General features: G+C 72.4%; 43 protein-coding genes and 1 pseudogene. 21 read left to right on the forward strand and 23 right to left on the reverse strand.

Annotation, left to right across the window (positions count from 1 at the left end; all coding sequences use genetic code 11):
- Positions 1-128 precede the first annotated feature (128 nt).
- Both C2L58_RS41250 and C2L58_RS41255 read right to left on the reverse strand, forming a co-directional pair.
- Entirely contained in the window at positions 129-524 is a 396-nt protein-coding gene (locus C2L58_RS41250; RefSeq protein WP_103343054.1) for a VOC family protein, read from the reverse strand.
- 4 nt (positions 525-528) lie between these two features.
- Positions 529-1,323 carry a helix-turn-helix domain-containing protein gene (locus C2L58_RS41255; protein ID WP_199191682.1) on the reverse strand — a complete coding sequence of 265 codons (795 nt, stop codon included), beginning with the start codon at positions 1,321-1,323 and terminating at the stop codon, positions 529-531.
- A gap of 84 nt (positions 1,324-1,407) precedes the next feature.
- On the opposite strand from C2L58_RS41255, the gene C2L58_RS41260 reads away from it, so the two are divergent.
- Positions 1,408-1,662, forward strand: coding sequence for a hypothetical protein (locus C2L58_RS41260; RefSeq protein WP_103343055.1), 255 nt, complete (start codon positions 1,408-1,410; stop codon positions 1,660-1,662).
- Between the two features lie 68 nt (positions 1,663-1,730).
- Positions 1,731-2,543 (forward strand): alpha/beta fold hydrolase, encoded by an 813-nt coding sequence (locus tag C2L58_RS41265; protein WP_103343056.1) that lies wholly within the window; start codon positions 1,731-1,733, stop codon positions 2,541-2,543.
- Positions 2,544-2,718: 175 nt separating this feature from the next.
- Here the strand turns inward: C2L58_RS41265 and ispG are convergent, their stop codons facing one another.
- The 3 genes from ispG to dxr all read right to left on the reverse strand — a co-directional run bounded on the left by ispG (position 2,719) and on the right by dxr (position 6,426).
- The gene (gene ispG, locus C2L58_RS41275; protein WP_167384597.1) at positions 2,719-3,870 is read right to left on the reverse strand and encodes a flavodoxin-dependent (E)-4-hydroxy-3-methylbut-2-enyl-diphosphate synthase; all 1,152 of its coding nucleotides are present in this window, start codon (positions 3,868-3,870) and stop codon (positions 2,719-2,721) included.
- Positions 3,871-3,984: 114 nt separating this feature from the next.
- Positions 3,985-5,220, reverse strand: a complete 1,236-nt coding sequence (locus C2L58_RS41280) for a M50 family metallopeptidase (protein ID WP_103343057.1) — start codon at positions 5,218-5,220, stop codon at positions 3,985-3,987.
- Positions 5,221-5,223: 3 nt separating this feature from the next.
- A complete protein-coding gene (dxr, locus tag C2L58_RS41285; protein ID WP_103343058.1) occupies positions 5,224-6,426 on the reverse strand; it encodes a 1-deoxy-D-xylulose-5-phosphate reductoisomerase in 1,203 nt (400 codons plus the stop codon).
- A gap of 94 nt (positions 6,427-6,520) precedes the next feature.
- On the opposite strand from dxr, the gene C2L58_RS41290 reads away from it, so the two are divergent.
- On the forward strand, positions 6,521-6,778 hold the full coding sequence (locus C2L58_RS41290) for a DUF2631 domain-containing protein (protein WP_013223923.1): 258 nt from the start codon (positions 6,521-6,523) through the stop codon (positions 6,776-6,778).
- Between the two features lie 25 nt (positions 6,779-6,803).
- Positions 6,804-7,463: a peptidylprolyl isomerase gene (locus C2L58_RS41295; RefSeq protein ID WP_103343059.1), complete on the forward strand. Its 660-nt coding sequence runs from the start codon at positions 6,804-6,806 to the stop codon at positions 7,461-7,463.
- A gap of 55 nt (positions 7,464-7,518) precedes the next feature.
- Here C2L58_RS41295 and C2L58_RS41300 read toward each other — a convergent pair whose 3' ends face one another.
- Together C2L58_RS41300 and pdxR are read right to left on the reverse strand one after the other, a co-directional pair.
- A complete protein-coding gene (locus C2L58_RS41300; RefSeq protein ID WP_103343060.1) occupies positions 7,519-9,288 on the reverse strand; it encodes an MFS transporter in 1,770 nt (589 codons plus the stop codon).
- 576 nt (positions 9,289-9,864) lie between these two features.
- The gene (gene pdxR, locus C2L58_RS41305) at positions 9,865-11,319 is read right to left on the reverse strand and encodes a MocR-like pyridoxine biosynthesis transcription factor PdxR (protein WP_103343061.1); all 1,455 of its coding nucleotides are present in this window, start codon (positions 11,317-11,319) and stop codon (positions 9,865-9,867) included.
- Positions 11,320-11,347: 28 nt separating this feature from the next.
- Between pdxR and C2L58_RS41310 the strand changes: the two genes are divergently transcribed.
- Positions 11,348-12,130, forward strand: coding sequence for an L-histidine N(alpha)-methyltransferase (locus tag C2L58_RS41310; protein WP_103343062.1), 783 nt, complete (start codon positions 11,348-11,350; stop codon positions 12,128-12,130).
- A gap of 97 nt (positions 12,131-12,227) precedes the next feature.
- On the opposite strand, the gene C2L58_RS41315 is transcribed toward C2L58_RS41310, so the two are convergent.
- On the reverse strand, positions 12,228-15,473 hold the full coding sequence (locus C2L58_RS41315; protein WP_103343063.1) for a tetratricopeptide repeat protein: 3,246 nt from the start codon (positions 15,471-15,473) through the stop codon (positions 12,228-12,230).
- A 241-nt stretch (positions 15,474-15,714) separates the two neighbouring features.
- A complete protein-coding gene (locus C2L58_RS41320; protein WP_103343064.1) occupies positions 15,715-16,443 on the reverse strand; it encodes an alpha/beta fold hydrolase in 729 nt (242 codons plus the stop codon).
- Positions 16,444-16,489: 46 nt separating this feature from the next.
- Between C2L58_RS41320 and C2L58_RS41325 the strand changes: the two genes are divergently transcribed.
- The 3 genes from C2L58_RS41325 (at position 16,490) to C2L58_RS41335 (ending at position 19,535) form a co-directional block, all read left to right on the forward strand.
- Positions 16,490-17,740: a cytochrome P450 gene (locus C2L58_RS41325; protein ID WP_103343065.1), complete on the forward strand. Its 1,251-nt coding sequence runs from the start codon at positions 16,490-16,492 to the stop codon at positions 17,738-17,740.
- The gene (locus C2L58_RS41330; RefSeq protein WP_233226214.1) at positions 17,740-18,633 is read left to right on the forward strand and encodes a LysR family transcriptional regulator; all 894 of its coding nucleotides are present in this window, start codon (positions 17,740-17,742) and stop codon (positions 18,631-18,633) included. The genes C2L58_RS41325 and C2L58_RS41330 overlap by 1 nt, the downstream gene beginning before the upstream one ends.
- A gap of 92 nt (positions 18,634-18,725) precedes the next feature.
- The gene (locus C2L58_RS41335; protein WP_233226215.1) at positions 18,726-19,535 is read left to right on the forward strand and encodes an SDR family NAD(P)-dependent oxidoreductase; all 810 of its coding nucleotides are present in this window, start codon (positions 18,726-18,728) and stop codon (positions 19,533-19,535) included.
- Positions 19,536-19,551: 16 nt separating this feature from the next.
- Here C2L58_RS41335 and C2L58_RS41340 read toward each other — a convergent pair whose 3' ends face one another.
- Positions 19,552-20,094, reverse strand: coding sequence for a nitrilase-related carbon-nitrogen hydrolase (locus C2L58_RS41340; RefSeq protein WP_233226216.1), 543 nt, complete (start codon positions 20,092-20,094; stop codon positions 19,552-19,554).
- Complete coding sequence (locus tag C2L58_RS41345; RefSeq protein ID WP_103343068.1) at positions 20,076-20,855, reverse strand: DUF1295 domain-containing protein; 780 nt, start codon at positions 20,853-20,855, stop codon at positions 20,076-20,078. Before C2L58_RS41345 ends, C2L58_RS41340 begins: the two co-directional genes overlap by 19 nt.
- Positions 20,856-20,885: 30 nt before the next feature.
- Here C2L58_RS41345 and C2L58_RS41350 point away from each other — a divergent pair, with 30 nt between their 5' ends.
- The gene (locus C2L58_RS41350; RefSeq protein WP_103343069.1) at positions 20,886-22,097 is read left to right on the forward strand and encodes a threonine synthase; all 1,212 of its coding nucleotides are present in this window, start codon (positions 20,886-20,888) and stop codon (positions 22,095-22,097) included.
- Here the strand turns inward: C2L58_RS41350 and C2L58_RS41355 are convergent.
- Positions 22,094-22,447 (reverse strand): arsenate reductase family protein, encoded by a 354-nt coding sequence (locus tag C2L58_RS41355; RefSeq protein ID WP_103343070.1) that lies wholly within the window; start codon positions 22,445-22,447, stop codon positions 22,094-22,096. The two genes, C2L58_RS41350 and C2L58_RS41355, sit on opposite strands and share 4 nt — an antisense overlap.
- Before the next feature lie 54 nt (positions 22,448-22,501).
- Here C2L58_RS41355 and C2L58_RS41360 point away from each other — a divergent pair, with 54 nt between their 5' ends.
- Positions 22,502-23,095, forward strand: a complete 594-nt coding sequence (locus tag C2L58_RS41360) for a TetR/AcrR family transcriptional regulator (protein WP_103343071.1) — start codon at positions 22,502-22,504, stop codon at positions 23,093-23,095.
- Positions 23,092-23,712 (forward strand): enoyl-CoA hydratase/isomerase family protein, encoded by a 621-nt coding sequence (locus C2L58_RS41365; RefSeq protein ID WP_103343072.1) that lies wholly within the window; start codon positions 23,092-23,094, stop codon positions 23,710-23,712. Before C2L58_RS41360 ends, C2L58_RS41365 begins: the two co-directional genes overlap by 4 nt.
- Positions 23,713-23,960: 248 nt before the next feature.
- On the opposite strand, the gene C2L58_RS41370 is transcribed toward C2L58_RS41365, so the two are convergent.
- Together C2L58_RS41370 and C2L58_RS41375 are read right to left on the reverse strand one after the other, a co-directional pair.
- A complete protein-coding gene (locus tag C2L58_RS41370) occupies positions 23,961-25,214 on the reverse strand; it encodes an RNA polymerase sigma factor (protein WP_103343073.1) in 1,254 nt (417 codons plus the stop codon).
- Between the two features lie 5 nt (positions 25,215-25,219).
- The gene (locus tag C2L58_RS41375) at positions 25,220-25,570 is read right to left on the reverse strand and encodes a YciI family protein (RefSeq protein WP_103343074.1); all 351 of its coding nucleotides are present in this window, start codon (positions 25,568-25,570) and stop codon (positions 25,220-25,222) included.
- A gap of 105 nt (positions 25,571-25,675) precedes the next feature.
- On the opposite strand from C2L58_RS41375, the gene C2L58_RS41380 reads away from it, so the two are divergent.
- The 3 genes from C2L58_RS41380 to C2L58_RS41390 are packed head-to-tail and all read left to right on the forward strand — an operon-like array spanning position 25,676 to position 27,302.
- Entirely contained in the window at positions 25,676-26,125 is a 450-nt protein-coding gene (locus C2L58_RS41380) for a hypothetical protein (RefSeq protein WP_103343075.1), read from the forward strand.
- Entirely contained in the window at positions 26,119-26,343 is a 225-nt protein-coding gene (locus C2L58_RS41385; protein WP_103343076.1) for a helix-turn-helix transcriptional regulator, read from the forward strand. The genes C2L58_RS41380 and C2L58_RS41385 overlap by 7 nt, the downstream gene beginning before the upstream one ends.
- Positions 26,340-27,302 carry an NAD(P)-dependent alcohol dehydrogenase gene (locus tag C2L58_RS41390; protein ID WP_103343077.1) on the forward strand — a complete coding sequence of 321 codons (963 nt, stop codon included), beginning with the start codon at positions 26,340-26,342 and terminating at the stop codon, positions 27,300-27,302. Before C2L58_RS41385 ends, C2L58_RS41390 begins: the two co-directional genes overlap by 4 nt.
- Positions 27,303-27,342: 40 nt before the next feature.
- Here C2L58_RS41390 and C2L58_RS41395 read toward each other — a convergent pair whose 3' ends face one another.
- From C2L58_RS41395 to C2L58_RS41405, 3 genes are read right to left on the reverse strand one after another with little or no spacing between them, the layout of a single operon-like run.
- The gene (locus C2L58_RS41395) at positions 27,343-28,077 is read right to left on the reverse strand and encodes a hypothetical protein (RefSeq protein WP_146073779.1); all 735 of its coding nucleotides are present in this window, start codon (positions 28,075-28,077) and stop codon (positions 27,343-27,345) included.
- 4 nt (positions 28,078-28,081) lie between these two features.
- Entirely contained in the window at positions 28,082-28,897 is an 816-nt protein-coding gene (locus C2L58_RS41400; RefSeq protein WP_103343079.1) for an NAD(P)H-binding protein, read from the reverse strand.
- A 50-nt stretch (positions 28,898-28,947) separates the two neighbouring features.
- On the reverse strand, positions 28,948-29,319 hold the full coding sequence (locus C2L58_RS41405; RefSeq protein WP_103343080.1) for a YciI family protein: 372 nt from the start codon (positions 29,317-29,319) through the stop codon (positions 28,948-28,950).
- Positions 29,320-29,480: 161 nt separating this feature from the next.
- Between C2L58_RS41405 and C2L58_RS41410 the strand changes: the two genes are divergently transcribed.
- Positions 29,481-30,563, forward strand: coding sequence for a WD40/YVTN/BNR-like repeat-containing protein (locus C2L58_RS41410; protein WP_103343081.1), 1,083 nt, complete (start codon positions 29,481-29,483; stop codon positions 30,561-30,563).
- Positions 30,564-30,566: 3 nt separating this feature from the next.
- Positions 30,567-30,851 (forward strand): ubiquitin-like small modifier protein 1, encoded by a 285-nt coding sequence (locus C2L58_RS41415; protein ID WP_103343082.1) that lies wholly within the window; start codon positions 30,567-30,569, stop codon positions 30,849-30,851.
- Here the strand turns inward: C2L58_RS41415 and C2L58_RS41420 are convergent.
- The gene (locus C2L58_RS41420) at positions 30,826-32,238 is read right to left on the reverse strand and encodes an MFS transporter (protein ID WP_103343083.1); all 1,413 of its coding nucleotides are present in this window, start codon (positions 32,236-32,238) and stop codon (positions 30,826-30,828) included. The genes C2L58_RS41415 and C2L58_RS41420 overlap by 26 nt on opposite strands.
- A gap of 24 nt (positions 32,239-32,262) precedes the next feature.
- Here C2L58_RS41420 and C2L58_RS41425 point away from each other — a divergent pair, with 24 nt between their 5' ends.
- A complete protein-coding gene (locus C2L58_RS41425; RefSeq protein ID WP_103343084.1) occupies positions 32,263-32,694 on the forward strand; it encodes a MerR family transcriptional regulator in 432 nt (143 codons plus the stop codon).
- 151 nt (positions 32,695-32,845) lie between these two features.
- Positions 32,846-34,492, forward strand: coding sequence for a DUF2079 domain-containing protein (locus tag C2L58_RS41430; protein ID WP_103343085.1), 1,647 nt, complete (start codon positions 32,846-32,848; stop codon positions 34,490-34,492).
- Between the two features lie 4 nt (positions 34,493-34,496).
- On the opposite strand, the gene C2L58_RS41435 is transcribed toward C2L58_RS41430, so the two are convergent.
- The gene (locus tag C2L58_RS41435) at positions 34,497-35,570 is read right to left on the reverse strand and encodes a serine hydrolase domain-containing protein (protein ID WP_103343086.1); all 1,074 of its coding nucleotides are present in this window, start codon (positions 35,568-35,570) and stop codon (positions 34,497-34,499) included.
- Between the two features lie 154 nt (positions 35,571-35,724).
- Between C2L58_RS41435 and C2L58_RS41440 the strand changes: the two genes are divergently transcribed.
- From C2L58_RS41440 to C2L58_RS41450, 3 genes are all read left to right on the forward strand, one after another.
- The gene (locus C2L58_RS41440; RefSeq protein WP_103343092.1) at positions 35,725-37,950 is read left to right on the forward strand and encodes a molybdopterin-containing oxidoreductase family protein; all 2,226 of its coding nucleotides are present in this window, start codon (positions 35,725-35,727) and stop codon (positions 37,948-37,950) included.
- A gap of 110 nt (positions 37,951-38,060) precedes the next feature.
- Complete coding sequence (locus C2L58_RS41445; protein ID WP_103343093.1) at positions 38,061-38,576, forward strand: ImmA/IrrE family metallo-endopeptidase; 516 nt, start codon at positions 38,061-38,063, stop codon at positions 38,574-38,576.
- The gene (locus C2L58_RS41450) at positions 38,573-39,715 is read left to right on the forward strand and encodes an MAB_1171c family putative transporter (protein ID WP_103343087.1); all 1,143 of its coding nucleotides are present in this window, start codon (positions 38,573-38,575) and stop codon (positions 39,713-39,715) included. The genes C2L58_RS41445 and C2L58_RS41450 overlap by 4 nt, the downstream gene beginning before the upstream one ends.
- On the opposite strand, the gene C2L58_RS41455 is transcribed toward C2L58_RS41450, so the two are convergent.
- The 4 genes and pseudogenes from C2L58_RS41455 to C2L58_RS41470 form a co-directional block, all read right to left on the reverse strand.
- Complete coding sequence (locus C2L58_RS41455; protein ID WP_103343088.1) at positions 39,696-40,016, reverse strand: hypothetical protein; 321 nt, start codon at positions 40,014-40,016, stop codon at positions 39,696-39,698. The genes C2L58_RS41450 and C2L58_RS41455 overlap by 20 nt on opposite strands.
- An 81-nt stretch (positions 40,017-40,097) precedes the next feature.
- The gene (locus C2L58_RS41460) at positions 40,098-42,530 is read right to left on the reverse strand and encodes a hypothetical protein (RefSeq protein WP_103343089.1); all 2,433 of its coding nucleotides are present in this window, start codon (positions 42,528-42,530) and stop codon (positions 40,098-40,100) included.
- Between the two features lie 181 nt (positions 42,531-42,711).
- Complete coding sequence (locus C2L58_RS41465; RefSeq protein WP_103343090.1) at positions 42,712-42,978, reverse strand: hypothetical protein; 267 nt, start codon at positions 42,976-42,978, stop codon at positions 42,712-42,714.
- A 32-nt stretch (positions 42,979-43,010) separates the two neighbouring features.
- A pseudogene (locus tag C2L58_RS41470) lies at positions 43,011-43,166 on the reverse strand (23S rRNA (adenine(2503)-C(2))-methyltransferase RlmN); the annotation flags it as partial.
- Between the last annotated feature and the right edge of the window lie 164 nt (positions 43,167-43,330).

The raw sequence follows: 43,330 nt of genomic DNA on the forward strand, positions 1-43,330 counted from the left end.
CCGAGCGGCAGCCAGGCGCCAGACCGGCTCGGCCGCGCGCAGACCGGCCCAGCCGGGCGCCAGCCGAGCGGCCCAGCCGGGCAGCAGGCCAGCCTGGCCGGACTCGCCGCCGTACCCCGGGCCCTCGCTCAAGCCGCGCCGCGGTAGGTGCCGATCGTCCAGGCGTTGCCCTCCGGGTCGCGCAGGCTGAACGTGTGCGAGCCGTACTCGGTGTCCGTCAGCTCGGCCGTGATCTCCGCACCCGCGGCCTGCACCCGCGCGTACACCTCGTCGACCTTGTCCGACACCACGTACACCGCGGACGCACCCGGCTTCATCGCGTCGTGGACGCCATCCGGCGGGCGGACGCTGCCCAGCATCACCGCGCCGCCCTCGGGCCAGCGCAGCTCGGCGTGCGCGATCAGCCGGTCCCCCTCGGGCACCACCAGCGCTTCGGTGAAGCCGAGGACGTCGACGAGGAAGCGGACCGCGGCCGGGGCGTCGTCGTAGCGGAGGGCGGGCCAGACGTTCGGTTCAGGAATCATGCCGTCAGCTTCGCGCCACCTCCGCCTCCTGGTCTTGGAGGAACGGGAGCTCCTCGGCGATCCACGTCCCCGGCGTGCACCCCGCCAGCGCGCGCCATTCGTTCGTCAGGTGCGCCTGGTCGTAGAACCCGCACTCCGCCGCCAGCGCCGCCAGGTCCGCGCGCCCACTCCGCAGCAGGCGCCCGGCCCGCTCGAACCGCAGCACCCGCGCCGCCTGCTTCGGCGCGAGCCCCAGCTCCGCGCGGAAGCGCTCGCCCAAGTGACGGCGGCTCCAGCCGACCTCGTCCGCGAGATCCGCGACGCGCACCCGCCCGTCCGCACCCCGCAGCCGGCGCCACGCCTCCCCCAGCTCGGGCGGCGGCACCACCGGCTCGACGGCCCGGGCCGCCAGCACCTCGTCGAGCAGCGCGAACCGCTCGCGCCAAGACAGCTCCCTCAGCCTTTCGGGCAACCAGCCGAGACCGAACTCCGCCAGGTCGGCCACCTCGCCGCTCAGCTCGGCCGCCGTCACCCCGAACAGCGTCCGCACGCCCAGCGGGTCGAGCTCCAGCTGCACCCCCTCCTGCACGCGGTCCTGCCTGATCAGCACCGCGCTGGTGTGCAGCCCGCCGACCAGCGCCTGCAGGCTCTGCCCGGCCATCCGCACCGGCCCGGCGAGGCTGATGACGAGCGTCACATGCCGGGACGGCAGGCCGCGGTGGACGGCCAGCGTGACGTCGTCCTGCGCGTACCCCACATAGCGCGTGACCAGGGGCCGCACCACCGGGTGCGGCTCGTGGAGGGCCCAGGTCACGCTCACGAATACGAGCCTAATCGTCACCACCGACAGTTCCGCGTCTGCTAACACGGACAGTGCGTCCCCACCGCGGAAGGAAACACCCCGATGACGATCCAAGAGCAGGCGCAGCAGCTGGAGCTGCTCGCCGACCAGGTGCCGACCGGCATCGCGCTCGCCACGAAGAGCGACCTCGAAGACCTCCAGGCCCACGTGCTCGGCCTGCTCGGGGAGACGTCCTCCGCGACCGCGATCCAGGGCGCCATCCAGCTCGCTTCCCAGCAGATCGACGAGGTCGCGGCCGCGCTCGAGAACGTCCGCCTGCAGATCCGCGACGCCGCCCAGCACCACCTCCAGGGCTGAGGCCCCGGACCGGGGCAGTGTCCGTGCGGTGTCAGGCCGGTGTCAGGCGCGCCGCGCACAGTCACCGCATGACCGAGAACAGCACTGCCCCGATCACCGCGGACTGGACCGGCCTGGTGCCGGTGGACGACACGGCACTGGCCGTCACCGACACCGGCGGGCCCGGCCTCCCCGTGGTCTACCTCAACGGCCAGTTCGCCACCCAGGGCTACTGGCGCCGCGTCCTCGCCGAACTCGGCCCGGAGTTCCGGCACATCACCTACGACGAGCGGGCCCGCGGCAAGTCGCGGCGCTCGGCCGACTATTCGTTCGAAGCCGCTGTTCGCGACGTCGACGCCGTCCTCGCCGCCCGGGGCGTGGAGCGGGCGCTGGTGGTCGGCTGGTCCTACGGCGCGGTCGTCGCGGCGCACTGGGCCGAGCGCAACCCGGAGCGGGCCATCGGCGCGGTCCTGGTCGACGGCGCCTTCCCGCACGACTGGCTCGACGACGCCATGGAGCAGCGGATCCGCAAGCTGTTCAAGCGGATGAGCTGGTTCCTGCCGCTGCTGCGCCCGACCGGGCTGGCCCCGCGGATGACCGCGGCCCAGCAGGCCGAGAGCAACATCGAACTCGGCAAGCTGTCCCGCGAGCGCGAGCTGGGTCCGGTGCTGGACGGCCTCACCGTCCCGGTGCGGTACGTGGTCGCCTCGGGCACGTCGCTGGGCAGCAAGGGCGACGAGCAGGAGCGGATCCGCGCCGCCCTCGACGCGGTGACCGCCCGGAAAGCGAACATCACCAGCGAGAAGGTCGCGAGCAACCACGGCGCCATCCTGCGCAAGGACTTCCGCGCCGTCGCCGACGCGGTCCGCGGTCTCGCGGCCCGGTCGTCCGCGCCGAGGTAGCGGAAGGGCAGCGAGCCGGCGAAGGCCGTCCCGCCGGATCCGTCGTGCTCGCGAGTCGTACGTGAAGCCCGCTTCGCGCAGCGCGCGCAGAACCCCGCGCGCTCCGCCTGACGCCTCGATGCCCGCGACGTCGAAGCCGACGGCCGACGCCTCGAGAGCGCCGTCCGGAAGAAGCTCAGCCGGCGGTGACCACCGGCGCGCCCTCGCCGAGGGACTCGCCCGCCTCTTCGGCGATGCGCATGGCCTCTTCGATGAGCGTCTCGACGATCGCGTGCTCGGGCACGGTCTTGATGACCTCGCCCTTGACGAAGATCTGGCCCTTGCCGTTGCCCGACGCGACGCCCAGGTCGGCCTCGCGGGCCTCGCCCGGGCCGTTCACGACGCAGCCCATGACGGCCACGCGCAACGGGATCTCCATGCCCTCGAGACCGGCCGTGACCTGCTCGGCGAGCGTGTAGACGTCGACCTGCGCCCGGCCGCACGACGGGCACGACACGATCTCCAGCTTGCGCTGCTTGAGGTTCAGCGACTGCAGGATCTGGATCCCGACCTTGACCTCTTCGACCGGCGGCGCGGACAGCGACACGCGGATCGTGTCGCCGATGCCCTGGCGCAGCAGCGCGCCGAACGCCACGGCCGACTTGATCGTGCCCTGGAACGCCGGGCCCGCCTCGGTGACGCCCAGGTGCAGCGGGTAGTCGCACTGCTCGGCGAGGATCTCGTAGGCGCGCACCATGACCACCGGGTCGTTGTGCTTCACCGAGATCTTGATGTCGTGGAAGTCGTGCTCGGCGAACAGCGACGCCTCCCACAGCGCCGACTCGGCCAGCGCCTCCGGCGTCGCCTTGCCGTACTTGTCCATGATCCGCTTGTCCAGCGAACCCGCGTTGACGCCGATCCGGATCGGCGTGCCGTGGTCCTTCGCGGCCTGCGCGATCTCCTTGACCTGGTCGTCGAACTTCCGGATGTTGCCCGGGTTGACGCGCACCGCCGCGCAGCCGGCCTCGATCGCGGCGAAGACGTACTTCGGCTGGAAGTGGATGTCGGCGATCACCGGGATCTGCGACTTCCTCGCGATCGCCGGCAGCGCCTCGGCGTCGTCGGCCGACGGGCACGCGACGCGGACGATGTCGCAGCCCGCGGCGGTCAGCTCGGCGATCTGCTGCAGGGTCGCGTTGACGTCGGAGGTGAGCGTCGTCGTCATCGACTGGACGGAGATCGGGTGGTCGCTGCCGACGCCGACCGGACCCACCTGGAGCTGGCGGGTCTTGCGACGCTCGGACAGGACGGGCGGGGGCAGGGCGGGCATACCGAGTGCGACGGTCACGGTTTCCAGCGTACCTACCCCTACTGGGCCACCTTCACCATGTCAACCGTCACGGTGAGCAGCATTACGCCGGGGGTGAGCGGTCCCGGGCGGACCGCACCCCCTCCGTGGGACTTACGGGCCGATCCGGATCGGGTTGACGATGTCGGCCGTCACCGTGAGTAGCGTCACGGCGCCGCCGATGAGCACCAGCGCCATCGTGATTCCCGACAGCTTCGTGTAGTCGACCGGACCCCCGGCCACCTTGCCCCGCCGCGCCCGGATCCAGTCGCGGACGCGCTCGTACCAGACCACCGCGATGTGCCCGCCGTCCAGCGGCAGCAGCGGCAGCAGGTTGAACACGCCGATGAAGAAGTTCAGGCTGGCCAGCAGGAAGAAGAACAGCACCCAGAGGCCCTGCTCGACCGCCTGGCCGCCGATCCGGCTCGCACCGACGACGCTGACCGGGGTGTTCGCGTCGCGTACGCCGCCGAAGATCGCGTCGACCACGGCGGGGATGCGCTGCGGGAACTGGACGAGCCGCTGGGCTGTCTCGGCGAACATCGTGCCGGTGAAGCTGAACGTGGCGCCGACCGCGGCGACCGGGCCGTACTGCGTGGTCAGCTCCGGCTGCCGGGGCGAGGCGCCGATCATGCCGACTTCCTTGACGGTGGCGCCGTTCCAGCGCTGCACCTTCGGCACGTCGACGACGAGCCACAGGGCCTGACCGTCCCGCTGCACCTGGAACACCGTCCGGCCGCTGGTGGCCTGCACGGCGGCGAGCATCTCGTCCCAGGTCGCGACCGGCTTCCCGCCGACCGCGGTCACCTTGTCGCCGGGCCGCAGCCCGGCCGTCGCCGCCGGGGTCGGCGCGTCCGCCGGGCAGCCGGAGTTCTTGGCCTTGGACTGGGCCTCGGCCTGCTCCTTCGTCGTGGCCGACTGGGCGCAGGAGGTCGAGGCCAGCACCGGCTCGGTCGGGGCGGGCGCCAGCTTCGGCAGCCCCATGGTCACGGCCATCAGGTAGAGGACCAGGAAGCCCAGGATGAAGTGGGTGATCGACCCGGCCGACATCACGACGGTGCGCTTCCAGGTCTTGAACCGCCACATCGCGCGCGGCGCCTCGTCCGGGGTCACCTCGTCGAGCGCCGTCATGCCGGCGATGTCGCAGAACCCGCCGAGCGGGATCCACTTCAGGCCGTACTCGGTCTCGCCGCGGCGCCAGGAGAACACCGTGGGCCCGAAGCCCACGAAGTACCGGCGGACCTTCATGCCGAAGGCCTTCGCGGTGACCATGTGGCCGGCCTCGTGCAGTGCGACTGAGACGCAGATCCCCAGCGCGAAGAGCACCACACCGATGATGTAGGCGAGCACCCGCTACTTCCCCTCGATGATCGAACCGGCCCGCGCACGAGCCCACCGCTCGGCCGCGAGAACGTCCTCGACGTCGCGTGGTTCGCGACGCCATTCGTCGGCGGCTCCCACCACCTCGGAAACAGTGTCCACTATCGACGTGAAGCTGGTGTTCTGCGCCAGGAAAGCGGACACCAGCTCCTCGTTCGCGGCGTTGTAGACCGCGGGCAGGCAGCCGCCCTCGGTGCCGCAGTGCCGGGCCAGCTCGACGGCCGGGAAGGCCTCGTCGTCCAGTGGCTCGAACGTCCAGGTCGCGGCCTGGTCCCAGGTGCACGCGGGGGCGGCCCCGGGGACCCGGTCGGGCCAGTGCAGGGCGAGCGCGATGGGCAGCCGCATGTCGGGCGGGCTGGCCTGGGCGATCGTCGAGCCGTCGGCGAAGGTCACCATCGAGTGCACGATCGACTGCGGGTGCACGGTGACGTCGATCTTCGCGGGTTCGATGTCGAACAGCAGCGCCGCCTCGATCAGCTCCAGGCCCTTGTTGACCAGGGTGGCGGAGTTGATCGTGATGAGCGGGCCCATGGACCAGGTCGGGTGCGCCATCGCCTGCTCGACGGTGACACCGGCCAGCTCCGCGCGCTTGCGGCCGCGGAACGGGCCGCCGGACGCGGTGAGGACCAGCCGGGCGACCTCGCTCCGGTGCCCGGCGCGCAGGGCCTGGGCGATGGCGGAGTGCTCGGAGTCCACGGGCACGAGCTGCCCGGGCTTGGCGGCGGCGAGCACCAGCGGCCCGCCGGCGATGAGGGACTCCTTGTTGGCCAGGGCCAGGGTGGCGCCGGTGGCGAGCGCCCGCAGCGTCGGCTCGAGGCCGCGGGAGCCCGGGAGCGCGTTGAGGACGGTGTCGACCTTGACGGCGTCGATCAGCTCGGTGACGGCGTCCGAGCCCGCGAAGAGCCGCGGGAGCTTGAACTCGCCCTGGGCGTACCCGCGCTTCTGCGCTTCGGCGTACAGCGCGAGCTGGACGTCTTCGGCGGCCGTGGCCCTGGTCACGGCGACGGCCTCGACGCCGTGCGCGATCGCCTGCGCGGCGAGCGCGGCCGGATCGGCCCCGCCCGCGGCGATCCCGGCCACCCGGAACAGGTGCGGGTTGCGCGCGGCGACGTCGAGGGCCTGCACGCCGATGGACCCGGTCGAGCCGAGCACGAGAACGCTTCGCGAGGTAGTCATCGCCGGTCATTGTCGCGCGGGGCGTCTCCGCGGCGCACCCGGAGGTGTGGGATCATCGGCGGGTCCGAGGTTCACGGGGTTTGAGGAGTTCATCGTGGCAGGCAAGGCGGTCGAGAAGAGGCGGCCCGAGGTCGACCCGCGCGACGAGCCGTCCGCGGCCTGGGGCTGGCACGGCTCGTTCCCGAAGGCCACCCGCATCGCCGGCTGGGTCAGCGCGATCATCCTGCTCGTGATGATCAAGGGCAACCACGAGAACAACACCGAGAACGTGTGGCTGGTCGGGCTGGCGCTGTTCCTCGTGCTGCTGCTGGTGCTGGACATCCGCAAGCAGCGCACGGCCTGGCGCAAGTAGTTCGTCATTCGCTAACGTCCCCGGCATGAAGCTGCGCTGGGGACTGGCCGTGTTCGCTGTTCTGGGTGCCCTGGTGGTGCCCGCCGCGCCGGCATCGGCTTCGGTGCCGTTGGTCCGCTGCACGTTCACGCCGACCCCGGACAACCCGGCGGCGCGTCCCGTGGTGCGTCCGTTGCCGGTGGCGCCGACCCGCGGGACCGTGGACGTGACGTTCCGGTTCAACTACGGGCCGGTGACGGTGCGGTTGGACCGCGCGGGAGCTGCTCCGTGCGCGGTGCACAACCTGGTTTCGCTGGTTTTGCAGCGGTTCTACGACCGCTCCCAGTGCTGGCGGCTTTCGAATTCTTCTCGTCTCGGCGTGCTCCAGTGCGGAGACATCTACGAGGTCGAAAAGGGCGGGCCGGGGTACAAGTTCCCGGACGAGGTTTCCGGCGCCGAGACGTACCCGCGCGGGACGATCGCGATGGGGAACCAGGGGCCCGGGACGAACGGGTCGGAGTTCTTCATCGTGCACTCGTTCGCGAACATCCCGGCGAACTATTCGGTCATGGGGCAGGTGATCCGCGGGATGTCGGCGATCGACCGGATGGTCGCCGACGGGATCATCCCGACGGATCCGAACGGGCCGCTGGACGGGGCTCCGGCGCACCCGGTGAAGATCCAGCGGGCCACGGTCGGCTGGTAGGCCCACCGACGGAAAAGCCGGGTGCCATCCGGCACCCGGCTTCCCCGCTTCACCTTCAGCGTTCGGTCGACGGCGACACCAGTTCGCTCGGCCCGCCACTCGACTCCCCGGCCACGGCGGCCAGCTCCTCCCCCACCGACTCGCGGTCCGCCGGGCGCGCGTCCTTCGTCAGCAACGACGCCACCGCACCGATCAGGCACACCACGATCGCGAAGCCGAACGCCACCGCCAGACCCGACTGGAACGGGCCGGAGATCAGGTTCGGGAAGAAGCTCCGCCCCGTCAGGAACGACGCCTGGTCCGGCGGCAGCGACGACAGCTGGCCGCCCAGGAGCTGCTGGATCGGGTTGTAACCCAGGAACGCCGCGAACAGCACCGCCACCGCCGGGAGGTTCGCCACCTGGGACGCCGCCGCGTCCGGGACGCCGTGGGCGACCAGACCGTCGTGCATCGTCGACGGAAGGCTGCTCGACAGGCCCGAGATGATCAAGCTGAAGAAGAAGCCGATCGACAGGACCATCGCCGCGTTCTGGAAGGTCGTCATCATGCCCGCGCCGGAGCCGCGCGCGTCGGCCGGCAGGCTGTTCATCACCTCGGCCCGGTTGGGCGAGGAGAACATGCCCATGCCGATGCCGTTGATCAGCAGGATCGCCGCGAACGCCCAGTAGTCGAAGTTCACCGGCAGGATGATCAGCAGCAGGAACGTGATCGCCGTGATCAGCAGCCCGGTGGAGGCGAGCAGGCGGCTGCCGATCCGGTCGGCGAGGATGCCCGACGTCGGCGCGGCCAGCAGGAAGCCGACCGTCATCGGGAGCATGTAGATGCCCGCCCACAACGGCGTCTGCTCGAACGTGTAGCCGTGCTGGGGCAGCCAGATGCCCTGCAGCCAGATGATCAGGATGAACTGCAGCCCGCCGCGGCCGAGGGAGGCCGTCAGGTTCGCGACGTTGCCCCAGGTGAACGAGCGGATCCGGAACAGCGACAGGCGGAACAGCGGGTTGTCCACCTTCGACTCGATGATCACGAACGCCACCAGCACCGCGAGCCCGCCGATCAGGCAGCTGAGCACGAACGGGCTGCCCCAGCCGGTCGGCGACGAGCCGTAGGGCTGGATGCCGTAGGTGATGCCGATCAGCACCGCGATCAGGCCGACGGCGAAGGTGATGTTGCCCCACCAGTCCATCCGCGCGTGCTTGCGGACGCCGGTGTCGTGCAGCTTGAGGTACGCCCAGACCGTGCCGATCACGCCGAACGGGACCGACACCAGGAAGATCAGGTTCCAGTCGACCGGGGCCAGCACGCCGCCGACGACCAGGCCGAGGAACGAGCCGGCGATGGCCGCGACGCCGTTCATGCCGAGCGCGAGCCCGCGCTGGTTGGCTGGGAAGGCGTCGGTGAGGATCGCCGAGGAGTTCGCCATCAGGAAGGCACCGCCGACGCCCTGCACGATCCGCCAGCCGATCAGCCACAGCGCGGCCGCGTCACCGTCGAACCAGGTGACGGCCAGCATGATGGAGGAAACGGTGAAGACGGCGAAGCCGAGGTTGTACATCCTCGCGCGGCCGTACATGTCGCCGAGCCGGCCGAAGCTCACCACCAGCACCGCGGTGACCACGAGGAAGCCCATGATCATCCACAGCAGGTAGCTCGTGTTGGCCGGCTCCAGGGGGTTGATGCCGATGCCCTTGAAGATGTCGGGCAGCGCGATCAGCACGATCGAGGAGTTGATCGTGGCGATCAGCATGCCCAGCGTCGTGTTGGACAGCGCGATCCACTTGTACCGCGGCCCCAGTTCCGCGATCGAATACGTCCGGCGTTCCGCCACTGTGCAACCCTTCTGCTCGCAAAGTCCCTTAGCTAGGCTAAGCAACTTGCTTGCGTATGGCAACCAACGACGCGGATTGCCCAGGAGAGCATGATCACAGGGGGTTGACTGTCCTTTGAGGACTCTTTACGGCGGGGGTTGTGCACAACTCGAGTGTTTGGGGTCGGGGTGTGGACAACTCGGGTTGCGGGGGCGGGAACTGTCGGTGCCTCCCGGTAACGTTGAAACCGGGGGTCCCCCTCACGGCGAGGGCTTGATCAGCTGCCCGAGCACGGCCACACCTTCGGCGATCTCCAGTGCCGCGTGGAGGGGTGGCTAGCTCGGCTCGGTCCGGTCCCGATGGGTTAGTGCAGCGGGGTAGTCGGCTCGGCACGATCCGGTCCCGATGGGCCAGCGCCGGAGAGCGGGCACACTCCGGCACCACCGGTTCAGGCGAAGGTGCCGCGCTCGGTATCGCCGTCCACCGCTGATGGGCTGTGCACAACTCGAGCGTGGCGGGTCGGGCTGTGGACAACTTCCGTCGCGGGGCCGGGAACTGTCGGTGCTCGCCGGTAACGTTGAAACCGGGGGTCCCCCTCACGGCGAGGGCCTGACCAGCCGCCCGAGAACCCCCACCCCCTCGGCGATCTCCGTCGCCGTCCGGGCCGCGTACCCGAGCACCAGCCCCGGCCGTCCCGGGCGTTGCCGGTGCCAGGACAGCGGCTGCACCTTCACCCCCTCGGCCAGCGCGGCCGCCGCCACCGCGACGTCGTCCAGCTCGGCGTCGAACGTCACCGTCAGGTGCAAACCGGCGGCTGCGCCGTGGACCCGCGCGCCCGGCAAATCGGCGGCGACCGCGCGGATCATCGCGTCGCGGCGGCGGCGGTGCCGGGCGCGGACCACCCTCAGCTGACGCTCCAGCTCGCCGGTCTCGATCAAGCGCGCCAGGACCAGCTGGGCCAGTACCGGGTTGCCCAGGTCCGCGAACCGCTTCGCCGCCACGAGGTCGTCGCGGAAGCGCGGCGGCGCCAGCAGCCAGCCGACGCGCAGCGCCGGTGCCAGCAGCTTCGAAACGCTTCCCGTGTAACAGACCTCCGGCACCATCGACCGGACCGCCGGCACCGGCGCGCGGTCGTAGCGGTGCTCCGCGTCGTAGTCGTCCTCGACGACGATGCCGCCCTCGGCCACCCAGCGCATCAGCTCGCGGCGGCGCTCGCCGCCCAGCACCACGCCCATCGGGAACTGGTGGGCCGGCGTCAGCAGCACCGCCGGAGCCGTCAACGAGGAAACCCGCAGCCCGTCGTCGTCCACCGGGACCGGCGGCGTCGCCAAACCGCAGTGGTGCAGGTGCTGGCGCGCGCCCAGCGAACTCGGGTCCTCCACCGCGATCTCGGTCACGCCGTGCTGCCGTAGCACGTCGCCCACCAGCGTCAACGCCTGCGCGACCCCGGCCACCATGATGATCTCGCCCGGATCCACGCGGATCCCGCGGTTGCGCGCCAGCCAGCGCGACACCGCCAGCCGCATCGAAGGCGCGCCGCGCGGGTCGCCGTAACCGAAGTGGGACGGCTCCAGCTCGTCCAGCACCGCCCGCTCGGCCCGCAGCCACGCCGCGCGCGGGAACGCCGTCAGGTCCGGGACGCCGGGCGTGAGGTCGATCCGGGCCGGCGCCGCGCGGACCGCGTCGAAGACCTCCAGCCCCGGCGAAGCCGTGATGACCTCGGGAAAAAGCCGGTCCGGCGACGGGGACGGCGGCAGCACGGGCGCGGCGACGACGACCGTGCCCGCCCGGCCGCGGCCCGCGGCGTGGCCGTCGTCGATCAGCCGCTGGTAGGCCTCGGTGACCACCCCGCGCGACACGCGCAGCTCGGCGGCCAGGACCCGGGACGCGGGCAGCCGGCCGCCGACCGGGAGCCGGCCGTCGGCGATGGCCGCGCGCAGTTGCCCGGCGAGCCAGTCCGCCAAGCCGCCCGGGGGCGCCTCGCGGACGTCCAGCTGGAGGAAGTCCGACCCTATGGACCCCTCGGAGAGCGCGGTTTTGGCTCTGTCCATCGAGCCATTGTCGCAGGACGCTGGGCTCATGGACACCGCTTACGTGCACGGGTACACCGACCCCGAGACCCGCCGCCTGGGCGACCAGGCCGACACCCTCGCCGACCTCCTGCACGCCGGAACGGCCTACCCCGCCGGGAGCCGGGTGCTGGAGGCCGGCTGCGGCGTCGGCGCCCAGACCATCCACCTCGTGGCCCGCAGCCCGGGCGCGCACCTGACCGCGGTCGACGTCTCCGCCGCGTCCCTCGCCCAGGCACGCAGGCAAGTGAGCGGCGTCGACTTCCGGCAGGCGGACCTGTTCGACCTGGACGGCGAGTACGACCACGTCTTCGTCTGCTTCGTGCTGGAACACCTGCCGGAGCCGGAGAAGGCCCTCGCGCACCTCAAGACCCTGCTGCGGCCGGGCGGCACGATCACCGTCATCGAGGGCGACCACGGTTCGGCGTTCTTCCACCCGCACAGCGAGCACGCGCAGGCCGCGATCGACTGCCTGGTCCGGCTGCAGGCCGACGCCGGCGGCGACGCCCTCATCGGGCGGCGTCTCCACCCGCTGCTGACCGGCGCCGGGTTCGGCGACGTCACCGTGGAGCCGCGGACGGTCTACGTCGACGCGTCGCGGCCCGGGCTGGTCACCGGGTTCACCCGCGACACCTTCACCGCGATGGTCGAAGGCGTCGGCGAAACCGCCGTCGCCCGCGGGCTGATCACGCGGGACCGCTGGGACCACGGGGTCGCCGACCTGCACCGGACCGCCGGCGAAGACGGCACCTTCCACTACGCGTTCTTCAAGGCCACCGGGAGCAGGCCGTGATCGCCCGGCGCCCCCGGCCCCGGCTCGCGGGCAGCACCGACGTCGTCGACCGGGACCTCGAACGCCTCGAAAACGACCTCGCCGCCCGCGAGCCCGACTACCCCGCCACGCACTCCAGGGCCGTCAAGTGGTTGCGGACCCGGATCGCGCCGGGCACGCATTCCCCGGCGTAGCAGGCCAGCGCGCGTTCCCAGTGCTCGCGCGCGGCCTCCGGGTCACCGAGTCCACTGTGGACTTCACCGAGCCCGCAGTGGGCCCGGCCCTGTTCGGGACGGCAGCCGGTTTCCTTCGCCACGGCCAGGGCTTCGCGGTGGTACCGCAGCGCATCCGAAGCCGCTCCGCGCGCGGCGGACAGGCTGCCCAGGCTGTTGAGCACCCGGGATTCGACGCCGCGGTCACCGCATTCGCGGGCCAGGCTCAGCGCTTCTTCGAGGTGCTGGGCCGCTTCCGCGAGCCGGCCCTCCGCCAGCCGGACATCGCCCAGGTGCTTCAGCGCGACGCTGCGGTTGGGCGGGCTGCCCGTCTCCTGCGCGATTTCCAGCGCCCGCTCCAGGTGCTCCGCGGCTTCGGCGTACCGGCCCCGCGCGTGCTCGACGTCGCCGAGGATGCCCAGCGCGTACCCCTCGCTCACCCGGACGCCCATCGCCCGCAGGTGCACCAGCCCCTCGTTCAGGACCCGGACCGCCTCGTCGTGCCGGCCCAGCGCTGACAGCGAGTCGCCCAGGTTGACCAGCGCGTAGCCCTCGCTCGTGCGGTCGGCGATGTCGCGCGCCAGGGCAAGGGCTTCTTCGAGGTGACCGATCGCTTCGCCGTACCGGCCGATGCCGCGGCAGGAACAGCCGAGCACCACCAGGACCAGGCCTTCGCTGGTGCGGTCGCCCGTCTTCCTGGCCAGCGCGAGGGCTTCCGTCGAGTACCGGATCCCGTCGGCGAACCGGCCCAGCGCCCGGCAGACGAGGCCCAGGGTGTTGACCGAGTGGATTTCCGTGCGCCAGTCCCCGGTCTCCCGGGCGAGCACGAGGGCCTCCTCCAGGTACCGCAGCGCCTCCGGCGACCGGCCCACCCGCCAGTGGCCCAGCGCGATCAGGATCAGCGGCTCGGCCTCGGCCGCCCGGTCGCCGGTGTGGTGGGCCAGCGCCGACGCGTGCGTGTGCAGGACCAGCGCTTCCTCGTGGTAGCCGCCGACGTCGAGGTAGTGCCACAGGATCCCGGACAGCAGCCGGAGGTGGTCCGGCCAGCGGTGCCGCGTCGCGTGCGCGGCGATCGCCAGGAGGTTGCGGCGCTCGGCCTCCAGCCACGCCGGTGCGTCGAGCACCTTGACGTCCGGCTCCGGCACCCGCGGCCGCAGGTGCCGTTCCTGCGGCAGGACCACGTCCATGGCCTGGCCGGCCGAGGAGACGTAGAAGTCGAACAGCCGCTGCTGCGCCTCGCGGCTCTTGGCGGGATCGCCGGCCGCGAGCTCGGCGGCGTAGACGCGCAGCAGGTCGTGCAGCTGGACGCGGTCGTCGCCGGTCTGCTGCACGAGGTGGGCGCGCACCAGGACCCCGGCCAGCCGTTCGGCCTCCGGCAGGGGCACGCCGGCGAGGGCGGCCAGCGCGGGCGGCGTCAGGTCGCGGCCCGGGTGCAGGCCGCAGAGCCGGAACACGCGGGCCGCGTCGGGCGCGAGGTTGCGGTAGGACCAGGAGAACACGGCGCGGACGGCGGTCAGCGGGTCCCCGCCGCCGTCGAGCAGGTCGAGCCGCCACCGTTCGTCGGTCAGCTCGGCGGCCAGGGCGGCGAGGCGCTCGCCCGGCCGGCTCAGCGCCAGTTCGGCGACCAGCCGCAGGGCCAGCGGGAGCCGGGCCGCGTAGCCGATCAGCGCCGCGGCGGCCTCGGGTTCGCCGTCGACGCGCGGGCCGAGCAGCGCCCGGAGCAGGTCGCGGGCTTCGGCCTCGGTGAGCAGGTCGACGAGCACCCGCCGGGCGCCGTGGCGGGCGACCAGGCCGGGCAGCGCGTCCCGGCTGGTCACCAGCACCAGGCAGGTGGGCGAGCCGGGCAGCAGCGGGCGGACCTGCCCGACCGAGTTCGCGTTGTCCAGCACGAGCAGCATCCGCCGCCCGGTGAGCGCGGTGCGGAACTTGGCGGCGCGCTCGTCCGGCTCGGCCGGGATGTCCGCGCCCGGGACGCCGAGAGCGCGCAGGAACCCGGACAGCGCATCGGCCGGGTCCACCGGCCGGACCGTGCCGTAGCCGTGCAGGTCGAGGTAGAGCTGGCCGTCCGGGAACTCCGCGGGCACGCGCTGCGCCCAGTGGACGGCGAGCGCGGTCTTGCCGACCCCGCCGGTGCCGGAGAGGACGGCGATGCGCGCGCCGGTGTCGCCGTCGTCGCGACGCAGCAACGCGTCCAGCTCGGCCAGCTGGGCGGCCCGGCCGCGGAAGCCGGGGACGTCGGCGGGCAGCTGCGCCGGGACCCGGGCCGGCGGCTCCGGCGTCGCGAAGTCCTGCCGCAGCACCTTCCGCTGGGCCGCCCGAAGCTCGGGGCCGGGTTCGAGACCGAGCTCATCGGCCAGCCGCCGGCGCACCTCGTCGAAGACGTCCAGCGCGGCGGCCTGGCGCCCGGACGCGGCGAGCGCCAGCACCAGCTTGGCGTGCGCCGACTCGTTCAGCGGCTCCTCGGCGGTCAGCACCCGCAGCTGCACCGCCGCGTCTTCGGGGTCGGCGACCCCGGCGTAGGCCAGCACCGCCTTGGCGCGCCGCATCGCCAGCGCGAGCCGGGCGGGGTGCTGGTGCAGCCGCTCGACGTCGGCGAGCGCCGGCCCGCGCCAGAGGTCCAGGGCCTCCTGGAGAGCGTTGCGGGCCAGCAGGGCTTCGAAGCGCAGCAGGTCGAGCTCGTCCTCACCGACGGCCAGCCGGTAGCCGCCCTTGTCGGTGATGATGAGGCCGGCCGGCCGCAGCGCCCGCCGCAGCCGCGCGACGTAGGTGTGGAGCAGCTCCAGGCACGACGGCGGCGGCTCGTCCCAGATGACGTCGACGAGGTCCTCGCGCCGGACGGTCCGGTTCGGCTGCAGGGCCAGCAGCGCCAGGAGCAGGCGCTGCTTCTCCGCGCCGATCTCGACCGGCTCGGTGCCGCGCGTCACCGTCAGCGGGCCGAGGACACCGAGCCGCACGGGCTCCGGCGGGGCTTCGGCGAGCGCTTCCCGCAGCTTGCGGGCCGTCTCCGGCCGGGGCCGCCGGACGCTGCCGAGCTCGGCGTTGCGCACCGCGCGCAGGCTCACGCCGGCCCGCTCGGCGAGCTGGGCCTGGGTGAGGCCGGCGAGGGCACGCCGGTCCCGCAGCCATCCGGCGAACGACAGGCCTTCGTCCACAGGCGTCCTCTCCTGCGTGCCCCGAGCGGAACGTACCTCTCCAGCATCACGATCGTGCCGCCCGAGCTGTACCACCGATCGGCGAAGATAACCGTTTCCGCAGGTACGGACGGTGACAGCGGCGGGGAGGAGCAGTACAGGCGCTCGTCCACCGCGCTTTCCTAGGCTTTCTCGCGTCCGGTGGTGGCGAGGGGTTCGCGGAGCAGCCGTCGCGTGGGGTACGACGGCTGCACCCGGAACTTCACACGCCGAAGCGCTCGAGCAACGCCCGCACGGCGGGCGGGTCCTCGACGTGGGCGTTGTGCCCAAGACCGGCGAGCGTGACGGCGTCGGGGTCGAGCGCCCGCAGCTGCTCCGGACGGCTAATCGGGTCGTTCTCGCCCGCGGCGAGCACGACCGGGCAGCGCGCCCCGGCCAGCAGGGCCGGCATGTCCGGCGCGCCGAGGCCGAACGCGGCCGGGTCCATCGCGAGGCGCCAACCTCCCTCGGTCTCGCGAAGCCCGGCCGGGTCGGTGGGCGCGATGCCGAGCAGCCCGGACACCTTCAGGTAGGCCTGGTCGGCCTCCTCCTGCGTCGCGAACACCCGGGGCGGCCGGGCCGCGAACGAAGCCGCCCGGTTCAGGTCGTCCTGGCTCCACTCGACCTTCACGCCGAGGGCCAGCACGCCGGCGACCTCGACGTCGTAGCGGCCGGACGCCAGTTCCAGCGCGAGCACCCCGCCGAGCGAGTGCCCGGCGACGATCAGCGGCCCACCGTCCGGCAGGGCCCGCGCGACCGCCTCGGCGAGGGTGGCGAAGCTGTAGTGCGGCAGCGGGGCGGACGGGCCGTGACCAGGCAGGTCGGGCACGAGCACGCGCCGCTCGAGCAGAACGGCGAAGTGGTTCCAGACGGCGCCGGTCGCGCCGAGGCCGTGCAGGAGGAGGACGGCCGGTTCGCCCTTGCCGCCGGTGCGCATGTTGAGCGTGTCCATCCGCGCAGCCTCCCAAACTGTCGGTGACCGCGGCTAGGGTCGGCTCGTGATCACCGATCCGGACACCTACCTGCGAGGTGTCCCGTACGAGGAGCTGGCGCGGCTGCGGCGTGCCGGCCCGGTGGTGCGCGTCGACGACTTCTGGGCCGTGCTCGGCCACGCCGAGGTGCGGCGGGTGCTGCGCGAGCCCGGCGTGTTCTCCTCGCAGCTCGGCGGCACGCAGATCCGGGACGCGGCCGACCTCGCCTACGTGCGCCGGATGATGCTGAACATGGACCCGCCGGAGCACGGCCGGCTGCGCGGACTGCTCACCAAGGCGTTCACCCCGCGCGCGATCGCGAAACTGACGTCGCAGATCGAAGGCTGGGCGCGGGAGCTGGTCGAGGCGGTCGCCGATCGCGGGGAATGCGACTTCGCGCAGGTGGCCGCCGACCTGCCGCTGCGCACCCTGGCCGGGGTGTTCGGCGTGCCGGAACAGGACCGGCGGCTGATGTACGACTGGAGCAACCGGGTGATCGGCTACCAGGACGCCGAGTACGCGGTGAGCTCGACCGTTTCCGTGGCCGAAGTGAGCGAGCTCGCCCGGGCCGCGCTCGCCGTCCGCCCGGCGCCGGGGCCGGGCGGGTCGATGCCGGATCCGCGGACCCGCGCGGGCATGCCGGATCTCTACGCGTACGCGAACGCGCTGGGCGAGTACAAGCGCGAGCACCCGGGCGACGACGTGATGAGCAACCTGATGCGGCACGTCGGCGACGACGGCGGCCGCGTCTCCCTCGCCGAGTTCGAGAACCTGTTCTGGCTGTTTTCCGTGGCGGGCAACGAAACCCTCCGCAACGGCCTGCCCGGCGGGTTGCTCGCCCTGCTCTCGCACCCCGCGGAGTACCGCCGGCTGCTCGACGACCGGTCGCTGCTGCCGACCGCGGTCGAAGAGATGCTGCGCTGGTGGACGCCGGTGATGCACTTCCGGCGCACCGCGGTGTCCGACGTCCGGCTGTCCGATGTGGACATTGCCGCCGGGGACAAGGTGGTGGTCTGGTTCTCGTCGGCCAACCGGGATCCTTCGGTGTTCCCCGATCCGGACACCTTCGACGTCGGCCGCACCCCGAACGACCACCTGACCTTCGGCCACGGCCCGCACTTCTGCCTCGGCGCGCACCTCGCGCGGGTGCAGCTGCGGGCCATGTTCGACGCGGTGCTCGACCGGCTCGGGTTCGTGGAACTCGCGGGCGAGCCGGTGCGGCTGCGGTCGAACTTCCAGAACGGCCTCAAGTCGCTGCCGATCCGGTGGGCCCGCTGATGGAGATCCGGGAGCTGCGGGCGTTCGTCGCGGTCGTCGAGGCGGGCGCGATGTCGAAGGCGGCCCGGCAGCTGCACGTGAGCCAGCCGGCGCTGTCCCAGACGATCACGACGCTGGAACGGCGGCTCGGCGTCCGGCTGCTGGTGCGCACGAGCACCGGCGTGCAGGTCACCGACGCCGGGACGACGCTGCTCGGCGAGGCCCGCGCCGTGCTGGCGCGCCACGACCAGGCGCTCGCCGCGATGGCCCGGCACACCGCGGACGGCGGCGGCGTGCTGCGCGTCGGCGTCCCCCTGGAACTGCCGCCGGAGCTGCTGCCCTCGGCGCTCGCGCGGCTGCCGGACACGCGGGTGCAGGCCCGGCACCTGGCGTCGGTGGCCCAGGTGGCCGCGCTGCGGGCGGGCGAGCTGGACGTCGGCCTGGTCCGCGAGCGCCCGCCCGGCCCGGACCTGGACGCGGCACTCGTGGTGACCGAGGACGTCGGCGTCCTGCTGGCCACGGACCTGGCGGAGAAGCTGGGCTCGCCGGTCCGGCTGGAGGACCTGGCCGGCCTGGAGTGGTTCGCCTTCCCGCGTGCGGGCAGCCCGGCCTGGTACGACGAACTGGCGGCGATCCTGCGCAGCCACGGCCTCGACGTCGGGCCGGAGGTCCCGGAGGAGCAGCGGCTGATCGTCGAGCTCAAGATCCCGGCGGTCAGCGCGGGCGGGGCGTACGCGTTCGCGCCGCCCGAGTGGCCGTACCCGCTGCCGGACACCGTGCGCTGGGTGCCGCTGGCCGGGAACCCGATCGTCCGGCGGACCTGGGCCGTGTGGCCGGCGACGTCGCACCGGCGGGACGTCGCGGAGTTCGTCGCGGCGCTGGAAGACCATCGGCGGAACGGATCGCGGGCATAAGGAGGGCCGAAGGCCTATCAGGAAGGGTTTTGCGGGCGGTCTCGCTTGAACTCCGCGACCGGGGAAACACCCCGATCGCGAAGGAGTTGAGCATGACTGCAGTGACATCCGGGGCTTCGCCCCGGGCCGGGGGCTCCGCCACCCGGACCCCCGAAGGAGCTGCGGAACTGTCCGGGTCGACGGCCCTGGTGACCGGCGGGACGAGTGGCATCGGCCGCGCGACGGCGGTCGCGCTGGCCGGGCTCGGCGCGCACGTGGTGCTGTCCGGCCGGGACGCCGGGCGCGGCGCCGAGGCCGTCGGGAAAATCCGTGCGGCGGGCGGCAAGGCCGACTTCGTCGCGGCGGACCTGAAGGACGCGGCGTCGGCGCGTGCCCTCGCGGCCCGGGCGCGCGAGGTGGGCGGGCCGATCGACGTGCTGGTCAACAACGCCGGCGTGTTCCCGACCGGGCCGACTCCGGGCTTCCCGGAGGCGGACTTCGACGCCGTCTTCACGACGAACGTGAAGGTGCCGTTCTACCTCGTCGCCGAGCTGGCGCCGGAAATGGCCGCGCGCGGCCACGGCGCGATCGTCAACGTGTCCACGATCGTCGCGTCGGCCGGCATGGCGGGCATGGCGCCCTACGGCGCGTCGAAGGCGGCGATCGAACTGATGACGAAGGCGTGGGCGGCGGAATTCGGCCCGTCGGGCGTGCGCGTCAACGCGGTGAGCCCGGGCCCGACCCGCACGGAAGGCACGGCGGCGTTCGGCGACGGCCTGGACGACCTGGCGGCGGCCGGCCCGGCCGGCCGGGTGGCGGCCCCGGAGGAGATCGCGGCGGCGATCGCCTTCCTGGCGGCAGGCGACGCGAGCTTCGTCCACGGCGCGGTGCTCCCGGTGGACGGCGGCCGGCTGGCGGTGTGAGCCGCGGCGGACGGCGTCACCGCAGGAAGGTGACGCCGTCCCGCGGCCGCCGCGGAAGGGGTCCTCGCCTCCCGCCTCGTACGGGCACGCCGAAACCACGAAACACCGGCCCTCGTCGGCGATGTGGCGCATCGACGCGCCGGCCCGCCGCCGTCGGGACCACCGGGAGCGTCGAACCGTCGCCGCGGCCCCAGAACACGCGCTCCCGCGCCGTCGGCACCAGCTTGCGGTGCTTGCCCACCAGCCCCAGCTCCGGGTCGAGGAACACCACCGTGCTGTAGAGCGCCGAGCCGGCGCGCTCGATGACGCCTGCCACCAGCGTCGCGCCGGTCCGGGACGCAAGCCCGGCGAGCGCCGCCGTCTCCGGGCCCGGCACGGCCACCGCCGCGTGGAAGTACTCGACGAACGGCACGCGGCCCGGGTATCCGCCGAGCACCGCCTCCGGCAGCACCACCAGCGAAACGTCGCGGAGCTGGTCCTCGAACGCCAGGATCCGCTCCAGCGGAACACCCGTGCCGAGCTGCAGCGCGGCGACGACCGTCATCCGCGCGCCGGCCACGGGACCACCGCCGACGTGCGCCGCTGGTAGTCCGCGTACTCGGGGTACCGGGACTTCGTGATGCTCTCGGTGAACCGCGTCGAGCCCACGAACAGCAGCGTGAGCAGGACCGCGCCGGCGACCGTCCACTGCAGACCGCCCGCGACCACCCCGAACGCGGCGAACGCCCACCACTGCGCCTGCTCGAAGAAGAAGTTCGGGTGCCGCGAGTAGCGGAACAGCCCGGCCTGCAGGAACCGCGTCGGCGCCCGGCCCGCGTGCTTCTCGCGGTGGAACTCCCACTGCTGCTGGTCGGCGACCGTCTCGCCGGCCAGGAAGGCGGCGAACACCACCGCGACGACGACGTCCGCGACCCCGAACCCGCCGGGGTGCTCCAGCGCGGTCAGCGCCGGGAGGGTGATCAGCAGCAGGATGGCGTTCTGGTACAGCGAGATGAAGAAGAAGTTGAACAGCTGGAACTGCCACGGCGCCATCCGCTCGCGCAGCACCGCCCACCGGTAGTCCTCGCCGCCGGGCGCGTACCCGCCCTTGCGGGCGAAGTTGAACGTCAGCCGGGCGCCCCACAGCACCACCAGCGCGAACATCACGTCGAGCCGGGCGTCGGCGAACCCGGCGGCACCGGCGAAGATCCCCACGTAGGCCACCGGCACGATCGACCAGATCCGGTCGACCCAGGAGTACTCCCTGGTCAGCACGGACACCAGCCAGGTGCCGAGCGTCACCCCGGCGAAAACGTACAGGCACACCCGCAGCGCGTCCATGTGCTCACTTTAGGACCTACGATCGGCGTTGTGCCGCATTCCTTCCTCAGCCACCTCGAGTGCTCGCGGACCGGCGAACGCCTGGACGCCGACGCCGTCCAGGGCCTCTCCTCCACGGGCGCGCCGCTGCTCGCGCGTTACGACCTCGAGGGTGTCCGCGAAGCCGTGACGCCGAAGGAGATCGCCGGGCGCGAGCCGACGCTGTGGCGCTACCACGAGGTGCTGCCCGTGCGCTCGGCCGAGCACGTCGTCAGCCTCGGCGAGGGCATGACGCCGCTGCTGCGGCTGCCGCGCTACGGCCGCGAGCTGGGGCTGTCGCGCCTGTGGATGAAGGACGAAGGCCTGGTCCCGACCGGCACGTTCAAGGCCCGGGGTGCCGCGGTCGGCGTCTCGCGGGCGGCCGAACTGGGCGTGCGCGGGATCGCGATGCCGACGAACGGCAACGCCGGCGCGGCGTGGGCGTTGTACGCGGCGCGCGCGGGGCTGTCGAGCCTGGTCGCGATGCCGGCCGGCGCCCCGGCGATCACCATGCGCGAGTGCGTCGCCGCCGGTGCCGAGCTGTACCGGGTGGACGGTCTCATCGGCGACGCGGGCAAGCTCGTCGCCGCGGCGGTTTCGCGGCGGCCCGGAGTGCAGGACGTCTCGACGTTGAAGGAGCCGTACCGCATCGAGGGCAAGAAGACGATGGGGTACGAGATCGCCGAGCAGTTCGGCTGGCGGCTGCCCGACGTCATCCTCTACCCCACCGGCGGCGGCGTCGGCATCATCGGGATCTACAAGGCCCTGCTGGAGATGCGGGAGCTGGGCTGGGTTTCCGGTCCGCTGCCCCGGTTGGTGGCGGTGCAGGCCACCGGGTGCGCGCCGATCGTCTCGGCGTTTTCGCGCGGTGCGCGGGAAAGCACCCCGTTCCCGGACGCCCGGACGGTCGCCTTCGGCATCACCGTACCCAAGGCGCTGGGCGACTTCCTCGTGCTCGACGCCGTGTACGCGACCGGCGGCACCGCGATCGCCGTCACCGACGAGGAACTGCTTGCGGCCCAACGGGAACTGGCCGCACGGGAAGGCACCTTCGTCTGTCCGGAGGGCGGCGCGTGCTTCGCCGCGCTGCGGCACCTTCGCGAGTCCGGGTGGCTCGAGGGCGGCGAAGACGTCGTCGTCCTCAACACCGGCGCCGGGATCAAGTACCCCGAGACGGTGCCCCTGGACGTCCCGCTCCTGTCGACGACCGACGCGATTCCTTAAAGGACCGAGCGCACGGTTTCGGGGTCGCGGGCGACGACCGTCGTGCCGTCGTCGGCGGTGATGATCGGCCGCTGGATCAGCTTGGGGTGCCCGGCGAGCGCGTCGATCCACTTCGGCCGGTCCTCGGGCGTGCGGCCCCAGGTCTTGAGGCCGAGTTCCTTCGCGACGGGCTCGGCGGTGCGCGTGATGTCCCACGGTTCGAGGCCGAGGCGGTCCAGGACGGCTTCGAGCTCGGCCGCCGTCGGCGGGTCCTCGAGGTAGCGGCGCACGGTGTACTCCGCGCCGGCCTCGTCGAGCAGCGACACGGCGGACCGGCACTTCGAGCACGCCGGGTTGATCCAGATCTCCACGGCGGCAGCTTACCGCCCTGGTTTTGGAGCACGTGCTCTGTTACGGTCTCGGGCATGCCCCGCCCCCGCGTCCACGACCTCGACGCGCTCCTCGACGTCGCCGAGCGGCTCATCGCCTCCTCGGCGGAGGTCACCGTGCGTGGCCTGGCGGCGGCCGCGGGCGTCCCGAACGGGACGATCTACCACGCGTTCGGGTCACTCAGCGCCCTGCGGGCCCGGGTCTGGCTGCGCGCGGCGACGGCGTTCCTCGACCTCCAGACCTCGCTCGTGGACGAGGCTTCGTCGCCGGTGGAGGCGGTCGTCGCGGCGGCGGACACGCCCGCGGTGTTCGCGTCCCGGCGTCCCGAGGGGGCGCGGATGCTGCTGTCGGTGCGGGGAGACCGGCTCTTCGGTCCCGAACTGCCCGACGAACTGGCGGAAGCCCTGCACGCGCTGGACAAACGCCTGGTCGCCCTGCTGGTCCGGCTCGCCCGCGGGCTGTGGGACCGCGGCGACGGCCTGGCGGTCGAGGTGATCACGACGTGCGTCGTCGACCTGCCGACGGCGTTCTTCCGGCGTGACATCACCGATCCACTGGTGCGGGAAAGGCTGGCCGCCGCGGTGCGGGCGGTGCTGACCGTGCCCCCTCGAGAAAAGGACCGACCGTGACCGTATCCGTGCTCGACCTGGGCGACGACGAAAACCGGTTCTCCCCGGACTGGCTGCAGCGCGTCCATTCCTTTTTGGACGGCGTGGAGGGCGCCCTGGTGACCACCGGAGGCGGCAAGTTCTATTCGAACGGCCTCGACCTCGAATGGCTGACGGCGCACGGCGACCAGGCAGCCGGGTACGTCGCGGAGGTCCAGGAACTGTTCGCCAGGGTGCTGACCCTGCCGGTTCCGACCATCGCGGCGATCAACGGCCACGCGTTCGGCGCGGGCGCAATGCTGGCGATGGCCCACGACTTCCGCGTAATGCGCGACGACCGGGGTTATTTCTGCTTTCCGGAGGCGGACATCAACATCCCGTTCACCCCGGGAATGGCGGCGCTGATCCAGGGCAAACTGACCCCGTCGGCGGCGATCGCCTCGATGACGACCGGGCGCCGATTCGGTGGCTTGGAAGCGGCGGAGATCGGGTTGGTGGACGAGGTCGCGGGCGAGGGTGAAGTGGTGAAGGTGGCTCGAGAGCGGGCGGAGGCGTTGGTGGGCAAGGACCGCGGGACACTGGGCGCGATCAAGGCGACGATGTTCGCGCCGGCAGTGGCGGCTTTGCGGGCGGGGTAGGCCTCCGGCCCCCGGTATCCAGCTTACCGGGGGCCACCGACAGTTTCGGTTGGTCGCCGGGGCCGCGGCGCAGAAAGCGGCGCGGGGGAAGCGGTAGAGCGGCAGCCGCAGGCCGGGGACCGCTTTCCGCGCGCCCGGCAACGCGGGCACGCGCGGAAAGCGGCGCAGAGGCAATGCCAGATCCGTGCGGCGAAGCCCGCCGTACAGAAGCGGGCGACCCGCCGTGGAGAGGCGGCGTACCAATCAGCTCACCGCACTTCGCCCACCTCCCCCACCTGAGCCAACCGGCCGCGCAAATGAACCCGTTCCGGCTCGGTCCCCGCCAGCTCCAGCGCCTCCCGGTACGCCACCGCCGCCTCCGCATGACGACCCAAGCGGCTGAGCAAGTCGCCCCGCGCCGACGGGAAGGGGCTGTAGCCGCTCAACCTCGGCTCCTCCGCCAGCCCGTCCAGCAACGCCAGCCCCGCCGCCGGGCCGTCGCGCATGGCCACCGCCACCGCTCGGTTCAGCTCCACCACCGGTGATGGGGCCAGCCCGCGCAGCACGTCGTACAACGCCACGATCTGGGGCCAATCCGTGCTCGCCACGTCCGGGGCCTCGTCGTGCAGGGCCGCGATCGCCGCCTGGACGCCGTAGCGGCCCGGTGGGCCTCCCGTCAGCGCCGTCACCACCAATTCCGCCCCCTCGGAGATCATCGCGCCGTCCCAGCGGGTGCGGTCCTGGTCGTCGAGGAGGACCAGGTCGCCGTCCGGGCCCGTGCGGGCGTCGCGGCGGGCGTGGATCAGCAGCATCAGCGCCAGCAGGCCCGCCACCTCCCGCTCCCCCGGCAGCAGCCGGCGCAGGATCCGCGCCAGGCGGATCGCCTCCTCCGCCAGGTCGAGCCGCTGCAGGTCCGGGCCGGAACTCGCCGCGTAGCCCTCCGTGAAAATCGAATAGACGACCTGCAGCACGCCCGGCAGGCGCCCCGGCAGCTCGGCGGCGTCCGGCACGCGGAACGGGATCCGCAGCGTGCGGATCCGGTTCTTCGCGCGCACGATCCGCTTGCCCATCGTCGCGCTCGGGACCAGGAACGCGCGCGCCACCTCCGGGGTCGTCAACCCCGCGAGGCAGCGCAACGTCAGCGCCGCGCGATCCTCGGCCGGCAGCGCCGGGTGGGCGCAGGTGAAGAACAGCTGGAGCCGCTCGTCGGGCAAGCCGCCGCCGGCGAGCGGGGCGGGCGCCGGGCGCTCGGCTTCGACCTGCAGCACCGCGAGCCGGGCCGCGTAGGCCTGGTCGCGGCGCAGCCGGTCGACGGCCTTGCGCCGGGCCGTCGTCATCAGCCACGCGCCCGGCTTCGGCGGCACGCCCTCGGCCGGCCAGTGCACCAGCGCCGCCTCGATCGCCTCCGACGTCACCTCCTCGGCCAGGTCGAGGTCGCCGAACCGGCGGACGAGCGCGGCCAGCAGCAGCCCGCGCTCCTCCCGGAACACCTCCTCGACCGATGCGGCCGCCCGCCCCGCCACCGCGGTCAGTCCCCGTAGGAAGCGAGCGGCCGCACGACGATGTGCCCGCCGTCGCGGGACCCCGGGCAGCGCGCCGCCCAGTCGAGCGCGACGTCGAAGTCCGGCACGTCGACGACGAAGTAGCCGCCGAGCACCTCGCGGGACTCGGCGAACGGCCCGTCGGTGACGATCCGCTCCCCCTGCTCGCCGACCCGGACCGAGGCGGCCGTGGTGAAGTCGGCGAGCGAGTTGCCGCCGACGTACACGCCGGCTTCCTTCAGGGACTTGTCGAACAGCATCCAGTCGTCCGGCGTGCTGCAGCCGGTGGGCTCGCCGTTCGCGTCGAGCGAGGCGTTGATCAGCATCAGGTACTGCACGGGATCCTCCAGTGGCTCGGTTGCCGTACGCGGTGACAACGAACGGCCGACGCCGCCTTGGACACCCTCGCCGGAGATTTTCTCATGTCAAGAAACTTTGACACGATGTCTGGTTTGTTTTACCTTGACGAGGTGACCCACGAAGAGAAGCGCGCCTGGATCCTCGGGATCGCCGCGATAGCGAGCTACGCGGTGTACCTGGTCCTGATCCTCGGCCGGGCCGGCGGGCACCCGCTGGCCGAAGTCCCCTACGTCGCGACGCTGCTGTGGACGGTCGGCGCGTCCATCGTCGCGACGATCGTGCTGAGCATCGCCGCCGCGATGGTTTCGAAAGACGGCGCGAAGGACCAGCGCGACCGCGAGATCGGCCGGTTCGGCGAATACGTCGGCCACTCGTTCGTCGTCATCGGCGCCGTCGCCGCGCTGCTCCTCGCGATGGCCGAGGCGCCGCACTTCTGGATCGCCAACGCCGTCTACCTGGCGTTCACCCTCTCGGCGATCCTCGGGTCGATCGCCCGGATCTTCGCCTACCGCCGGGGTTTCCAGCCGTGGTGAAGCCGACCCGCGTCACGAACTCGCTGCGCGGCCTCCGCTTCGCGCACGGCCAGCTCACCCAGGCCGAGCTCGCCACCCGGCTCGGCGTCACCCGCCAGACCGTCATCGCGATCGAGCAGGGCCGGTACTCGCCGTCGCTCGAGATGGCCTTCCGGATCGCGCACGTGTTCGGAGTTCCGCTCGAAGAAGTGTTCCAGTACCCGGAGGAGACGTCGTGAAAGCCATCGTCCAAGACCGTTACGGCAGCCCGGATGTCCTCGCGCTGAGCGAGGCCGGCAGACCGTCGCCCGCGGCCGGCGAGGTCCTCGTGCGCGTGCACGCGGCCGGCGTCGACGCGGGCGTGTGGCACTTGACCACCGGGCAGCCGTACCTGCTGCGCCTGCTGGGTTTCGGGCTGCGCCGGCCGAAACAGCCGGTGCGGGGGCTCGACTTCGCCGGCACGGTCGAGGAGGTCGGCGACGACGTCACGCGGGTCCGGCCGGGCGACGAGGTGTTCGGCGTCTGCGAGGGCGCGTTCGCCGAGCACGCCGTCGCGAAGCAGGAGCTCGTCGCGAGGAAGCCCGAACGCGTCTCGTTCGAGGAGGCGGCGGCGGTCCTCGTCTCCGGCGGTACCGCCCTGCAGGCCCTGCAAGACGTGGGCCGCGTCCGGCCCGGGCAACGCGTCCTGGTCATCGGCGCGGCCGGCGGCGTCGGGTCCTTCGCGGTGCAGCTGGCCAAGGCCTTCGGCGCGGACGTCACCGGGGTGTGCAGCACCGCCAAGACGGACCTGGTCCGCAGGCTCGGCGCCGGGCACGTCGTGGACTACACGCGGGAGGACTTCGCGGCGCGGCGGTACGACCTGATCCTGGACACCGCGGGCCTGCGTTCGCTGACCGACCTGCGCCGGGCGCTGACCCCGCGCGGCACGCTCGTGATCGTCGGCGGCGAAGGCGGCAAGTGGCTCGGCGGCATCGAGCGCGTCTTCCGGGCGGCGCTGCTGAACCCGTTCGTGCGGCACCGGTTGTGCGGGCTGGTCGCCCGCGTCCGGCCCGCGGACCTCGAGACCCTGCGCGAACTGCTCGAGACCGGACGGCTCACGCCGGCCCTCGACCGGACCTATCCCCTCGCCGACGCCGCCGCCGCGGTCGGCCACCTCCGCGCCGGACACGCGGCGGGCAAGGTCGTCCTCCTCCCCTGACCGGCTTCCCGGCCCGGCCGACGTGGGCGGCGGAAAACGGTCAGCCGTAGCGGCGCGAGTCGAGGAGCCGGGCCAGCTGTTCGCGCCGCGAAGTGCCGTTCGGGAGCCGGCCGAGCAGCTCCTGCAGCAGGTCGAAGACCTCTTCGGGCACGTCGCCCGGATCCGCGCGTTCGAGCATGGCGGCCACCGTCCGGATGCCCCAGTACTGGATGAACGCGGTGCTCTCCCGGCTGAGGGCCCGCACCGTCTCCTCGAGCAGCGCGGGATCCGGCCGGCCGTAGAGCGCGGCGTACCCGGCGAGCCGGATGCCGCCCTCGTCGTCGCCGAAGGCTTGCACCGGGTCGAAGCCCGGCACGCGCGGGAGCACGGTCACCATCGTGCCGAACAACTGGTCCAGCTCCGCGGTCCGCGCCGGCTGCCGGGGCGTCTTGCGCAGCCGCCGGTACTCCTCGGCGAACAGGTGGACCGTTTCCATCGTCGGCGGGAGGTCTTCGCCCCGGGCCGCACCCAGCGCCGCCCGCGCGGTGCTGCTCGCCTCCTCGGTCGTGCGCTCCAGCGCGTCCTGGCGCTGCTGGAGGTCCCGGTACTTGACCTTCCAGCCGCCCGGCAGCTCGATGGTCTCCAGCAGATCGCCGAGCCAGGGCACCAGGGCCACCACGACGAGCAGCACCGTGATGGCGTCGATCTTCAACCCGGGCCAGATCAAGTGGGTCGCGGCCCCGAGGAGCGCGACCAGGCTGACCGCGGCGCCCAGCCACCGCCGGCGTCCCTTCACGGCGTCAGCGGAAGGCGCCGGCATGCGCCTCGGCCCACTCGGCGAAGGTCCGCGCCGGCCGCCCGGTCACTTCCCGCACCGTCGGGTGCACCGTCGCCTCGTCCAAAGTCCCGTCCACGTAGAAGTTCCAGAACGCGTCGACGTACTCGCGCGGCATGCCCGCCTCGAGCTCCGCGCGCGTCTCGTCGTTCGACAGCCCTACGAACTCCAGCTCCCGCCCCAGCACCGAACCGAGCACCGAAACCTGCTCCACCGGCCGCATCGCCACCGGCCCGGTCAGCTCGTGGACCCGCCCTTCGTGCCCGCCGGCCAGCGCGAGCGCCGCCACCGCCGCGATGTCGGCCGGGTCGATGCACGCCACCGGGACGTCCGGGAACTGGACGCGGACCGTGTCGCCGGAGCGCAGCTGCGGCAGCCAGCGCAGGGCGTTCGACATGAACGCGCGCGGCCGCAGGAACGTCCAGTCCAGGCCCGATTCCCGCACCGCGCGCTCGGACAGCGTCATGTAGCGGGAGACCGCGTTGTCCAAGTCCTCCAGCGCCGCCGATCCGCCGGACAGCAGCACGATCCGCCGCACGCCCGCGTCCCGCAGCATGCCGGACATGTCCTCGTAGCCGGACATCAGGAAGACGCCCTCGACACCCTTGAGAGCGTCCGTGAGGCCGGCGGGCGAGGTGAGGTCGCCCACCGCGGCCTCGACCCCGTCGGGCAGCGGGACGTCCGGCCGGCGCACCAGCGCCCGGACCGGGGCACCCGCCGCCGCGAGTGCCGCAACCACTTCCGCGCCGACATTGCCGGTGGCGCCGGTGACCAGGAACATCGCTCAACCCCCCAGAGCCGTTCCGGCCAGCCTAGCGCCACCGGCGGTCCTCAGTCCTGCACCGGGATTTCGTCGAACTCGACGACCTGGCGGATCTCCACCTCGATCTCCTGGTCGAACAGCTCGACGTACCGCTTGGCGAACTCGACGGCCTCCGCCCGGTCCGCCGCGTTGATCAACGCGAACCCCCCGATGACCTCCTTGGCCTCGGCGAACGGCCCGTCGGTCACGCGGATCGCGGCGCCGCGGGCCTTGCGGACCAGCGAGCCCTTCTCCGTCGGGTGGACGCCCTCCGCCGTGATGAGGATGTCCTTCTCCGCCGCCTCCTGGATGAACGCGCCCATCTTCCCGATGAACTCCTGGCTGGGGTTCCACGACTGCGGGTCGCTCTCGTCGACGCGGTGCATCATGAGGAAACGCATGGTCTGCTCCCTGGTGTTTTCGGCCGGGGCCCGGTTCCTCCCGGACTCGCTGACCGGCCTTCACCCCCGCGTCGAACGGCCGCTTCCGGCGTTCGACATTTCCCCGGGGAGATTTTTCCGGCAGAGTACCTGTGACCTGCATCACCGGAGAGAGGTGTCCGATGTCCGTCCTCCTCGCGATCGGCACGCGCAAGGGTCTGTGGCTGGCGACCAGCACGGACGACCGGGCCACCTGGGAGGTCACCGGCCCGCACCACCCGATGACCGAGGTGTACGCGGTCGGCATCGACACGCGCCGGGCCACGCCGCGGCTGCTCGCCGGGGTCACCAGCGAGCACTTCGGGCCGAGCGTGGCCACCAGCGACGACCTGGGCGCCACCTGGGCCGAACCCGACCACGCGCCGATCGCGTTCCCGCCGGACACCGGCGAATCCCTGGCCAGGGCCTGGCAGCTCGTGCCGGGCCCGGTGAGCGAGCCGGACGTCGTCTACGCCGGCACCGAGCCGTCCGCCCTCTTCCGCTCCACCGACGGCGGCCGCACCTACGAGCTCGTCCGCGGCCTGTGGGACCACCCGCACCGCGAGCACTGGACGCCCGGGGGCGGCGGCAAGGCCATCCACACCGTGCTCCCGCACCCCACCGACCCCGGCCGCGTCACGGTGGCGATGTCCACCGGCGGCGTCTACCGGACCGAGGACGGCGGCGAGTCCTGGGCGGCGAGCAACACCGGGATCAAGGCGGTCCACGTGCCCGACCCGTACCCCGAGTACGGCCAGTGCGTGCACAAGGTCGCCCGGCACCCCGCCGAGCCGGACCGCCTGTTCGCCCAGGTCCACCACGGCGTCTACCGCAGCGACGACGCGGGCGCGACCTGGCAGTCGATCGCCGGCGGCCTGCCCAGCGACTTCGGCTTCCCGATCGTCGTCCACCCGGACCGGCCGGAGGTGATCTACACGTTCCCGCTGGTCGCCGACGTGATGCGGTTCCCGCCGGACGGCCACTGCCGGGTGTACCGCAGCGAGGACGCCGGGAAGTCGTGGGAGGCGCTGGGGCCGGGCCTGCCGGACGGGTACTGGGCCGGCGTCATGCGCGACGCGATGTGCACCGACGACGCCGACCCGGCCGGGGTGTACTTCGGCTCGCGGACCGGCGACGTCTACGCCAGCCGCGACGAGGGCGACAGCTGGCAGCTCGTCGCGGCACACCTGCCCGACGTGCTGAGCGTCCGCGCCGCGAGGGTGTGAACCGTGCGGATCACCGTGCTGCTGCCCGGGATGCTGCGGGAGAAGGCCGGCGGCGAATCCCGGCTCGACGTCGAGGTCGCCGGGCAGGCCACGCTGGGTGGCCTGCTCGACGCGCTCGCCGAGCGGTACCCGGCGCTCGAGCGGCGGCTGCGCGACGAGCAGGCCGGGCTGCGCCGGTACGTCAACTTCTACGTCGACGGCGAGGAGTGCCGCCACCGCGGCGGCACCGCGACCGTGCTGCGCGAGGACGCCGAGGTCCAGATCATCCCGTCGGTCGCGGGAGGCTGAGCTCGTCGAACAGCGCGGCGGCCCGGTCGGCCGTCGCGGCCGCCCGGCGCCCGGTGCTCAGCAGCGCCAGGCCGATGAGACCGGCCCCGAGCCCGGCGACCAGCCACCACACGCCGGCCTGGCTGCCGGCACCCGTCCCCGCGATCGTGCCGGCCACCGCGACCCCCAGCGTGGTGCCGGTCTGCCGGCCGGCGGAGGCCAGCGACGAGGCCAGCCCCGCCATCGAGCCCGGCATCCCGGAGACCGCGGTGTTGGTGATCGGCGGGTTCACCGTGCCGAAGCAGATGCCGAACAGCACGAAGGTCGCGAGCACGACGGGCAGCGGCGTGACCGGCCCGAGTCCCGCCGACACGGCGCCGCCGGCCGCGAGCGAGACCCCGGCGACGACGAGCGGCAGCCGCGGCCCGCGCGTGCCGACCAGCTTTCCGGTCCTCGGGGACAGGGCCACGACGAGCACGCCGACCGGCAGCAGGCACAGCCCCGCCGACAGCGCCGTCATGCCCCGGACGTCCTGCAGGTACTGCGTGGTCACGAAGAGGAACGCGCCGAACCCGCAGAGCGCGAACAGCGCCATCACGATCGCCCCGCTGAACGAGACACTGCGGAACAGGCGCAGTTCGAGCAGCGGGTCGGCGCGGCGGGGTTCGTAGGCGAGGATGCCCAGCACGCCCAGCCCGGCGAGCACGAGCAGGCCGAGGACCCACGGTGACGTCCAGCCCAGCCACCGCGCCTCCACGATGGCTTCGACGACGCTGCCGAGCACGACCACCACGAGCACCTGCCCCACCGGGTCGAACCGGCGGCCCCGCGGCGCGCGTGACTCCGGCACGAACAGCGCGGTGGCGACGAGCGCGGCGACGACGATCGGGACGTTGACCCAGAAGACGGCCCGCCAGCCGAAGCCGTCGACGAGCGCGCCGCCGAGGATCGGCCCGAGCGCCAGCGCCAGCCCGGACATCGAGCCGAACACACCGATGGCGCGGGCCCGCTCGGCCGGGACAGGGAAGGTGGTGGCGACGATGGCCATCGCGACCGGGTTGAGCATGGTGCCGCCGGCGGCCTGCAGCGCGCGGGCCGCGATCAGCCAGCCGATGTCCGGGGCCAGGCTGCACAGCAGCGACCCGAGGCCGAAGACGGCGAGACCGCACCGGAAGACGCGCTTGCGGCCGAACCGGTCGGCGGCCGACCCGCCGAGCACGAGGAAAGCCGCCAGGACCAGCGTGTAGGCGTCGACGGTCCACTGCAGGCCGGAGACGGACGCGCCCAGGTCACGGCGGATCGAGGGTAGCGCGACGGTGACGATCGAGATGTCCATCACCACGACGACGATGCTGGCGCAGCAGATCGCGAGCACCAGGCCGGGACGGCTTGCGGTCGGAACGTTCATGCGATCGACGCTAGGATTTAGAGCGTGCTCGAAGTCAAATCGCCGATCCCCGCGGAGGGCCTGACCATCGCGGACGCGGCCCGCCGCACCGGGGTCAGCGCGCACACGCTGCGCTACTACGAACGAGCGGGCCTGGTGGTCACCCAGGTGGACCGCACCAGCGGTGGCCGGCGCCGCTACCGGAAGCTGGACCTCGACTGGATCAAGATCTGCACCAAGCTGCGCGCCACGGGCATGCCGATCAAGACGATCCGCCGCTACGCGGACCTGGTCGCCGCCGGCCGCGGCAACGAGCCGGAGCGGCTGGCGCTGCTGGAAGAGCACCGCGCCGAGGTGCTGGCCAGGCTGGCCGAGCTGGAGGAGAACCTGCGGCTGATCGACCACAAGATCGGCGTGTACCGGGGCCGCCTGGAAGCGGGCGACGCGGACGGCCTGTGGGCACCGGCGCCCGAGTAAGGCCGAAGCGCGTCGCCGTTCGGCGGCGCGGGAGACGACCGCGGTGACGCCGGGGAATCGAGGCAGGAGGATCTCCGAGCCACCGCCGCCGGATACGATGCCCGGCGGTCCGGCCGCCGCCGGACCACACCCCGTTCCCGGCAGGAGACCGATGCCCCAGCCAGCGCTCGCCGACGCCGCCGCCGCCGCAGACGTCACCGAGGACGTCACCGCGCCGATCCCGCGGGTCGCCGGACGGCGCGCGGCGGGGCGGCTGCCGGTCCTCGGGTGGTGGCTCTTCGCCGCCCTGCCCGCCGGCCTGGCGCTGCTGGCCGCGATGCGGGCGCCGAAGATGCACGTGCTGCTCGACTACTGGCACGTCTTCGCCAAGATCACCAACGACAACGGCGATCTCCTGCTCGGCCAGGTCTTCACCTACCACCTCGACCAGCCGTTCGTCGTGCCGTCACTGCTGTTCTACGCCGACGCGGCCTGGTTCGGCGGCGACAACCGCGCCCTCACCGTGCTGACCGTCGTCCTGCTCGCGATCGCCGTGCTGGCGCTGCGCACGATGCTGCCCGAGCACCCCGCCCGCGGCGCGCTGACCGCCGCCATCTCGTGGCTGCTGTTCTCCTCCCACGCCACCGAACTCTGGGTGCAGGGCACCAACGGCATCAGCTGGGTGCCCGCGGTGACCGCATGCACGATCGCCGTCGCCTGCGCTCACCGCGGGCGCCTGGCCGGCGCGTGCGCGGCCGCCGTCGTGGGATGTCTCTGCTTCGGCGCCGCCCTGCCGATCTGGTTCGTGGTCGCCTTCGTCGCCTGGCTGCGCGGGGAATCCCGGCTCCGGGCCGCGATCCCGGCCGCGGCCGGCGTGGCCGTCCTCGGCGCGTGGTGGCTCACCAAGCCCGCCGGGACGCAGTCGGGCGCGACGGCGGCCTTCGATCCCGACAGCCGCCTCTCCGTCGCCGCCGCCGCGGCCGGCGGGCTGTGGTCGGTCGACGTCGCCGTCGTCGCGGTGATCGTCGGCGCGCTCACGATCGCCCTGCTCGGCCTGCTGCTGCGCCGGACGATCACCACCCGGACCGCGGCGGACGCGGGCTGGGCCGGACTGGCGCTCTACGCTTTCGCGCTGGCGGCCATGCTGGCGCTCGGCCGCACCACGGCGAACGTGCCCGGCGGCAACGTCGGGCTCATCAGCCGGTACGTCCTGGTCGCGGCACTGGCGACGATCGCGCTGACGGTGCTGGCCACCCTGCACCGTCCACAGTGGCCACACCGCTACGTCGTCGCGGCCGTCGTCACCCTGGCGCTGGTGACGCACGCGATCGGCGCCGGCAAGGCCGACCTGGTCCGACGCAGTTACGCGCCGCTCAGCCTGTCCGCGATCGCGCTGCGCGTCGACGCCCCCGCGGCACTGGAGGCGCTGCACATCCAGCGCGCCGCCCGCCCCGCGGCCCGCGCGCTGCGGGCCTACCCGTTCACCGACACCTTCACCCTGGGCTGCCACGGTCCCGAACTCGGCGACCACGTCGCCCTGGGCACGGCCCAGCCGGTGCGCGGAGCACTCGACGCTCCGGCCACCGACCCCGGCACGGTCCTCACCGGCTGGGTGGCCTTCGACGGCGCCCAGCCGGACTGCGTGCTCGTCACCGACCCGGCCGGCACGGTCACCGGCGGCGGCAGCGCCGGCCTGCCGCTCACCGCCGGCCAGGCCGCCGCCCCGGGCGCGACGGGCTGGCAGGCGACGGCGGGTCCCACGAACGGGCCGCTCACCGTGCTCGCCGTCCGCGACGGGCACCTGTACCGGATCGGCTGACGCGTCAGCCCAAGCCGCCGTACGCCGCGGTCACCATGCTCATGCCCCGGCCGTCGCCCACGATGGCGTCGAGCATCTGGTTCATCGCGTAGGCGACGGTGAGCCCGGCGTCGAGGTCGTTGAACACCAGCGAACCGCCCATGCCGCCCCAGAAGCAGTTGCGGCCGCTGATGCCGTAGCCCAGGCCGTACCGCATCGGCACGCCCAGGCCGTGGTCGAGCCCGTGGTACTGCTCCTCCAGGGCCCGCTCGCACCCGGCCCGCGACAGCAGCCCCGCACCGCCGGACGTGAGGACCGACTGGACGAGCGCCACCGACCGGGCGTTGCCGTAGCCGGCCCCCGAAGGGATCTCCGCGCGCCGCCACGCCGCGGTGTTCGTGTCCTCGGGCACCAGCTCCGGGTTGGGCGCGACGTCGAAGAGTTCGGTGGGCGGCGGCACGGTCATTCCCCCGGGCGGCGCGAGGGACGGCGCGACGCGGTCGTGGTGCTCGCCGGGGAGTCCGATGTGGAAATCCGCGCCCAGCGGCCCGGCGACTTCCGCGGCGAAGAACGCCCCGATGGTCTTGCCGGTGATCCGGCGGACGACCTCGCCGAGCAGAAACCCTTGGGTGACCGCGTGATAACAGGCGACTTCCCCGGGCGCCCACCGCGGCTTCTGCGCGGCCAGCAGCGCGGTGACCTTGGGCGGGTCGACCAGATCTTCGAGCGTGATCGGCGTGTCCCAGACGGGAAGGCCCGCGGTGTGCGACAGAACGTGCCGCACCCGCACGTCCGCGGCGCCGAACTCCGGCCAGTACCGGACGAGTGGCGCGTCGAGGTCGAGGTCCCCGCGATCGGCGAGGATCAGGGCGCACAAAGCGATCATCGTTTTGGTGGTGGACCAGACATTGGTGATCGTGTTTTCTTCCCAGGCCACGGTCCGACCGGCATCGGCGTACCCGCCCCACAGGTCGACCACGGGCTCACCGCGGAAGACGACCGCCACCGAGGCGCCGACATCGTCCTTGGCCAAGGACTCCGCGAGCGCGTCGCGCACCTCTCCGAACCGCTCGTCGCACGTACCGTGCAGCTGCACCATGGGAGCCGACTCAACTCCGTCCACCTCGGCGGCGCCACCGAATTAACGAGCCGCAAATTTCCCGCGGAATTTCCTTTATCAACTTGTAGCGCACCACCGGAGCGCGCCGGTGCCACGATGAATGCTCCGGATGGAGCACATCGGAGGTGCGCCGATGGCGACCGAAGTGGCGACGTTCTGCCCGCTCTGCGTGTCCCGGTGCGGAGCCACCGCCACCGTCGACGAAGGACGCCTGCTCGCCCTGCGCCCGCTGCCCGGCCACCCCACCGGCCAGGCGATCTGCGTCAAGGGCAAGGCCGCGCCGGAGATCGTCGCGCACCCCGATCGGCTGCTGCACCCCCTGCGGCGGACCGCTCCGAAGGGCGCGGCCGACCCCGGCTGGGAGCGCATCGGCTGGGACGAGGCGCTGGCCACCGTCGCGGCGCGGCTGACGGCGATCGCCGCCGAGTCCGGACCGGAAGCGGTCGTGTTCGGCAGCGCCTCGCCGTCGACGTCGGCCATGTCCGACTCCGCCGACTGGCTGACCCGGCTCCGGCGGGCCTTCGGCAGCCCGAACCTCGTCAGCTACATGGAGCTGTGCGGCTGGGGCCGCCACCTGGCCACCACCTACACCTGGGGCGAGCCGGTGCCGGGCACCTACTTGCCCGACCTCGAACGCGCCGGCTGCATCCTCTACTGGGGGTACAACCCGTCGGTGTCCCGGCTCGCGCACGCCACCGCGACCACGGCCGCGCTGCGCCGGGGCGCGAAGCTCGTCGTGGTGGATCCGCGCCGGGCCGGGCTGGCGAGCAAGGCCGGCCACTGGCTGCGCGTCCGGCCCGGCACGGACGCCGCGCTCGCGCTGGCCATCACCCACGAGATGATCGAAAACGACTGGTACGACAGCGATTTCGTCACCCGGTGGACCAATGCGTCGTGGATGGTCCGGACCGACACCGGCGAGCTGCTGGCGCCCGGCACACCCCCGCCGGACGGCGTGGCGACCCGCCGGGTGTGGGACCTCATCGCCGAGGAGTGCGCCCGGTTCACCCCCGACGTCGCCGAGCGGATCACCGGCGTGCCCGCGGACCGGATCACCGCCACCACCCGGCTGCTCTGGGAAGCGCGCCCGGTCGCGTTCTACACCTGGAGCGGGCTCGAACAGCACAGCAACGCCACGCAGACCGTGCGGGCCATCGCGCAGCTGTACGCCCTCACCGGCTGCCTCGACGTGCCCGGCGGGAACGTCCTGTTCACGCCCGTGCCGGCCAATCCGGTCGACGGGATGCCGCTGCTCTCCGCCGGGCAGCGGGCCAAGGCCATCGGCGTCGCCGAGCGGCCGCTCGGCCCGGCGCGGTTCGAGTTCGTCACCGGCGAGGACTTCTACCGGGCGGCGCTGGACGGCGTCCCGTACCGGGCCCGGGCGCTGGTCAACTTCGGCGCCAACCTGGTGCTGGCCCACGGCGACAGCGCACGCGGCCGGGACGCGCTCGGCGCGCTGGACTTCTTCGTGCACACGGACCTGTTCCCGAACCCGACCGCGGAGCAGGCCGACATCGTGCTGCCGGCGACCAGCGCGTGGGAAGCCGAGGCGTTGCGGATCGGGTTCGAGACCAGCCAGGACGCGCAGTCCACCGTCCAGCTGCGCCGTCCGCTGGTCGCCCCGTGCGGCGAAGCCCGCTCCGACCTGCGGATCATCTTCGACCTGGCGCTCGCGCTCGGCCTGGGCGAGCACTTCTTCGACGGCGACATCGAGGCGGCCTGGCGCCACCGGCTCGCGCCCAGCGGCGTCAGCCTCGACCAGCTGCGGGCCGCGCCCGAGGGCATCCGCCTGCCGTTGCCGACGGTCCACCGCAAGTACGAGCAGCGCGGCTTCCGGACACCGTCCGGCGTGGTCGAGCTGTATTCCGAGGAGCTGCTCCGGCAGGGCTACCCGCCGCTGCCGGGCTACGACGAGCCGTCGCTCAGCCCGCTGTCCCGGCCGGACCTGGCGGCCCGCTACCCGCTGATCCTCACCTGCGCCAAGTCGCTGTTCTTCTGCGAAACCCAGCACCGCGCCATCACCAGCCTGCGCAAGTCCGCTCCCGACCCCCAGGTCGAGCTGCACCCCGACGCGGCGGCGGCGCGCGGCATCACCGCCGGCGACTGGGTGCGGCTGGAGACGCCCCGGGGCAGCGTCCGCGCGCGGGCGAAGTTCAACGTCAACCTCGACCCGGGCGTGGTGTGCGGCCAGCACGGCTGGTGGCAGCCGGCGGCCGGGCTGGGCGAGCCGGGCTATCCGGTCACCGGCGACGGCAGCGCCAACCTCAACCTCGTGCTGAGCCAGGGACCGAGCGACCCGGTGAGCGGCAGTTCACCGCTGCGCGCGTCGTTGTGCGAAATCACCCGGGAGAACGCTTAGCGGCTCCGGGTCCCCGGGGCGGGCGGTGATCGACTGGGGTGCTGTCGTCTACCGTAAGGGCGGAACGGGCTACCGTCCGTGGTCCTCCGACGGCGATGGCAAGGCGGCTGGTGAAGGAACGCGAGTTGCGGCGCCGCTGCAGGCGGCTGCTGAACGAACTGGGCATCCGGCCGCCGCTCGACGTCCTCGAGCTGTGCCGCAGCGTCGGCCGGCAGCGCGGGCGCCCGATCCGGCTGCTCCCGCACCGGATCCCGGTGCCCGGGCCGTTCGGGGCCTGGATCGCCACCGCCCAGGCCGACTACATCGTCTACCAGCAGGACACGAGCAAGCCCCACCAGCGCCACATCATCCTGCACGAGCTGGGCCACCTGCTGGCCGGCCACGGCGCCACCGAGGAGAACGACGACCTGGTCGACCGGCTGGCACCGGGCCTGGAACCGGAGGCGGTCCGGCGGGCCCTGCTGCGCACCTCCTACGACACCGACCGCGAGCGGGAAGCCGAGACGGTGGCGACGATCATCCTGGAGTGGGCGTCGGTCCTCGACCGGGTCGCCCCGCCGTCGTCGGGCGAGGGTGCCGCGCGGGGGATCGACGCCGCGCTGGACGAACGGCTGGGCTGGCTGTGAACAGCAAGATCACGCTCATCGTGGTCCAGGGCGTCATCCTGTTCCCCGCCCTGCTGTGGAAGGTCTACCAGCTCACCCGCGCGCCGGGCGACGTCGCGCGCTGGATGGTCACCGCCTGCCTGGCCTGTTTCGCGGCCGCCTACCCGCTGGGCCTCTTGGCGGGCGACGTCAACCAGCCGGACCCCGGGCGGATCGTGCCGCTGCTGTTCCAGCACATCTTCCTCTGCGGCCTGGTCTTCTCGCTGGCGTGCTTCTTCCTGTTCTCGGCCCTGCCGGCCGCCCGGGCCCGACGGCGGGCCCTGCTGGAAGCGGTACCGCTGGGCGCGGCGATCTTGGTGATGGCGACGGTCACGGTGCTCATGCCGGACGTCCCCCCGGCGCAGTACCCCCGCGCGGGGGTCTCGCTCTTCTACCTCGCGGCCGACCTGTACCTCACCTACGGCATCGCGAGCGCCTGCTTCTTCGCCCGCCGCTACGCGCGCGGGGCGGCGCCGCGGCTGGCCCGCGGGCTGTCGGTGGCGTCACTGGGGTTCGCGATCGGCGCGGTGGGCGGAGCGACCCTGATCGCGGTGGTCCTGGTGCACTGGGCGGGGGCGGCGATCCCCTGGCTGCTGGTCCAGGCGACGGTCTGGCTGGTGTTCCCGAGCGCGATCCTGCTCGTCGTCGGCCTGTCCTACCCCGGCGTCGCGACCCGCCTGGCGGCGGGCCGGGTGTGGTGGCAGCACCTGCGGACGTACCACCGCCTCCGTCCGCTGTGGACGAAGCTGCACGAGGCGTTCCCGGAGGACGCGCTGAGCCGCACCCCGCTCAGCCGCTGGCGGGACGCGCTGAGCGTGCTCGGCGTCCACCGCCGCTACTACCGGCGGGTGATCGAATGCCGCGACGGGCTGGTCCGGATCAGCCCGTATGTCGCCCGCTTGGACGGTCCCCTGCCGGATCGGCTGACGGAGGCGTTGCGAGCCCACGCCCGCCGCGAACCGGTCCCGGAGGAGCCGATGCCGATAGCCCTCCCGGACGGCGCCAGCCTCGACGACGACGCCCGCGAGCTGGTCACCCTGTCGCAGTCCCTGGCGGGGCCCGCTGAAGCATCCCGCCCGGCACGCGCAGCCGGAAGACCGGTCAGCCGCAGGGCACGCTGAGCACCACGCCGTTGGCGGTGTAGGTGTTGATCGCGGCACCGTTGCACTGGTATTGCACAACACCCTTGCCGCTGGCCACGACCTGCGCAGTGCCGTCGACCACCCGCGAAATCGAGACGGGCAGCGGAATGATGGGCCCGAGCGGGAAGTAGGAATACTCGTTCACCGCGGTCAGCGCGGTCCCGGAGAACGTGAAGCTCTGGATCGGGCCACTGATGGCGTAAGCGGGTGTGACACCGGCGCCGGTCAGAGCAACGACCCCGACGGCGATGGCGGCGTACCGAGAAATCCGATGCGTCATGCCTACCGTTCTAACACCGCGGCCGGGGAACTGTCTGCCACCATTCGTACGCCCTCACCGGCACCGTTTGCCGGTGTCGCTTCATCCCCTCGGCTTCAGATCCTGATCACCGCGGAGATACGCGAGCGCCGCCGTCGTCTGGCCGCCCAAAAGGACCAGGAATCCCACCAGCGAAACCCCCAGCAACGCATTGCTGATTCCGTTCTGGTTGCGCACGTGAGCGTGCAGAATTCGCAGGAATCGGTGCTGAGGAGGTCCGCTCAACTTGCCGCGGGCCGCCAGGAGGATGACCCGGTTCCGGCGCAGCGTCCCCCGTTGACGTCCGACCGCGGACATCGTCTGGGCTTTGATCTCGGAGCGAGACGCGATCTCGCGGCGAACATGCCCGAGGTTCGTCTCGAGCTGCCACTTGTACGGACCGAGGAAGTAGGTCAAGAAAGGACCCACAATGGCGAACGTGGCCACGAACCTCGCCCAGAAACCCAGGCTCGGCGGAAGGTGCAGGAGCGTGGTCGCCGGAATCACCAGGACAATCACGTAGAGCAGCAGGACCAGGATCGCGTCCTGGATCAGGTTATGGGTCATCCCGTGCCGCGTTCCTCCGTGTCCCACCGCGACGAGGTGCCCGGCAGCCACCGACATCGCCCCGTGCACGCCGAGCAGGCCGGCAGCCGTCGAGATGCCGGCGAACCACGTGTAGACGTGCGACGAATCGGCGGCAAGAGCCATCGACGCGGCGAAAAAGCCGCTGACCACGCCACTGACCACGACCGCGGCCACAGTCGCCCACAACGGGCCGTCGACCCTGGTGCCGCGCAACGTCCCGACGTTGTTGACCATCGTGTTGGCCGACCACAGAGCCAGCAGACCACCGCCCGCGACCGCCACCCAGGCAACGGGAGCCACTTCGTGGACGCCGGCGACGGCGACCACGATGATCGGCCACGCCACCGTCAGAACCGCGGCGGCAAATCGGAACGGCTTGGCCGGCCGGCGGCTCTTGAACCGGAGCAGAACCACCGCGACCGAAATCAACGCCGCTCCGGCACCGAGCAGGCGCCACGCCTGGGGCATCATCCCCGAGTCGGCCACGTACTTGCGATCCACCGCCGCCGCCAGAGTGAAGCCGAGCAGGGAGACGACCCCCGCCAATCCGAACACGAGGAGCATGCCGACCGTCGCCGTCGCACTCGTTTTGGCGGCACCGGCCAGCCCGAACGAACCGCTCTCGTCGTCAGGAGGTCCCTGCTCGTCCCGGATCTCGATGTGCATGCGGATCTTGAGGATGGGAAACAGCAGCGCGGAGATGACGATCGCCACCAGCAAACTGCTCAGTGGAGCGGCATCCGAGGCCTGCCGCCACCGGGGAACGGTCAACGCCACGAGCCCGATCACGCAGAACAGGAGCGAGACGACCATGACATCGGTGGCCTGCCGAACCCAGAGCAGGCGCGTGCCCCGGACAACGGACCCGCAGACCACCACGACCGCGACCAGGTAGCACAGCACCCAAAAGCCCGCTTCGAGCCACTTCGAACCGGCGACCCCGGCCGATGCGTGCACCCACAGCGCGGGGAGCAGGGTGGCAAGAATGCCACCGACCAGGGGCATTTGGACCGGATGGGGCCGATATCGCAGGTATTCTTCGGCTTCGAGGGCCTTTCCCCGCCCCGGGACGAGCGTGAGCAACCCGATTCCGACACCGACCAGCCCGGAACTGACCTCGCCCAGGATCTGCGTCCGGTCCCCGGACCAGGGAGCGTCGACGGCCACGGTAACCGCCGTGGCCGCGAAGACGGCCAGCACCAGGTGCGGGGCGAGCAGCCCGATCGATCGCCGCAACACCGCCACGGTGAAGACGACGAACACCGCCACCGCTACGCCGAGACTGAGGAGCGAGCTGCGCGAGGCGAACGTCGACGCCGAGGAGTCGCGTGCCACCAGGACGACGTAAGCGAGCAGGCACGAAAGCACCACGGACGGGCCGGCGCCGCGCAGGACGGCGAGCACCGCACCACGTTCACCGCTGCGCAGCGCCGCCGACGTCCGGTATCCGAAGAGCACGAGCGCCAGCATCAGCCCGGCAGCAGTCACCGAGAAGTACCCCGCGTGCCAGACACCGGCCACGTTGAACCGGTGCGGCTGCGGGAAAGTCCAGTTTCCCCGGGGATGGTCGTCGGCCAGCCAGAGGAACTGGACGCCGGCCGCCAGCAGGCCGGCGACCGTGGCGAAGACGGCGGCGACCATCCGGTCCCGCCGCGCCCGGGGGAGCCGCCCAGCGCCGAGCAGCATGAGGGCGACGGCGACGGGAAGCAGCAGACTGTCCCCGATGTAGGCACTCGGGAAGTCGAAGAGCCCCGGCAGATCGGCCGGGGGTGCGGGCCACCAGACACCCCGCGTGAACCACAGAACGGCCAGCACCGCGAATCCGCCGAACTGCGCGAACCCGGCCACCACCGGCAGCCGGCGGCGACGAACGCCCCGGTCCGGTCCCGACGCCGGTGAAACCGCCATGTGCGCTCCCGATTCGCCGGTGGACCCTCGCGGTTGTACTCGCGCCGGGGGCGGCGGTCGTTACGCAGCCGTGCCGAACCGTTACTCGTCGCTTTGTGCGGCTAGCGTGGCGCCTTCCCTGGCCGGGAACGTCCGCCGGCGGGCTGCCCATCGGTCACCGCAGGCAGCGGCTCGACGTTGGTCAGCGGTCAAGCCACGGAGCGAGCAGCTTCTCCAGATCGGCATCCGACAGCGCCCGAGGCCCACCGTGGAACTCGTGCCACCGCGAAGCGTCCCGCGCCGCGTTGTACTCGACCTCGTACGCCCGCATCAGCACGTACATGAACGTCACCGAGCTGAACCGCTCACCCAGCAACGTCCGGGCTTCCCGGGCGACCTGCGTCGCACCGCACACGTCCGACAGCTTCAACGATTCCGCAGCCGGGTCCAGCAGGCTGGGGGCATACATCACGACGATTTCTCCATCACTGAAACAGAAACTCAGCCTTCAGCGGCCGGCTGGCCACAGGCGGCGGCGATCTCCTGACCGCGCGTGTCACGCACCGTGCACGCTACTCCCCCGGCATCGACCAGCCGCACGAACTCCCGCTCCACCGGCTTCGGCGGCGCATCCCACTTCGAACCCGGCGTCGGGTCCTCGAACGCCGGGGCAAGCTTGCCGTCGGGTACACGAGGACTCTGCGGGTTCGCTCGGGGCAGAGCCGACCGGGACCGCTTCCTGATCCCGATCCTGGCCGAGGGCATGTGGGCGGGGGACGCCGTGCTCTACCGTTTCGCGGTCCCTGTCCTCGTGCTCGGCG

The sequence above is a fragment of the Amycolatopsis sp. CA-126428 genome (assembly GCF_002904335.1).
GTDB lineage: Bacteria > Actinomycetota > Actinomycetes > Mycobacteriales > Pseudonocardiaceae > Amycolatopsis.

Bases quoted from the DNA above. Each gene is read 5' to 3' on its own strand.
- C2L58_RS41380 (WP_103343075.1), top strand. From the start codon at position 25,676: ATGTCTGGTTTGTTTTACCTTGACGAGGTGACCCACGAAGAGAAGCGC.
- C2L58_RS41295 (WP_103343059.1), top strand. From the start codon at position 6,804: ATGAAGCTGCGCTGGGGACTGGCCGTGTTCGCTGTTCTGGGTGCCCTG.
- C2L58_RS41265 (WP_103343056.1), top strand. From the start codon at position 1,731: ATGACCGAGAACAGCACTGCCCCGATCACCGCGGACTGGACCGGCCTG.
- C2L58_RS41335 (WP_233226215.1), top strand. From the start codon at position 18,726: ATGACTGCAGTGACATCCGGGGCTTCGCCCCGGGCCGGGGGCTCCGCC.
- C2L58_RS41440 (WP_103343092.1), top strand. From the start codon at position 35,725: ATGGCGACCGAAGTGGCGACGTTCTGCCCGCTCTGCGTGTCCCGGTGC.
- C2L58_RS41320 (WP_103343064.1), bottom strand. From the start codon at position 16,443: ATGGACACGCTCAACATGCGCACCGGCGGCAAGGGCGAACCGGCCGTC.
- pdxR (WP_103343061.1), bottom strand. From the start codon at position 11,319: ATGGACAGAGCCAAAACCGCGCTCTCCGAGGGGTCCATAGGGTCGGAC.
- C2L58_RS41455 (WP_103343088.1), bottom strand. From the start codon at position 40,016: ATGACGCATCGGATTTCTCGGTACGCCGCCATCGCCGTCGGGGTCGTT.
- C2L58_RS41400 (WP_103343079.1), bottom strand. From the start codon at position 28,897: ATGTTCCTGGTCACCGGCGCCACCGGCAATGTCGGCGCGGAAGTGGTT.
- C2L58_RS41430 (WP_103343085.1), top strand. From the start codon at position 32,846: ATGCCCCAGCCAGCGCTCGCCGACGCCGCCGCCGCCGCAGACGTCACC.
- C2L58_RS41250 (WP_103343054.1), bottom strand. From the start codon at position 524: ATGATTCCTGAACCGAACGTCTGGCCCGCCCTCCGCTACGACGACGCC.
- C2L58_RS41260 (WP_103343055.1), top strand. From the start codon at position 1,408: ATGACGATCCAAGAGCAGGCGCAGCAGCTGGAGCTGCTCGCCGACCAG.
- C2L58_RS41420 (WP_103343083.1), bottom strand. From the start codon at position 32,238: ATGAACGTTCCGACCGCAAGCCGTCCCGGCCTGGTGCTCGCGATCTGC.
- C2L58_RS41410 (WP_103343081.1), top strand. From the start codon at position 29,481: ATGTCCGTCCTCCTCGCGATCGGCACGCGCAAGGGTCTGTGGCTGGCG.
- C2L58_RS41360 (WP_103343071.1), top strand. From the start codon at position 22,502: ATGCCCCGCCCCCGCGTCCACGACCTCGACGCGCTCCTCGACGTCGCC.
- C2L58_RS41460 (WP_103343089.1), bottom strand. From the start codon at position 42,530: ATGGCGGTTTCACCGGCGTCGGGACCGGACCGGGGCGTTCGTCGCCGC.
- dxr (WP_103343058.1), bottom strand. From the start codon at position 6,426: ATGACTACCTCGCGAAGCGTTCTCGTGCTCGGCTCGACCGGGTCCATC.
- C2L58_RS41465 (WP_103343090.1), bottom strand. From the start codon at position 42,978: ATGTATGCCCCCAGCCTGCTGGACCCGGCTGCGGAATCGTTGAAGCTG.
- C2L58_RS41310 (WP_103343062.1), top strand. From the start codon at position 11,348: ATGGACACCGCTTACGTGCACGGGTACACCGACCCCGAGACCCGCCGC.
- C2L58_RS41330 (WP_233226214.1), top strand. From the start codon at position 17,740: ATGGAGATCCGGGAGCTGCGGGCGTTCGTCGCGGTCGTCGAGGCGGGC.
- C2L58_RS41405 (WP_103343080.1), bottom strand. From the start codon at position 29,319: ATGCGTTTCCTCATGATGCACCGCGTCGACGAGAGCGACCCGCAGTCG.
- C2L58_RS41435 (WP_103343086.1), bottom strand. From the start codon at position 35,570: ATGGTGCAGCTGCACGGTACGTGCGACGAGCGGTTCGGAGAGGTGCGC.
- C2L58_RS41345 (WP_103343068.1), bottom strand. From the start codon at position 20,855: ATGGACGCGCTGCGGGTGTGCCTGTACGTTTTCGCCGGGGTGACGCTC.